General features: G+C 65.4%; 49 protein-coding genes and 1 tRNA gene (2 of these 50 cut by a window edge). 31 read left to right on the forward strand and 19 right to left on the reverse strand.

The features are described from left to right. The 3 genes from CH281_RS24160 to CH281_RS24170 all read left to right on the forward strand — a co-directional run. Positions 1-983, forward strand: the 3' portion of a protein-coding gene (locus tag CH281_RS24160) for a putative bifunctional diguanylate cyclase/phosphodiesterase (protein WP_094695714.1). Its footprint begins 811 nt before the window's first position; only the last 983 of its 1,794 coding nucleotides appear in the window; its start codon lies off the left edge, out of view; it ends in the stop codon at positions 981-983. Between the two features lie 19 nt (positions 984-1,002). Beyond that, a tRNA-Gly gene (locus tag CH281_RS24165) sits at positions 1,003-1,076 on the forward strand. A gap of 188 nt (positions 1,077-1,264) precedes the next feature. Then, entirely contained in the window at positions 1,265-2,239 is a 975-nt protein-coding gene (locus CH281_RS24170; protein WP_094695804.1) for an esterase/lipase family protein, read from the forward strand. A 4-nt stretch (positions 2,240-2,243) separates the two neighbouring features. On the opposite strand, the gene CH281_RS24175 is transcribed toward CH281_RS24170, so the two are convergent. After that, the gene (locus CH281_RS24175) at positions 2,244-3,431 is read right to left on the reverse strand and encodes a PucR family transcriptional regulator (RefSeq protein WP_032367074.1); all 1,188 of its coding nucleotides are present in this window, start codon (positions 3,429-3,431) and stop codon (positions 2,244-2,246) included. 188 nt (positions 3,432-3,619) lie between these two features. On the opposite strand from CH281_RS24175, the gene CH281_RS24180 reads away from it, so the two are divergent. From CH281_RS24180 to CH281_RS24200, 5 genes are all read left to right on the forward strand, one after another. Then, positions 3,620-5,344, forward strand: coding sequence for an aldehyde dehydrogenase family protein (locus CH281_RS24180; RefSeq protein ID WP_256984029.1), 1,725 nt, complete (start codon positions 3,620-3,622; stop codon positions 5,342-5,344). Between the two features lie 42 nt (positions 5,345-5,386). Then, entirely contained in the window at positions 5,387-6,973 is a 1,587-nt protein-coding gene (locus CH281_RS24185) for a GMC family oxidoreductase (RefSeq protein ID WP_032374826.1), read from the forward strand. A gap of 155 nt (positions 6,974-7,128) precedes the next feature. After that, positions 7,129-7,827 carry a hypothetical protein gene (locus CH281_RS24190; protein ID WP_032367076.1) on the forward strand — a complete coding sequence of 233 codons (699 nt, stop codon included), beginning with the start codon at positions 7,129-7,131 and terminating at the stop codon, positions 7,825-7,827. Between the two features lie 102 nt (positions 7,828-7,929). After that, positions 7,930-8,400 (forward strand): hypothetical protein, encoded by a 471-nt coding sequence (locus CH281_RS24195; protein WP_027495403.1) that lies wholly within the window; start codon positions 7,930-7,932, stop codon positions 8,398-8,400. Continuing rightward, the gene (locus tag CH281_RS24200; RefSeq protein ID WP_032367078.1) at positions 8,397-9,062 is read left to right on the forward strand and encodes a methyltransferase domain-containing protein; all 666 of its coding nucleotides are present in this window, start codon (positions 8,397-8,399) and stop codon (positions 9,060-9,062) included. Before CH281_RS24195 ends, CH281_RS24200 begins: the two co-directional genes overlap by 4 nt. Here CH281_RS24200 and CH281_RS24205 read toward each other — a convergent pair. Beyond that, positions 9,049-10,332, reverse strand: a complete 1,284-nt coding sequence (locus tag CH281_RS24205; protein ID WP_205912728.1) for a hypothetical protein — start codon at positions 10,330-10,332, stop codon at positions 9,049-9,051. The two genes, CH281_RS24200 and CH281_RS24205, sit on opposite strands and share 14 nt — an antisense overlap. A 112-nt stretch (positions 10,333-10,444) precedes the next feature. Between CH281_RS24205 and CH281_RS24210 the strand changes: the two genes are divergently transcribed. The 5 genes from CH281_RS24210 to CH281_RS27060 all read left to right on the forward strand — a co-directional run bounded on the left by CH281_RS24210 (position 10,445) and on the right by CH281_RS27060 (position 13,933). Continuing rightward, complete coding sequence (locus tag CH281_RS24210; RefSeq protein WP_032369478.1) at positions 10,445-11,242, forward strand: S-methyl-5'-thioadenosine phosphorylase; 798 nt, start codon at positions 10,445-10,447, stop codon at positions 11,240-11,242. Continuing rightward, positions 11,239-12,297 (forward strand): NAD-dependent epimerase/dehydratase family protein, encoded by a 1,059-nt coding sequence (locus CH281_RS24215; protein WP_094695716.1) that lies wholly within the window; start codon positions 11,239-11,241, stop codon positions 12,295-12,297. Before CH281_RS24210 ends, CH281_RS24215 begins: the two co-directional genes overlap by 4 nt. Next, a complete protein-coding gene (locus CH281_RS24220; protein ID WP_032383143.1) occupies positions 12,251-12,943 on the forward strand; it encodes a glycosyltransferase family 2 protein in 693 nt (230 codons plus the stop codon). Before CH281_RS24215 ends, CH281_RS24220 begins: the two co-directional genes overlap by 47 nt. Continuing rightward, the gene (locus CH281_RS24225; protein WP_032383144.1) at positions 12,940-13,596 is read left to right on the forward strand and encodes a TIGR04282 family arsenosugar biosynthesis glycosyltransferase; all 657 of its coding nucleotides are present in this window, start codon (positions 12,940-12,942) and stop codon (positions 13,594-13,596) included. Before CH281_RS24220 ends, CH281_RS24225 begins: the two co-directional genes overlap by 4 nt. Before the next feature lie 175 nt (positions 13,597-13,771). Further along, the gene (locus tag CH281_RS27060; RefSeq protein ID WP_167328661.1) at positions 13,772-13,933 is read left to right on the forward strand and encodes a hypothetical protein; all 162 of its coding nucleotides are present in this window, start codon (positions 13,772-13,774) and stop codon (positions 13,931-13,933) included. Positions 13,934-13,938: 5 nt separating this feature from the next. Here the strand turns inward: CH281_RS27060 and CH281_RS24230 are convergent, their stop codons facing one another. After that, positions 13,939-14,373 (reverse strand): MarR family winged helix-turn-helix transcriptional regulator, encoded by a 435-nt coding sequence (locus CH281_RS24230; protein ID WP_032367083.1) that lies wholly within the window; start codon positions 14,371-14,373, stop codon positions 13,939-13,941. A 191-nt stretch (positions 14,374-14,564) separates the two neighbouring features. Between CH281_RS24230 and CH281_RS24235 the strand changes: the two genes are divergently transcribed. From CH281_RS24235 to CH281_RS24245, 3 genes are all read left to right on the forward strand, one after another. Further along, positions 14,565-15,617 carry a DUF4185 domain-containing protein gene (locus CH281_RS24235; protein WP_094695805.1) on the forward strand — a complete coding sequence of 351 codons (1,053 nt, stop codon included), beginning with the start codon at positions 14,565-14,567 and terminating at the stop codon, positions 15,615-15,617. Between the two features lie 22 nt (positions 15,618-15,639). Next, positions 15,640-16,263, forward strand: coding sequence for a class I SAM-dependent methyltransferase (locus CH281_RS24240; protein ID WP_094695717.1), 624 nt, complete (start codon positions 15,640-15,642; stop codon positions 16,261-16,263). Between the two features lie 79 nt (positions 16,264-16,342). Continuing rightward, positions 16,343-18,178 carry an acyl-CoA dehydrogenase gene (locus CH281_RS24245; RefSeq protein ID WP_027495393.1) on the forward strand — a complete coding sequence of 612 codons (1,836 nt, stop codon included), beginning with the start codon at positions 16,343-16,345 and terminating at the stop codon, positions 18,176-18,178. 327 nt (positions 18,179-18,505) lie between these two features. Here the strand turns inward: CH281_RS24245 and CH281_RS26665 are convergent, their stop codons facing one another. The 4 genes from CH281_RS26665 to CH281_RS24265 all read right to left on the reverse strand — a co-directional run bounded on the left by CH281_RS26665 (position 18,506) and on the right by CH281_RS24265 (position 24,488). After that, a complete protein-coding gene (locus CH281_RS26665; protein ID WP_143544872.1) occupies positions 18,506-19,117 on the reverse strand; it encodes a hypothetical protein in 612 nt (203 codons plus the stop codon). A gap of 947 nt (positions 19,118-20,064) precedes the next feature. Beyond that, positions 20,065-20,556 (reverse strand): flavin reductase family protein, encoded by a 492-nt coding sequence (locus CH281_RS24255; RefSeq protein WP_032369483.1) that lies wholly within the window; start codon positions 20,554-20,556, stop codon positions 20,065-20,067. Between the two features lie 170 nt (positions 20,557-20,726). Continuing rightward, entirely contained in the window at positions 20,727-22,955 is a 2,229-nt protein-coding gene (locus CH281_RS24260) for a VanW family protein (protein WP_094695719.1), read from the reverse strand. A gap of 228 nt (positions 22,956-23,183) precedes the next feature. Further along, positions 23,184-24,488: a PucR family transcriptional regulator gene (locus CH281_RS24265; protein ID WP_052053499.1), complete on the reverse strand. Its 1,305-nt coding sequence runs from the start codon at positions 24,486-24,488 to the stop codon at positions 23,184-23,186. Positions 24,489-24,672: 184 nt separating this feature from the next. Here CH281_RS24265 and CH281_RS24270 point away from each other — a divergent pair, with 184 nt between their 5' ends. Genes CH281_RS24270 through CH281_RS24290 form a run of 5 tightly spaced genes read left to right on the forward strand, consistent with a single transcriptional unit; the run spans position 24,673 to position 29,436 of the window. Then, a complete protein-coding gene (locus CH281_RS24270) occupies positions 24,673-25,458 on the forward strand; it encodes an ABC transporter ATP-binding protein (RefSeq protein WP_053068714.1) in 786 nt (261 codons plus the stop codon). Continuing rightward, positions 25,448-26,170: an ABC transporter ATP-binding protein gene (locus CH281_RS24275; protein WP_027495389.1), complete on the forward strand. Its 723-nt coding sequence runs from the start codon at positions 25,448-25,450 to the stop codon at positions 26,168-26,170. Before CH281_RS24270 ends, CH281_RS24275 begins: the two co-directional genes overlap by 11 nt. A gap of 26 nt (positions 26,171-26,196) precedes the next feature. Next, on the forward strand, positions 26,197-27,075 hold the full coding sequence (locus CH281_RS24280) for a branched-chain amino acid ABC transporter permease (protein WP_027495388.1): 879 nt from the start codon (positions 26,197-26,199) through the stop codon (positions 27,073-27,075). 1 nt (position 27,076) lies between these two features. Next, complete coding sequence (locus CH281_RS24285; RefSeq protein ID WP_032369486.1) at positions 27,077-28,120, forward strand: branched-chain amino acid ABC transporter permease; 1,044 nt, start codon at positions 27,077-27,079, stop codon at positions 28,118-28,120. Next, on the forward strand, positions 28,117-29,436 hold the full coding sequence (locus tag CH281_RS24290) for an ABC transporter substrate-binding protein (protein WP_032392110.1): 1,320 nt from the start codon (positions 28,117-28,119) through the stop codon (positions 29,434-29,436). The genes CH281_RS24285 and CH281_RS24290 overlap by 4 nt, the downstream gene beginning before the upstream one ends. Positions 29,437-29,585: 149 nt before the next feature. Here the strand turns inward: CH281_RS24290 and CH281_RS24295 are convergent, their stop codons facing one another. Further along, a complete protein-coding gene (locus CH281_RS24295; protein WP_094695720.1) occupies positions 29,586-30,884 on the reverse strand; it encodes an acetyl-CoA C-acetyltransferase in 1,299 nt (432 codons plus the stop codon). Positions 30,885-31,023: 139 nt separating this feature from the next. Here CH281_RS24295 and CH281_RS24300 point away from each other — a divergent pair, with 139 nt between their 5' ends. After that, positions 31,024-32,370, forward strand: a complete 1,347-nt coding sequence (locus CH281_RS24300; RefSeq protein ID WP_094695806.1) for a 3-oxoacyl-ACP reductase — start codon at positions 31,024-31,026, stop codon at positions 32,368-32,370. Beyond that, a complete protein-coding gene (locus tag CH281_RS24305) occupies positions 32,367-33,224 on the forward strand; it encodes a MaoC/PaaZ C-terminal domain-containing protein (RefSeq protein WP_094695721.1) in 858 nt (285 codons plus the stop codon). The genes CH281_RS24300 and CH281_RS24305 overlap by 4 nt, the downstream gene beginning before the upstream one ends. Before the next feature lie 83 nt (positions 33,225-33,307). Here the strand turns inward: CH281_RS24305 and CH281_RS24310 are convergent, their stop codons facing one another. Both CH281_RS24310 and CH281_RS24315 read right to left on the reverse strand, forming a co-directional pair. After that, positions 33,308-33,910, reverse strand: coding sequence for a TetR/AcrR family transcriptional regulator (locus CH281_RS24310; protein ID WP_027495382.1), 603 nt, complete (start codon positions 33,908-33,910; stop codon positions 33,308-33,310). A 62-nt stretch (positions 33,911-33,972) separates the two neighbouring features. Beyond that, entirely contained in the window at positions 33,973-35,148 is a 1,176-nt protein-coding gene (locus tag CH281_RS24315; protein ID WP_032406059.1) for a glycoside hydrolase family 3 N-terminal domain-containing protein, read from the reverse strand. 154 nt (positions 35,149-35,302) lie between these two features. On the opposite strand from CH281_RS24315, the gene CH281_RS24320 reads away from it, so the two are divergent. The 3 genes from CH281_RS24320 to CH281_RS24330 all read left to right on the forward strand — a co-directional run bounded on the left by CH281_RS24320 (position 35,303) and on the right by CH281_RS24330 (position 40,314). Further along, on the forward strand, positions 35,303-35,770 hold the full coding sequence (locus CH281_RS24320) for a universal stress protein (RefSeq protein WP_027495380.1): 468 nt from the start codon (positions 35,303-35,305) through the stop codon (positions 35,768-35,770). Positions 35,771-35,873: 103 nt separating this feature from the next. Further along, positions 35,874-36,044 (forward strand): DUF2613 domain-containing protein, encoded by a 171-nt coding sequence (locus tag CH281_RS24325; RefSeq protein WP_072692026.1) that lies wholly within the window; start codon positions 35,874-35,876, stop codon positions 36,042-36,044. Between the two features lie 22 nt (positions 36,045-36,066). Continuing rightward, entirely contained in the window at positions 36,067-40,314 is a 4,248-nt protein-coding gene (locus CH281_RS24330; protein WP_094695722.1) for an alpha-(1->3)-arabinofuranosyltransferase, read from the forward strand. Here CH281_RS24330 and CH281_RS24335 read toward each other — a convergent pair. Further along, positions 40,292-41,437 (reverse strand): acyltransferase family protein, encoded by a 1,146-nt coding sequence (locus CH281_RS24335; RefSeq protein ID WP_080966193.1) that lies wholly within the window; start codon positions 41,435-41,437, stop codon positions 40,292-40,294. The genes CH281_RS24330 and CH281_RS24335 overlap by 23 nt on opposite strands. 167 nt (positions 41,438-41,604) lie before the next feature. Here CH281_RS24335 and CH281_RS24340 point away from each other — a divergent pair, with 167 nt between their 5' ends. Beyond that, positions 41,605-42,729: a DUF3068 domain-containing protein gene (locus tag CH281_RS24340; RefSeq protein ID WP_032369491.1), complete on the forward strand. Its 1,125-nt coding sequence runs from the start codon at positions 41,605-41,607 to the stop codon at positions 42,727-42,729. Positions 42,730-42,830: 101 nt separating this feature from the next. On the opposite strand, the gene CH281_RS24345 is transcribed toward CH281_RS24340, so the two are convergent. The 3 genes from CH281_RS24345 to CH281_RS24355 all read right to left on the reverse strand — a co-directional run bounded on the left by CH281_RS24345 (position 42,831) and on the right by CH281_RS24355 (position 46,595). Then, on the reverse strand, positions 42,831-44,549 hold the full coding sequence (locus tag CH281_RS24345; RefSeq protein ID WP_094695723.1) for a nitrilase-related carbon-nitrogen hydrolase: 1,719 nt from the start codon (positions 44,547-44,549) through the stop codon (positions 42,831-42,833). Continuing rightward, positions 44,546-45,988 (reverse strand): purine-cytosine permease family protein, encoded by a 1,443-nt coding sequence (locus CH281_RS24350; protein ID WP_094695724.1) that lies wholly within the window; start codon positions 45,986-45,988, stop codon positions 44,546-44,548. The genes CH281_RS24345 and CH281_RS24350 overlap by 4 nt, the downstream gene beginning before the upstream one ends. 169 nt (positions 45,989-46,157) lie before the next feature. Next, positions 46,158-46,595: a MarR family winged helix-turn-helix transcriptional regulator gene (locus CH281_RS24355; RefSeq protein WP_032367431.1), complete on the reverse strand. Its 438-nt coding sequence runs from the start codon at positions 46,593-46,595 to the stop codon at positions 46,158-46,160. 103 nt (positions 46,596-46,698) lie between these two features. Here CH281_RS24355 and CH281_RS24360 point away from each other — a divergent pair, with 103 nt between their 5' ends. Further along, positions 46,699-47,775, forward strand: a complete 1,077-nt coding sequence (locus CH281_RS24360) for a substrate-binding domain-containing protein (protein WP_094695725.1) — start codon at positions 46,699-46,701, stop codon at positions 47,773-47,775. Here CH281_RS24360 and CH281_RS24365 read toward each other — a convergent pair. Next, complete coding sequence (locus CH281_RS24365; protein WP_179274283.1) at positions 47,744-48,970, reverse strand: polysaccharide biosynthesis protein; 1,227 nt, start codon at positions 48,968-48,970, stop codon at positions 47,744-47,746. The two genes, CH281_RS24360 and CH281_RS24365, sit on opposite strands and share 32 nt — an antisense overlap. Positions 48,971-48,995: 25 nt before the next feature. Here CH281_RS24365 and CH281_RS24370 point away from each other — a divergent pair, with 25 nt between their 5' ends. Then, positions 48,996-50,723 (forward strand): hypothetical protein, encoded by a 1,728-nt coding sequence (locus CH281_RS24370; protein WP_094695726.1) that lies wholly within the window; start codon positions 48,996-48,998, stop codon positions 50,721-50,723. On the opposite strand, the gene CH281_RS24375 is transcribed toward CH281_RS24370, so the two are convergent. Continuing rightward, positions 50,658-51,890, reverse strand: a complete 1,233-nt coding sequence (locus tag CH281_RS24375) for a glycosyltransferase family 4 protein (protein WP_032369594.1) — start codon at positions 51,888-51,890, stop codon at positions 50,658-50,660. The two genes, CH281_RS24370 and CH281_RS24375, sit on opposite strands and share 66 nt — an antisense overlap. 83 nt (positions 51,891-51,973) lie before the next feature. Here CH281_RS24375 and CH281_RS24380 point away from each other — a divergent pair, with 83 nt between their 5' ends. Further along, positions 51,974-52,744 carry a class I SAM-dependent methyltransferase gene (locus CH281_RS24380; RefSeq protein WP_230597479.1) on the forward strand — a complete coding sequence of 257 codons (771 nt, stop codon included), beginning with the start codon at positions 51,974-51,976 and terminating at the stop codon, positions 52,742-52,744. Between the two features lie 45 nt (positions 52,745-52,789). Beyond that, the gene (locus tag CH281_RS24385; RefSeq protein ID WP_032390252.1) at positions 52,790-53,668 is read left to right on the forward strand and encodes an ROK family protein; all 879 of its coding nucleotides are present in this window, start codon (positions 52,790-52,792) and stop codon (positions 53,666-53,668) included. Between the two features lie 66 nt (positions 53,669-53,734). Here CH281_RS24385 and CH281_RS24390 read toward each other — a convergent pair whose 3' ends face one another. The 3 genes from CH281_RS24390 to CH281_RS24400 all read right to left on the reverse strand — a co-directional run. Continuing rightward, complete coding sequence (locus CH281_RS24390; RefSeq protein ID WP_027495371.1) at positions 53,735-55,564, reverse strand: phosphoenolpyruvate carboxykinase (GTP); 1,830 nt, start codon at positions 55,562-55,564, stop codon at positions 53,735-53,737. 308 nt (positions 55,565-55,872) lie between these two features. Continuing rightward, positions 55,873-56,175 carry a DUF6802 family protein gene (locus tag CH281_RS24395; RefSeq protein WP_052067115.1) on the reverse strand — a complete coding sequence of 101 codons (303 nt, stop codon included), beginning with the start codon at positions 56,173-56,175 and terminating at the stop codon, positions 55,873-55,875. A 58-nt stretch (positions 56,176-56,233) separates the two neighbouring features. Then, positions 56,234-57,671 carry the 3' portion of a hypothetical protein gene (locus CH281_RS24400; RefSeq protein ID WP_094695727.1) on the reverse strand. 113 nt of this gene lie beyond the right edge of the window, so 1,438 of the gene's 1,551 nt are visible here — the last part of the coding sequence; the start codon falls outside the window, past its right edge — the gene reads right to left on this strand; the stop codon is at positions 56,234-56,236.

A 57,671-nucleotide genomic window follows, 5' to 3' on the forward strand; every position in this document is an offset into this window, starting at 1 on the left:
CACCGGTCACTCTCGGTGTCGAGAGAATCGGTCGCAGCGCCAGCATCGGAATCGCCTTCGGCGAGCCCGGCACCCACACCGCCGACTCTCTGCTCCGGCAAGCAGGGCAAGCCGCTCTGGTGGCCAAGCGTGCTGGTGGACACCACATCTCGCTGTTCACCGACGAGATGCACGCGCAATCCGAACTCCGCAACGACGTCGAGATCCATCTGCGTGACGCCATTGCAGGCGACTCGCTGACGTTGCACTTCCAGCCCGAGGTCGACCTCGTCACCGGGCGCATCACTGCGGTGGAGGCACTGGTTCGGTGGCGTCACCCCACCCGCGGGCTGCTACCACCGTCCGCCTTCATTCCAGTGGCGGAGGAGACGAACCTCGCCGGCGAGCTCGGTCGGTGGGTTCTCGACCACGCGTGCCGGACCTTGGCGGCGTGGCAACGGGACATCCCCGGCCTCGACATCGTGATGCGCGTGAACATCTCGCCCGTACAGCTGGTCACCACCGGTTTTGCGGCCACCGTGGCGAGCGCCCTCGAGGAATTCTCGATCGCGGGCTGCAACCTGTGCCTGGAGATCACCGAAGTGGCCGTCGTACAGGATCTTTCGCGCACCCGAGTGACGCTCCGGGAACTGCGGGACCTCGGCGTGCAGGTGGCGATCGACGACTTCGGTACCGGATACAGCTCGCTGTCACACCTCAAGGAACTGCCCGTCGACGCGCTCAAGATCGACCGCGCGTTCGTCACCGACCTCGGATCAGGGGCGACCGACGACCTCGCGATCGTCCAGTCGATCATCGGGCTCGCGCACGCCTTCGGCCTGAGCATCATCGCCGAGGGCGTCGAAACCGAGAGTGCCAGGAGCACATTGGTGGCCTTGGGCTGCACCCGCGCTCAGGGCTACCTCTTCTCCGAACCGATGCCGGCCGAGGACGCCCAGGCCCTGCTGCACGGTGTACGCATCGACGTCGGGCCACCCTGCTAATCTGGACGCCGCACCACACGCCGGTGTAGTTCATTGGTAGAACGCGACCTTCCCAAGGTTGAGAGGCGGGTTCGATTCCCGTCACCGGCTCCACGTTCCCCTTGTCGGCGGTAAACCCGTCTTTCGATCGATCCCTGCGTCTGCACCCTCGCCGTCACCGGTAGCTCGGTCGGCAATCGGCATGCGACACAAAAATCGCTACAGAACTATTGTTGTGACTTTTATGCGTTCATGTCCGAATTCGTAGGGACATTTCACAACTGCAGGAATACCGTGTGATCATGCGCGGACCACGCCGAAGTCTGATTCTTCTCGTCGTCGCACTCACCGCTGCACTGTCGGCCTTGTCGACCCAAGCGGCACCACTCGCACATGCCGGCCCACTCATGCCCATCGCCGCTGCACCGCCTCAACCCGACCACGCCGATGCCATTCGGTACGCGTCGACCAACCGCGACGCCGCCCCGCCCGGGGCCAACGACATGAGCTGCGTGCCCTCTGCCGAGCACCCCAATCCTGTCGTTCTCGTCCACGGCACCGACGCCACCGCCTACTCCGATTGGGCCGGCTTCTCACCCATCCTGCGCGCCGCAGGCTTCTGTGTCTTCGCGATCAATTACGGCACTTCACCGGACGGTAAGTCCAACGGCTACGGCGTCATCGAAGACAGTGCAGCACAACTGAAATCGATGACGGCGACCATCCTCGACGCGACCGGTGCCGCGGCGGTGGACGTGGTGGGCTACTCGCAGGGTGCTGCCGTCGCCCGATACTTCGTCAACCGGCTCGGCGGGGCGGATGTCGTCGACCGATGGGTGGGAATCGCGTCACCGACCTACGGCGGCACCATGTACGGATTCGCCCCCGTCGTACAAGCCGTGCCCGGCGCGACCGGTCTGGTGGCCGACGAATTCGGACCGGGCCTCGCCCAGTTGATGGCCGGATCGGACTTTCTCGAGAACCTCAACGCCGGCGGCGACACCGTCCCCGGCGTCGACTACACCTCGATCGCCACCAAGGTCGACGAGGTCATTCAGCCGTATACCAATGCGCTGCTGCGAGATCCGGGAGCGCACAACATCGTGATCCAGGACGTGTGCCCCGACACCGAGGTCGCCCACTTCACGTTCACCTACGACCCGACCGCGCTGCGTCTGGCGCTCAACGCACTCGACCCCGCGAATGCACGTCAGCCGTCCTGCGTTCCGGTACCGCTGGGAACGGGAATCCTCGACGTCGTGCTGGCCAGCCACTGACCCGTCAGGTCAGTAGTTGATGGGCTCGAAGCCCGACATAGAGTTCGGCGGCCTGCACGGGATCACGAAAGTCGCGACCGGTGAGTTCGGCGATACGCCGCAATCGGTACAACACCGTATTGCGGTGGTAGTGCAGCTGTTCCGCGGCATCCTTGGTGGAGCCACCGCACGAGAACCACGCATCGAGAGTGGCGAGCAGACTCGTCCGCTCGGCGCGGGGCAACGCCAACAGATCGCCTAGAATCTGACGGGCCGCGATACGGCCGGATTTCGGGTCGCGCGCGAGCAGTAACGGCACCGGTACCGAGTCGTAGCGCACCGGCGTCGACGGCACAGAATCGGGAAAGCTGCACGACCGGGCCAGACGGGCTTGCCCCACGGCGTCACCGATTCCCGACGGCGACCGGAACACCGAACTGACACCGATCCGCCCCGGGCACAGTTCTCCGAAAGTGGCCAGTGCTGTATCGATGTCGGATTCCCGAGCGGCACAGAACAATCCGATGCTGCCGTCCACCTCGGCATCCCACACCGACTCGGTTCCCGCGGCCCGCAACCGAGCGACGACGCCTTCGATACCGAGTCCCGTCGACGAGGGTTCCTGGGAAACCACAGCAAAAAAGCCGCGATCCGGAATTCGGAACGCACGCAGGGCATCCGCCGCCGCGGCCGGATTCGCGGCATGATCGGCGAACAGCACCCGAATCAGCCGGCCGCGGGCTTCGGCGCTCTCGCGGGCTCGCATATCGGCGCTCTCTCGATACGCCTCGGCCGCCTCGTCGGAATACACGTCGACCAATGCCCACACCTGCGCCGCCATGTCCAGCAGCGCGTGGCTGGCCCGGCCGTGCGAACGCACCATCAACTCGTCCCAGACCAGCCGACCACCGAGCCGGAACGCGTGCAGCAATGCCGCCAGCGGTACACCTTGCTCGGCCTTGAGCCTGCCCGCCTGCTGCGCCGACTCGAGCCGAACCGGTGCACGCCCGGACAGCTTGCCCAACATCGAGGCCAGATTGCTACGAGACGCTTCGTGGAGTTGATCCGCGGTGAGCAGCGTCGCCTCCAGATAGGCGTGCTCGGCTCCCAGGATGCGCCGGACCAGTTCGCTCGCCAGCTCGTCGACGTCGTCGAGCATCGCCGCCGCCAGCTCGGTCGGTGACGGATGCAGAGCGGACTCGGTGGTGGTCATGACTGAACCATAGCCCGGCCGATGTAAGCCACACCACACCCGAACTGTGCGACGGCACAATCCGCTGCGCTCGATTGACAGCGGCGGCCCATAGCCTGCCGCCCCGAATGCGACCAGAATCACACTCGAAGCCGTGTATCCGAACGACGAGTGGAGACGAAAAGTTGACCAGCGAAGTCACCCCGCATCTGCAGCCTGTACCGACGAACGGACCGGACGCCTCCCAGGCGGTCGATACCGCTCTTGCCGACCTAGACGCAGGCGAGCAGACCTGGGGCAGGCTCGGCCTGGCCGACCGCCGGGCGCTGCTCGAGCGCATGCACGCCCTCACCACGACGCATGCGCAGGAGTGGGTCACCGCCGCCGCGTCGGTCAAGGGCCTCGACCCCTCGTCCAACCTGCTCGGTGAGGAATGGCTCTCCGGCCCGTACTCGCTTCTCGGCGGTCTCGGCACGCTCGCGCACACCCTCTCGGCGCTCGAGGCAGGCGGCAGCCCGCTGGCCGGAGCGAAGTTCGGAACAGCCCCGGGCGGACGAACGACCGTATCGGTGTTGCCGCTCAACAACTTCGAGAAGCTACTGCTCAACGGGTTCAGTGCCGAGGTGTGGCTCCGGCCGGCAATCGACCGTGCCACCGCACAGCGCACCGCAGGCCTCGCCCAACTCGACCCGACGCGCACCGCGGGCGTCGGCGTCGTCCTGGGCGCGGGCAACATCACCTCGATCGCCCCGCTCGACGCCTTGTACGAACTGATCGCCTTCAACCGCGTCGTCGCGCTCAAGCTCAACCCCATCATGGACCCACTGCTGCCGGTCTTCGAGAAGATCCTCGCCCCACTGGTGGACATCGGCGCGCTGCGTCTGCTCACCGGTGGAGCCGACGTCGGCACCTACCTGGTCAACCACGATCGCGTCGACCACGTCCATATGACGGGCAGCGCAATCACCCACGACGCCATCGTCTTCGGCCCGGGACCCGACGGTGCCGCCCGTAAGGCGGCGAACCGGCCGATCCTGACCAAGGAGATCTCCAGTGAACTCGGTGGCGTCTCACCCACCATCGTGTTGCCGGGCGAGTGGAGTCGCGCGGACATCGAGTTCCAAGCCGAACACGTAGCCACCCAGCGACTGCACAACAGCGGATACAACTGTGTCGCTTCGCAGGTCGTCGTGCTGTCCTCGGAATGGAAGCAGCGCGACGAGTTCATCGCAGCCCTGCGCGCCGCACTCGACCGGGCACCGGCCCGCGCCCCGTACTACCCGGGCAGCGACAGACGCGTGTCCGACGCCACCGCCACGTACCCGTCGGCCGAACGGCTCGGCGACGGCGGTGGCCGGGTGCTCATCACCGACCTCGATCCGGGCGAGTACGCACCGCTCCTGCAGACCGAGTACTTCGCACCCGTCATGGGCGTCATCGAGCTGCCTTACAGCGGTGCAGCATTCGCCGCCAAGGCCGTCCAGACGGCCAACGAGGAGTTCACCGGCACCCTCGGCATCAACATCATCGGCACGCCGAGCACCATCAAGGAACTCGGTGAGAAGTTCGACTCCATGCTTGCAGACCTGCGGTACGGCACCATTGCCGTCAATGCCTGGACCGCCCTCGGATTCCTCACCGCATCGGCCACCTGGGGCGCGTTCCCCGGCCACACCGTCGACGATGTGCAGAGCGGAATCGGCATCGTGCACAACGCATTACTGATCGACGGTGCCGAACGGACCGTGGTACGCGGACCCTTCCGCCCACTGTCGAGGTCGCTGATCAGCGGAGAGATGTCCATCTCCCCCAAGCCGCCGTGGTTCGTCACCAACAAAACCGCAGCATCGACCGGGAAACTGCTCACCGCATTCGCCGGAGCACCGTCCTGGACCAAACTTCCGGCAATATTCGCCTCCGCCCTGCGCGGCTGAGCAGCGTCCAACGACAGCTGCCGACGAACCCGAAGGACAATCATGAGCACACAGAACACAACCGCCGACTACATCGTCGTGGGCGCGGGCTCGGCCGGCGCAGTGGTGGCCAACCGGCTCAGCGCCGATCCCCGCAACAGCGTGATCCTGCTCGAGGCAGGCCCGGAAGACAAGAACAAGTTCGCCCACATCCCCGCCGCGTTCTCCAAACTCTTTCGTACCGAGGTCGATTGGGACTACCTCACCGAACCCCAGCCGGGGCTACGCGACCGCAGCATCTACTGGCCGCGCGGCAAGATGCTCGGCGGCTCGTCGTCGATGAACGCCATGATGTGGGTACGCGGATTCGCCGCCGACTACGACGAGTGGGCGGCCAATTCCGACGACTCGTGGTCGTTCCGCAACCTCGTCGGATACTTCCGCAAGATCGAGAACATCGAGGGCACAACAGAACTGGACGCCGGAACCGGCGGGCCGCTGATCGTCTCCCACCAGCGCAGCTCACGCCCGCTCACCTCGTCCTTCCTCTCCGCCGTCGAGGAAGCCGGCTACTCGGTGGAAACCCCCAACCTGCCCGAACCCACGGGCTTCAGCCGCACCATGGTCAACCAGAAACGCGGCGCCCGCTGGAGCACCGCCGACGCCTACCTTCGCCCGGCCAAGAAGCGCACCAACCTCACCGTCCTCACCGAGGCACAGGCCACCCGGGTTCTCTTCGAGGGCAGCGCCGCCGTCGGCGTCGAATACACCTCCGACGGCGTCACCCATACGGTGCGCGCACACAAGGAAGTCGTTCTGTCCGGCGGAGCCATCAACACACCGCAGCTGCTGATGCTCTCCGGCATCGGAGACAAGGAGCAGCTCGCAGCCCACGGCATCACCGTCCGGCACCACTCGCCGGACGTCGGGCAGAACCTCCTCGACCACCTGGCCGCCCTCATCGGATGGAAGACCGAGAAGGACTCCCTCTTCCATGCCGAGAAGATTCCCGAACTCATCAACTATCTCGCGCGCCGACGCGGCATGCTCACCTCCAACGTCGCGGAGGCATACGGCTTCATCCGGAGCCGTGAGGATCTGCCGCTGCCGGACCTCGAACTCATCTTCGGACCGGCCCCGTTCTTCGACGAAGGCCTGATCGCCGCCGACGCACACGCCGCGGTCATCGGCACAGTCCTGCTGCAACCCAAGAGCCGAGGCGAGATCACGCTCCGGTCCGCCGACCCTCTGGCCAAGCCCATCGTCGAGCCGCGTTACCTCAGCGACCCCGACGGAATGGACCGCAAGGCCATGATCGAGGGACTGCGCGTATGCGTCGCGCTGTCGGAGACCCCGTCCCTGAAGGGCCAGCTCGGGGACGTCGTACGCCCCAGGGTGGCGTCGAACATCTCCCCGGCGGATCTGCTCACCGAGGCCCTGGAGCAGAACGCGCACACTCTGTACCACCCGGTGGGCACCGCGCGGATGGGCAACGATGCCGGCAGCGTCGTCGACGCTGCGCTGCGGGTTCGGGGCGTCGACCGACTCCGGGTCGCCGACGCATCGATCATGCCCAGCATCATCCGCGGCCACACTCATGCACCGTCGGTGATCATCGGCGAACGAGCCGCGGATCTGATCCTGGGCTGAGCCGAACGTGAACATGTCTGGTTTGACCGTTCACACCGTGGGGTAACAGGTCGGCACCGCTTCAATGCAGGCATCGCGATGAAGACCCATCCGATCGGCAAGCAGCGCCGAATAACCCACAACGCTCGAGAGACGAGCACGGAAGGTTGACCGACATGTTCACTGTTCGTAAAGCTTTGGCCGCCACCGCAATCGGTGCACTCACCATCGTCCCGCTCGCCGCGTGCTCCAGCGACGACGCATCCAGCACCACCGACGCAGCCACCTCCTCGGAGTCGTCGGCCATGGAGACCACCGAGAGCACTCCCGAGCCCGCAGCCGAGGTCGCCGACCTCAGCAACGGCGTCGACACCGCAGTTGCTCTCGACCCCGGCTTCCTGGGCGCACTGACCACCCTCGGCCTCACGCCGGGCGTAGTCGGAACCGCAACTCTCGCAGACGGTTCCATTCGCTTCCCGATCACCGGTGGCGACGTGAAGTACTGGGAGCCCGGCACGGTCGACCCCTACGTGCAGGGCGAGATCAACCACGACGGCAGCGGATTGTCGCTGACCGCAGGCGAGACCGTGGTCGAGCTGACCAACTTCGACATCGATCCGGGCACGTCGCTGCTCACCGGTGACGTCACGGTCAACGGCGAAGAGGCTGCTGCCGACGCCGTGCTGTTCGACCTCGACGGCCGCACCCTGCAGCCGTTGGCAACCGGCCCCGAGAACACCGCCATCCTGCAGGGCACGCAGGTGAAGATCTCGGAGACCGCAGCCGGACTGCTCAACGACACGTTCAAGACCGACGCTGTCACCCCGGGACTGCTCGTCGGCGTTGCGACCATCACGGTCAAGACTGCCGCATAATCAGCTCCTGAACCCGTGCGCGGGCAGTCACCGACGACGTCGGTGCTGCTCGCGCTCTGGTGCTTTCACAGACGTTTCGTAAAACGCGACAGGGGACCGGGAATGAGAGCCTTCCGACGGATCTACGGTGGCCACCCTCTGCATGCCGTCGGCCTGCTGCTCTCTTTCGCTCTGGTCGGCTACGTCGTCCACATCGCCGGACCGAAAACGTTGTGGAACAGCGACATCTGGTGGCATTCCATTGCCGTCTGGTTCTTCGGATCGGTACTGCTGCACGACGCGGTTCTGTTCCCGCTGTACTCGGCGGCCGATCGCCTTCTCACCGGGCTCGGACGACTGCAGCTGACCGTCTCGCCCATCAACTACATTCGCGTCCCGGCCCTCGGCACAGCGCTGACGTTCTTGATGTTCTTCCCCGGAATACTGTCCCAGGGCGCGGAGACCTATCGTGCGGCAACAGGTTTGACCCAAGACCCCTTCTTGGAACGATGGCTGGTTCTGACAACGGTGTTGTTCGCCGCCAGCGCCGTCGTCTACTTCATTCGCTTCACCGTGGTACGGAGCCGAACATGAGCGTCACCGCAGACACCCTTTTCCACCGCGCCGCCGCTGGATTGCCTTGCTGGATCGGCGATTCCGACGGCTCGAGAGAACGTCTGCCCACGGCCCGCTGGATGGGCGGAAGCGCATCCTCGGAAGAGGATCGCCGAGCCGACCACGCCATGATCAGCCGATGTACCGGGTCCACCATCGATCTCGGATGCGGACCCGGCCGGCTGACCGAAGCTCTTGCCCGACGTGGACTCTCGGCGCTCGGCGTCGACACGTCGAAGGCTGCCGTCGACCTGACCATCGGCCGCGGCGGAAACGCCGTTCTCCGTGACCTCTTCGAGCCTCTGCCCGGCACCGGCACGTGGTCGTGTGTGCTGCTCGCCGACGGCAACATCGGCATCGGCGGGGATCCGGTGCGCCTGCTACGCCGAGCCGCCGATCTGCTGGCACCACACGGAGCCATCATCGCCGAGGTGGACGAACCGAGTGACTCCGGGATTCGGCACCGCACCGTCCGCTGGGAAACCGACACCATGGTCGGCGACTGGTTCGCCTGGTCGAGTGTCAGCGCCGACGCCACCGCCGACCTCGCCCGCGCCGCCGGCTTGCAGATGGTGGACGTGGCTCCGATCGACGGCCGCTGGTTCGCGCAGATGACTCCGGCTCCGCTCACCAATTCGTGAACAGCAGATGATTGACGGCCAAGGCCCCGATCACCTGCAGCGCCAACCAGAATCGATGTGTTCGACGCGGCAGCACCGCCGGGGCGATCAACATCCACATCGCGAACGGCAGCCAGATTCGCTCCGTCTCCGCTTTGCTCAGCTGACTCAGATCGGCCATCACCACCGCCGCGAGGCCGCCGAGCACCAACAGGTTGATCGGCTGCACCCGCGCGGCGATGCGTGGGAACGCCGCGGGCACAGCGATGCCGAGCGCGCAGAACAGTGCAGCGAAGTTCGCCCAGCCCCAGTACTCGAACGGACGATCCTTGGCGATGCCCTGGTAGTACCGCTCCTGCACCAGCTCGTACCCGTCGTACCACCAGAATCCGTACGCCGTGAAGATCCCCGCAACGAGCAGGGCACCGATCACCGCGCCGAGGAACGGCAGAACCTTTCGGCCCGCTATCAGCACCGCGACCGCCGGCAGACCCATCAACACCAGGCCGTAGTTCAAATAGATTCCGAACCCGAGAAGCACTCCCGCACCGATGGACGCGGGCCACAGCCAGCGCTTCGTCGAGACCGCCAGCAGCGCGATACCCCACGCCGCGACCCCGGCATAGAACGCGTCGGCGGAGACGGCGATCCAGATCGCTGCCGGTGCGATCGCCACGAACGGTGCTGCGCGCCTGGCCATGTCCTCGTCGCCCAGAACACCCAGCGTGAGAACCACAGCAACTGCGGCACTGGTTCCCACCAACACGCACAGCGTTGCCGCCCAAGCCCCACCGCTCAAACCGAGACGGTCGAGCCAGACGAACGTCAGCAGCGCACCGGGCGGATGGCCCGAGACGTGAGTGGTCCACGAATCCGCCTGGTAATCCAGAATGCGCTCGGAGAATCCGCGCAGTGTCGCGGGGATGTCGGTGATGCCGGGCACCTCGTGCAGGTACTCGTCCGTCGAGGCCAACCGGTCGACGAACCCACGCTTCCAACCGTCGACCATCGCCAGCGCCATCGTCCACGCCGCCGACGCACCCCAGACGACGAACAACAGCCGCGTCCAGGACAGGCGTCGAGCCACGGTCGGTCCCCACAGCACGGTCGCCACCGCGATGAGGACGGCGAACGGCGTTCCCCATCCGACATGAACCTCACGAAAACCGAACAGCGGTGCGGCGTCGGCGAAATCGCGCACCTGCTGCGGTGTTCTGTTGATGATCGGGGTGACGATCTCGTTGCCCAGATACGGAACGACGAACGCGACGGCAACGAGCACGACGGCCAGCGCACCGGCGACGGCTTCTCTCCAGTAACGGATAGTGTTTTCTCCCTGCGGACTTGAAGACGAACACGGTTTCGGACCAGCATATCGACCGACGGTGATGGAGGATGGGTAGATGAACACGCAAGCGGGGTTACAGGCCGAGATCGCGGTGATCGGCGGCAGTGGCTTCTACTCGTTCTTCGCCGACGACGCCGAAGAGATCGAGCTGGACACGCCCTACGGATCACCGAGCGCACCGATCACCGTCGGCGAGGTGGAAGGACGACGAGTTGCCTTTCTTCCTCGACACGGCCGCGCTCACGAATACTCGCCGCACACCCTGCCGTATCGGGCCAACATGTGGGCGCTGCGCATGCTCGGTGTCAGCCGCGTGTTCGCCCCGTGTGCCGTGGGATCGTTGGTGGCCGAATACGGTCCGGGAACCGTCGTGATTCCGGATCAACTCGTCGATCGGACGTCCGGCCGCACCCAGACCTACTTCGACAACGGCGGCATCCACGTCGAATTCGCCGATCCCTACTGCGCGGAGTTGCGCAGCGCGGCCGTCCAGGGGTCCGCGGTCGACGGCGGTGTCATGGTGGTCGTCGAAGGCCCCCGGTTCTCCACTCGCGCCGAAAGCCAATGGTTCGCGCGCCAAGGTTGGACACTGGTGAACATGACCGGTCACCCCGAAGCCGTCTTGGCCCGCGAGCTCGAACTCTGTTACGCGCCGATAGCGTTGGTGACCGACCTCGACGCCGGGATCGAATCCGGTCAGGGAGTCAAGGCAGTGGACGTGTTCGCCGAATTCCAGAAGAACATCGAACCGCTCAAGGCGCTCGTCCGATCCGCAGTGCGCGACGCACCGACGGGCGAGTGCCCCCACTGCCGGGTGCACGCCGGAGTCACACTGCCGGTCGAGCTGCCATGACTCGCGTACTGCTCACCGGCGCAGCCGGATTCATCGGGGGCCACATTCTCGACGCAGCGCGCGACACCGATCTCGAGATGGTCGCCGTCGACGCCATGTTGGGTTCGGCCCACGGACCCGGCGCGACAGCCGAGGGCATCACCGATCTGGATGTGCGAGACAAGGATTCACTCGTCGAAGCGCTACGCGGTGTGAATGTCGTGTGCCATCAGGCTGCTGTCGTCGGCGCAGGCGTCGACGCCGCGGACGCGCCGGCATACGCCAGTCACAACGACTTCGGAACTGCAGTCCTGCTCGCGGCAATGTACGAGGCAGGGTGTTCCCGCCTGGTGCTGGCATCGTCGATGGTGGTCTACGGCGAAGGGCGCTACCTCAATTCCTCCGGCGAGACCGTCGTGCCGCGACCGCGTACCCGAGCCGATCTGGACGCCGGGCTGTTCGACAACCGCGACCCTGCGTCCGGCGAGCCACTCGATTGGCTACTGGTCGAGGAGGATTCACCGCTGCAACCGCGCAGCACCTACGCAGCGAGCAAACTGGCGCAGGAGAACTACGCCTCCGCGTGGGCACTGTCGACCGGTGGTTCCGTCGTCGCGCTGCGCTACCACAACGTGTACGGCCCGCACATGCCGCGCAACACCCCGTATTCCGGTGTGGCGGCAATGTTCCGGTCCTCGCTCGAACTCGGGAAGCCGCCCACGGTCTACGAGGACGGCAAGCAGGCCCGCGATTTCGTCCACGTACACGACGTGGCAGCAGCGAACATCGCGTCCATCTCCGCCGAACTGGACGGCTTCACCGCGCTCAACGTGTGCTCGGGTCATCCGATCACCATCGGGGAGGTGGCGTCCGTTCTCGCCGACGCGAGGGGTGGACCGGCCCCCGAGGTCACCGGCCAGTACCGAGCCGGGGACGTACGGCACATCGTGGCCAGTCCACAGCGGGCAGAACAGGTTCTGGGATTTCGCGCGCAGATCCTGCCGCAGGACGGTCTCACCGCGTTCGCCGATGCTCCGTTGCGCGACGCCGAGGGAACGGGCCCACCCCGTGTCTGAGCCCGGATCGGTCACCGTCGTCATTCCCTGCATGAACGAAGCCGAATCGCTTCCGGCCGTGCTGGATTCGATCCCGCCGGGATATCGAACGATCGTCGTGGACAACAATTCGACCGACGCCACCGCCGCGGTGGCAGCCGCCCACGGCGCGGCAGTGGTAGCGGAAACCGTGCCTGGATACGGAGCCGCCGTGCACGCGGGCGTCCTCGCCGCCGACACCGATATCGTCTGCGTGCTCGACGGAGACGGCTCGATGGACCCACGCGACCTACCCACCCTGGTGGCTGCACTGGACAGCGCAGACCTGGCCGTCGGCCGTCGCCGGCCCGCCAAGGGAAGCTCCCCGCTGCACGCAAAAATAGGCAATGCCGTTCTGTCTCTTCGACTTCGGACCAAGTACAAGTTGCCCGTACACGACCTCGGTGCCATCCGAGCGGTCCGCCGACAAGCGCTACTCGACCTCGATGTCACCGACCGACGCTCCGGCTACCCGCTGCAGCTACTCGTGCTCGCGGCCGAGGCCGGCTGGACCGTCGTCGAACACGACGTGGACTACCGACCACGAACCGCAGGCACGTCCAAGGTCTCGGGCTCGGTCCGCGGCACCATCGTGGCCGTGCGCGACTTCTGGAAGGTGCTCTCGTGACCGTCACCGCCCTCGTCGTGGCCAAAGCACCCGTTCCAGGACTTGCCAAGACTCGTCTCGCCGCCACGATCGGCAACGCGGCCGCCGCCGAGGTGGCAGCTGCCGCGCTGCTGGACACCCTCGACGCCGTCGCGGCAGCGGACGTCGACCACCGCGTCGTGGCCCTCACCGGCCATCTTCACGACGCGGCCCGCGCCGAGGAACTCACCCGAGCCCTCGCGTCGTTCACCGTGATCCCGCAACGCGGCGACGGACTGGGCGAACGGCTGGCGAATGCGCACGCCGACGCCGCGCCTGCGGGTGCGGTACTTCAGATCGGAATGGACACCCCGCAGGTCACCGGGCGACTGCTCAGCGACGCAGCCGCGCTGCTGGCCGACACCGATCTACTCGGTGCCGCCGAGGACGGCGGTTGGTGGATCCTGGGTCTACGGAATCCTGCTCAGGCCCGGGCATTGCTGGACGTACCGATGTCGGCACCGTCGACGGGCGACGACACTCGGGTGGCACTGACCGCTGCGGGAGCCGAGGTCACCATGGTGTCGCAATTGCGAGATGTGGATTTCGAGTCCGATCTCGATGTGGTGTCGAATATGTGCACACCGAACAGTCGCTTTCGCCGAGTCGTCGAACAATTACGCAAAACTCATTGATTTTTGTTTTCGAGAAGGACACGAAAAACAATCCGTCGAGTCTCTACATCTGTTGGGGAACAAGAAGCTTCACTTTGTCGCATTTGCCGGACCGCACGCGATGTATATCGAACAGCAACACTTCATAACCACCGTTTCACGGCGATTTCTCAGACATCAGTGCTACAAAGTGTCCATGACCGGGTTGCTGATAGGCGTAGTCGTCTGGATGGTGTGCGCTGCAATAGTCGCCACCGTCCTCGGCCGCGTCGCGCACCGAGGAGATTCCGAGGAACTCGGATCCACCATCGAGTGGAATATCGACGGTCTCGATCGCGAAGTTCAACACGAGAACTGACGGTCTCAGTCGACTCGATCGACCAATTCGATCAGGATTGCCGACGCTGCGGCCAACGTTTCCCGCTGCCGAGCCGACAACTCGTCCAGCTGTTCGGCAAGAGCGATTTCGCGAGACGCCACCTCGTCGCGAGCAGTCGCAACGCCCGCCTCGGTCAACTGCAGCACCACCTGCCGGCCGTCGGTCGGGTGCGGCTCACGGACAATCAGGCCGGCCTCGACCAACTGATGCGACGACCGCGACACCGACGGCGGCTTGATTCGCTCCCGAGAAGCCAGTTCACCGGTAGTCATCGGCCCCTCACGAAGCAACGTCGTCAGAATCGACAACTGAGCCACCGGCAACCGGTCGCTCGAATGCCGCAGACGCAGTCTCCGATTCAGCCGCATCGCACTGACGGACAGATCCCGCGCCAGCTGGGAATCGGGTAGATCACTCACGTGTCCAGATTACGACACCGAGGGGCATTCGCCCGATTCGCGAAACAGGCTACGAGTTGATTGAACTTGCCCATAACAAACCGCTGCCATGGTTGCGAGGTGTTATCGGGGAAACACCATGAAACGGGGCAGTTTTGACACGCGTGGGATCCAGACTCTTGACAGTCGCAGCACTGACGGTGACGGCATCGATGCTGGTCACAGGCCCAACGGCCCTCGCCGACCCCAACGCAATCAACCCCATCGCCGGTCTGAACGGAACATTCGGATTGCCGCAACTGCACGGCCGCGCACAGGCCGTCGCCCAGGTGACCGGAATGTCGAGCCCGAACATGACCCAGAACGTCAACATGATCGGCACCGACCTCGGCATCATGTGGGACAACGGCCGAGGCGAGGTCCTGACCGCCTTCGGCGACACCGCAGGCGTCGGCGTCCCCAACCTCCTGCAAGGCAGCCTCTGGTCCTGGCGCAGCAACGCCATCGTCCGCAGCAGCGACCGAAACCTCGCCGATGGCATGAACTTCGACAGTGTCGTCAAGGACGCCGTCGGACAGACCAAAGAAGTCGTCCCCAGCCCCAAGATCCCCTTCGTCGAAATCAGCCGAATCCCCACCGCCGGAGTCGCCGTGGGCGACACCCGGTACCTCAACCTCATGTCGGTCAAGAACTGGGGACCCGCAGGTACCTGGGACACCAACTTCTCCGGCCTCGCCGCCTCGACCGACAACGGAGAGAACTGGGCCGCACTACCCGAGACCCACAGGCCGAGCGCCGGCGGAGATCGAAACTTCCAGCAAAGCGCCTACCTGAAGGACAACGGATACATCTACCAGTACGGCACACCGCCGGGTCGCTCCACACTCGGCCACGTCGCTCGCGTCAGAGATGCGGACATCACGAGGCTCGGCGAATACGAATATTGGACGGGTAAGGACTGGAAGAAGGGCGACCCTGCTGCGGCCGCCCCCATCGTCGACGGCGTCGGCGAACTGTCGGTTGCATACAACGCCGCTGTGGGCCAGTACCTGATGATGACCACTGACAACGCCAATTCCATTGTGCTGCGGAGTTCTTCATCGCCCGTCGGACCGTGGAGCCCACCCGAGGTACTGGTCGACACTCGCGAGATCAGCTCGATCTACGCCCCGTACATTCACCCGTTCTCGACGGGCCGCGACCTCTACTTCTTGGCGACGGTGTTCCAGAACTACAACGTGCTGTTGCTGCGGGCCACGCTGTAGCAGTTCCCATTAGGCTTCCGGCGTGGACGCTGCCGAATGGGATCGCAAGTACGAACGCCGAGAACTCGTCTACGGCGAGGCTCCGAATGCCACCTTGGTCGAAGTCGCGACGACAATCCCGCGCGGTCGAGCCCTCGATCTGGCGGCCGGCCAAGGTCGCAACGCCATCTGGCTCGCGACGCGCGGCTGGACCGTGGACGCCGTCGACTTCTCGTCGGTGGCATTGACGCGGGCGAGTCGAGTGGCCGAGTCGGCCCCGCGGTCGGTGCGCGAGCGCCTGACCTGGATACACGCCGATGTGACGAAGCTGGCAACCGAGCCCAACTATGACCTGGTGCTCATGTTCTACCTCCATTTGCCTCCGGACGAGCGACGCCGAGCCGTATCGGCTGCGGTGTCGGCGTTGAAACCTGATGGAATCCTCATGATTCTCGGCCATCACTCGTCGAACATCACCGACGGCGTCGGCGGTCCACAGGAAGCCGAGATCCTGTACACACCAGAGGATCTGGCGGCGGACGTCGGGGACCGACTCACCGTCACCACGGCGGAGAACCGGTATCGAGACGTGACCGGCGGCACAGCGATCGACGCTCTATTACTGGCGAGTAGGTCCGCCCTTGGCAGCGGAACCGATCGGGGGTAATATCCGTTAAGTTACCGACGAGTAGCTAACTTGGGCGGTACTCACGAGACCGCACCACCGACTGGAGAGCGAACGAGCAATGGGCCATTACAAGAGCAACCTCCGGGACCTCGAATTCAATCTCTTCGAGCTGTTCGGACTCGACGAGACCCTCGAGGGCGACAACTTCGGCGACATGGACGGTGAAGTAGCCCGTGACATGCTGCGCGAGGTAGTACGCCTGGCCGAGGGCCCCCTGGCGGAATCCTTCGCGGACGCCGACCGCAACCCCCCGGTCTTCGATCCCGAGACCCACAGCCTGAAGCTGCCCGAATCCTTCAAGAAGTCCTACAAGGCCCTCGCCGACGGTGAGTGGTGGCGTGTCGGCCTCGACGAAGAGGTCGGCGGCATGGCAGCGCCTCGCAACCTCTTGTGGGGCATCAACGAGATGCTCCTCGGCTCGCAGCCCGCCGCCTTCATGTACTCCGCAGGCCCCGGCTTCGCAAACATCCTGTACCACAACGGAACCGACGAGCAGAAGGAATGGGCCAAGGTCGCCGTCGAGCGCCAGTGGGGTGCCACCATGGTCCTCACCGAGCCCGACGCCGGATCCGACGTCGGCGCAGGACGCACCAAGGCAATCAAGCAGGACGACGGCTCCTGGCACATCGAGGGCGTCAAGCGCTTCATCACCTCGGCCGTCTCCGACGACCTCTTCGAGAACATCTTCCACCTCGTGCTCGCACGCCCCGAAGGTGCCGGACCGGGCACCAAGGGTCTGAGCCTGTTCTTCGTTCCGTCCATCCTCTTCGACTTCGAGAAGGGTGAACTGGGAGAGCGCAACGGCGCCTTCGTCACCGGCGTCGAGCACAAGATGGGCCTCAAGGCCTCCGCCACCTGTGAGCTCACCTTCGGTGGCCACGGCGTCCCCGCCAAGGGCTGGCTCGTCGGCGAGGTCCACAAGGGCATCGCGCAGATGTTCGACGTCATCGAGCACGCTCGAATGATGGTGGGCACCAAGGCAATCGGTACCCTCTCCACCGGCTACCTCAACGCACTCGAGTACGCCAAGGAACGCGTCCAGGGCGCCGACCTGACGCAGATGACCGACAAGACCGCACCGCGCGTCACCATCACGCACCACCCCGACGTGCGCCGCAGCCTCATGATGCAGAAGGCGTACTCCGAGGGCCTGCGCGCGGTGTACCTCTACACCGCCGCACACCAGGACCCGATCACCGCCAAGCAGGTCTCGGACGCCGACGAAGACATCGCCTACCGCGTCAACGACCTGCTGCTGCCCATCGTCAAGGGCGTCGGCTCGGAGATCGCCTACCAGGTGCTCGCCGAATCGCTCCAGACCTTCGGTGGCTCCGGCTTCCTGCAGGACTACCCCGTCGAGCAGTACATCCGCGACGCCAAGATCGACTCGCTGTACGAAGGCACCACCGCCATCCAGGCGCAGGACTTCTTCTTCCGCAAGATCGCCCGCGACCGCGGCGTAGCCCTGGCTCACGTTGCCGGACAGATCAAGTCGTTCATCGACAGCGAAGCAGGCAACGGACGCCTCAAGGCCGAGCGCGCACTGCTCGCCACCGCCCTCGAAGACGTCCAGGCCATCGTCACCTCGATGACCCAGCACCTCATGGGCGCACAGGACCAGCCCACCGAGCTGTACAAGGTCGGCCTGGCATCGGTGCGTTTCCTCATGGGCTTCGGCGACCTGCTCATCGGCTGGCTGCTGCTGCGTCAGTCCGAAATCGCCATCGCCGCACTGGACAACGGCGCAGAGGGCAAGGACAAGGCGTTCTACGAGGGCAAGATCGCAGTGGCCTCGTTCTTCGCCAAGAACATCCTGCCGCAGCTCACCGCCACGCGCGCCATCCTCACCAACATCGACAACGACATCATGGAACTGGACGAAGCAGCATTCTGATTCCCTGAAACCTTCGACGGCCGCACCTGTTCAATGGTGCGGCCGTTGTTGTTCGTGCGCCGTCGGTCTCGCCTCGGCTGACGGCCTGCGTAGCGGCGCAAACGCGCGCGCGTTTGTCAGATGCGCGCGAATTCTGCGGAATACTTAGGCGATTTCGCGCGCGTTCGGCAAATGCGTGCGCGTTTGCGACCTAGCCGGGGCCGATGGACTTCACGCGCCACGGTCACCGAACCCGACCCACGTAAACGCTCCCCCGGTAGACGCTTCCCCCAGCCCTGGCGCAAACGCGCGCGCGTTTGTCAGATGCGCGCGGATTCTGCCGAATAGTTAGGCGATTTCGCGCGCGTTCGGCAAATGCGTGCGCGTTTGCTCCCGACTCGATGTAATTCGCACGCTCCCTCGCGGTGCCGGCAGGGCAGCGGCCCGTTCTACAGCTCGGGCAACGCGCGCCACCAACTCTGCTGGATTCGCCAGGTCCGCCCAGGTCCAGCGCACCACCGGATAGCCGAGATCGCGCACCGCGTCCTCCCGTACCTTCTCCCTGAACACCACGTCGCCGGGGTTCTCATCCTGTCGTAAGTACTTGGTGTACTTGGCTTTACCGTCGAACTCGCACACGACGAGGCCATTGACCATCCAATCGATCCGTGCCACCGATCGCCCACTTGGATCCAGGATCTCCACCTGAGACTCGACGTCGAATCCACCCTGGCGCAGTATGATTCGACTCTGCGATTCCCCGGGGTTTTCACTGCGCCCGTCCATGAGGTTCACCGCTCGTCGCGCCTGCGCCACACCTTTCCAGCCCCGAGCCCGCTGCAACTCCGCGTCGAGCTCACTCTCGTCACAGCACTTCAGCGCCACGTCACCTGCGATTACCGCAGACAGCAGCGTCTCGGTTCGAGCAAGGTCGACCACTGTCCGAGCCAGCGAGGTCACCGAGACACCGTCGACCGTCACGCTCGATAAGGACGGTGCACAGTGCACGGTCACAGCCGTATTCGTACGACCGCCGCCGCGGCGGTGTCGGGTGACGTGAACCTTGTCCAATCCGCCAGTGGGTAAGGGTAATCCGTGCAGTAGTGCAGCCGAACGGTGACTGACGACGTAACCACCGGACAAGATCGGCAAAATCGCATCGATCAACAGTCTGTGCCGCTCCTGTTCTGTCAGCCCGGCCAATCTCGACGACGGAACGTAGACGCCATTCACAAAACGCTCCCAGCCACCCCGCTCATACATTGCGCGCAACTCGTGATCGGCGCTCCCGTCTGCCAGCGCCTCGGAGCGTCGAATCATTCGGTCGTCCTTCATGCTCCGAGTCTCGGCCATGCGTCGACGGAGTCGAGCTCGAAAGTTGACGACTGTGCACAACTCCGGGCTTGTGGATGAATACAGGTACCGGCGTACCAGTTCGCCTAGCTGTCAGTCCCGCAAACGCGCGCGCATTTGTCAGGTGCGCGCAGAATTGTCGACTATTCGGCCACTATTTCGCGCGCGTTCAGCACGTGCGCGCGCGTTTGCGAAGCAGACGGAGCCGAAACAGGTGGACGAGCAAACGAGGCCGCACCGAGCGAAGCGCAGCTGCACCACCAGGAGAACCGGCTCGGCAAAGCGTCGCCGGCCGACTTCACGAGACCGATCCGACAAACGCGCGCGCATTTGTCAGATGCGCGCAGAATTGCCCACGATTGGGCCACTATTTCGCGCGCGTTCAGCAAGTGCGCGCGCGTTTGCGAAAACCGGAGGGCGAACCGAACAGGCCGAAGGTGGGCGGACAGGGCCGAACCGGAGGGCGAACCGAACAGGCCGAAGGTGGGCGGACAGGGCCGAACCGGTGGGCGGGCCGAACAGGCTGAAGGGGGCCGAACCAAGTCGAACAGCGGTTACTGCTGAAGTTTGCGGAACTTGCTGCCGTGGAACACGATTGGATTCACTTCACTCTGCACTTCGAGGGAATGGATGCGTAGCAACACTATTGCGTGATCGCCCGCGGGGATTTGTTGCTCGACGGTGGTGTCGAGCCAGGCGGTGGCACCGACGATGAAGGCCGCGCCTCCGTCGGTGACGGTGAGGTCGAGACCGGCGAAGCGGTCACCGGTCTTCGCAGCCAAAGTGCGGACGGCATCGTTGTGTGCTTCCCCGAGCACGCTGACGCCGATGTTCGGCGCAACTTCCAGCTTCGGCCACGTGGTCGACGTGTTCTGGATGCACACCGCTACCAACGGAGGATCGATCGACACCGACACGAAGCTACTGGCCGCCAAGCCCACCAGGGCACCGTCGATTTTCGCAGCGATCGCCACGACGCCACTGGGGAACTGCGCGTACGCCTCACGAAGTGTCTGTTGATCGAGGACGGTGCGTGTGAGCGTCATGGAGGATGCTCCCTTTCGATCGTGCGGTGCCGAGCGCACCTCTACTGTTGCAACCTCGTCGCGGCGGCATTCGTTCCGGGCATACGTCTACATCCAGCAAACACCCGATCGAGCGTCGACGCCACAGTCCGAATCCGCGTGATTCGAAGTGACACGTCGAGCACAGGACGTCACTCGTCGTCGTTCGGGCGCGGGGGGTCGTCGGGTTCGGGGGTCGGAGCCGGACGATCGGGCTGGACGCATTTGACGATCGGAATGGGGTCGTATTTCACGGTTCTGGTGTTGCGCGAGATCTCCCTGCCCGACGCGGCGTCGCTGATCACCCGGGTGTCGCTGGCGGTGAATCCCGGTCCCCCGCCGGATGCGACGCAGCCGGCACCGGCCGGCAATGTCACGGTGTTCGGCGAGGTGGGCCGCGTCCGGGGCCCGGTGATCGACTCGACGTCGACGGTTTTGGTGCCCCACAGCCGGACGGTGACGCTGGACGAATCCGCGAACGACTCGATCACCACGCCGGTGTCGTTGGGGTTGGTGAACTTCAGGTCGATGGCACCTTCGAAGACCGTCGCTTCCCGGGCCTCGGGGTATCGACTGATGTAGTAGCTGTGCTCGGTGTGGTCGGTGTCTTCCATGCCCGCGAAGTACGACGCGTTGTACAGCGTCGTCGCGAATTGGCTGATGCCGCCGCCGACGGCACGATCGGGTCGACCGTTGTCGATGATTCCCGATTCGACGAAGCCCTGAGCGGTCCCGCGCGGACCGGTGTACCCGTTGAGCGAGAACGTCTCCTTCGGCTTGACCAGCGCGCCGTTGACGATCTGCGCGGTGAGCCCGATGTTCACGCCCGACGCGTACTCGAAACCTCCGGTCGTGTACTCCGCGACCACCTCTCGCACGCCGAGATTCTCAGCCGCCTCGGTGGTCAGGGCAGGCGGCGCCGGTTCGTAGACGGCCTCGGTCGAGCGCGGACCGTCCGCAGCCAGCAGGGCGGGAAGCTGCTCGAGGGTCTTGTTCCACTCGACCAGCTCACCCATCACTCCGGGAACGACGGTGGGAGCTCCGCCGGAGAACGTGAACGACGCGTCCTTGGGAGGAACTTCGGTGCGGACCAGTTGCGGAGCAAGAATGCCGGTGGCGATAGCGGTGTCGTAGATCGGCGTGAGACCGCCCTGCCCGTCCGGGTCGAAGCGCAGCACCTCACCCACACGGTCCACCGGCAACGTCGCATCCACGTTCTGTCGGCCTTCGATGACCACCGGCTCCGAGACCGCGGGCGCCGCGACGTTGGACAGTGCCTGATCGACCGCATCCTGCGTCACGGTGACAGGGGTGGATTCGTAAACGACCTCGGTCGCACCCGTCGACCACTCGGTCTGCAGATTTCGACGCGTCCCGTCGGCGTCCAGAACTCGCCCGGCCAGCGGTTCGACGGCTACCGGGGTGGCACCTTCGAAGACGACGTCGCCTTCGACGGGCGCACGGTCCGTCTCCGCTCGCAGGCCGTCGATGGCGACCGAGAGTGCCTGCTCGTCGGTGGTGGAGACGACGCCGATCTCCCGGCTTCCGAACAGCGACGTCAGACGCGTGATCGGGTTGATGGGCTGCGTACCCGCGCGATCGAGCGTCGCGTTCCAATCGACTCCCAGCCCGGCCGCGGCAGGCAACACCTCGACCTCCCGGTCGTCGATGCCCACCTGAATCGGCTCCTCCGCCCGAGGTCCCAATTCGGCACGCAGTACGGCCTCGGCGTCGGAATGACTCTTGCCGCCTACCTCGATACCGGCAACGGTCACACCGCGCGGAACCCGATCGCTGGAAGCAATCCAGTCCGCCGCGTACAGCAACCCGAGGACGGCAACCACCGCGCCGGTACCGATGGCAATCTTCTTCCACGGCGGCGTGGACCCGGATCCGTCGTGCTCCGCCGAACCGTTCTCAGGGGGAGCAGAGGGAGGTTCGGTCGGTGGCTGAGGTTGCCCGGCGTCAGAAGCGGACGGCAGAACAACGGGCTGCGCCACCGTCGGCGATTCGTCCGCCACCGGTGCGGGCTGCGCGTCCGCGCCGGGTGCAACAGACTCGGCCTCGTCGATCTGGTCGACGTCCGGATCACCGGCGGTATCGAGGTCGGCAACCGGCTCTGATTGCTGCTCGACCTCGGTGGTGGCATCGGGTTCGGTTCCCTCGGCCTGCGTCAGCTCGGCATGGTTCGCATCGGATTCGTTCGCGTCGGATTCCGTGGCGTCCTGGCCCTCGGAGACCGGCTGCTCTGCGTGCTTCGGCTCCTCGGCATCGTCGCGGATGGCCCCGAACACCTCGGTCGGCGTGTCGTACGGCGGTACGTCGGGGCGGGGCTCGGCACCCTTCGGCGCGTCACCCGACCTACTGTTGCCCTCGCTCACATTCGACCCTTCCAGGACCGTCGATTCAAATTCCGGCCTGCTGCGCGGCGTACCCCGCGGACGAGCTTACGCAAACCGCACAGCACCGCTCGTTCCGAGACCCTCGCGTGCGCCATACGCAAAAGGCCCCGCACTGCTGCCGGGTCGGGGGTCAGGCAGCAGTACGGAGCCACACGGAATATATGCAGACTTCAACCACTCGTTACAGCGAGTTCGGAATTGCCATCGTCATTTCATTCGATTGAATGAACCGTGGGTCGTCGAACCGTCGTCCTGCTCCACGGCCCGCGCCCAATGTCCCGTCCTGACCAGCGCAAGAGTGAGCAGAAGCCGGTCGCGTGCATCGGTCAAGTCACGCCCGGTCAACTCCTCGATTCGACGCACCCTGTAGATGACGGTGTTGCGATGGCAGTAGAGCGCCTTCGCAGCGTTGGTGGGCGAACCGTCCGAAGCGAGCATGTGCGCCAACGTGTCGAGCAACGTTTCTCGGTGCGGCTCCGGATGCGTGAACAGAGCGCCGAGCGCATGGCGAACCAACAGTTCCGACGACTGATCGTCGGCGGCCATGATCACCCTCGGCAGTCGGTCCGTCGCCAACGCGACGCCACTGTCTTCGGTGATGGTCTCTGCCGTCAGTGCCGCCAGGCGATATGCCGCCGCGAACGACGCCACGCCCTCGGGCGAATGCGCGACACCCACGGGGCCGACCGCCCGCGCGGCTAGGGCGTCGATGACCGATCTCCACGATCCGGTCCCGAGTGCCACGAGCGCGAATTGGTGCCCGTCGCGAGTGTTCCAGTGAGACACTGCGCCGATCTGGTCCATCGCGTCCTCGGGCGCGGGGAGCGGAGGCGACCCCTGATCGTCGAGCGGGCCGACCACGCAGGCGATCTGCTGTGAGGCCGAAAGGCCGAGGGTCGCGCGGGCCTCGATCACGAAAGCCGGATCACCGCCTCGGCCCGACCGGAGACCGTCCAAGATCACCAGCACATTGGCGAGATCACGCTGCTGCATACGCGCGCTCTCCTGGCGGTACGCCTCGACGAGAGTTTCGTACTGACTGTCCAGCGCTCTCCACAGCTGCTGGCCGGCGACGAGCAGGAGATGCTCGTCGATCACGGATCTGCATTGTTCACGCTCGAGCATCAACTCTTCCCACAGCGTCCGACTCCCGAGCGTGTACGCCTTCAGCACCAACTCCATCGGAATGCCCTGGCGCGCACGCTCTCTCCCGGTGCGACGCCATACCTCTCGGGCGTTGTCGCCCGCGGCCGCAAGACCGGACAGCGTGCGTAGGCCCTGGCTGATATGCGCGCGAGTACTGCGACGAATTTCGCCGGCGATGTCAGGAGTGGTGCTTGCCAGGTATGCGGGTTCCTGCTCTATCAGCGCCAGCGTGATCGAGTCGGCAATCGCGTCCGCCCGCGGCAACAGCGCGGCCCACGCACCGCGAATCTTCTCCTGGTCGGAGGGCTTCACAGCGCCGCGCGCAGCGGATCGCGACGTCGCGCGCCGCACCCCGGGAGAAGCCATCCGCCCATTTTTGCGCACAGAGCCCACATCACAGGGTGATTTGACCGTTACTGGTGCCCAGACACCCAAACATTCTGTGCGGAGCGCCCATACCGCGCGTTGTGCTGGACGCCCCATAGTGGACCCAACAGATTGTGAGGTGCATCACTTGAACTCTCTCGACACGATGGATCCGGTCCTCACCATGACGGACGTCGACGTGTCCTTCGGCGGCATCGTCGCGCTCTCCGGAGTGACCATCGAGGTGCGACCCGGCGAAGTCCTCGGCGTCATCGGACCCAATGGGGCAGGCAAAACCACACTGTTCAACGTTGCGTGCGGTCTCGTTCGACCTCAATCGGGAACCCTGGGCCGACACGGCGAAACCTTGAGCCGCCTGCGCCCACACGACCTGCCCCGGCTCGGCATGAGCCGAACGCTGCAGGGACTGGGACTGTTCGATCGAATGACCGTGCTGGACAACGTCATGGTCGGGGCCGACCGAACGGCACGCACCGGAATCCTCAGCGGCCTCCTCGGCCTTCCCTCGAGCGCGGCCGACGACGCGGCGGTCCGCTCGACCGCGATGAACACCCTGGAACGACTGCGCATCGACGGCTACGCGCACCGGCTGCCACCGAGCCTGCCCTACGCGGTGCGCAAACGCGTGGCCCTCGCGCGCGCACTGGTAAGCGAACCGTCGTTGATCCTGCTCGACGAACCCGCCTCGGGCCTGTCCAACGACGAAATGAGCGAACTCGGTGACGAGATCCGCTCTCTCACATCAGTAAACAAGGATTCCCAGCCGGACCGACCGGCAACATCGGTCATGCTCGTCGAACACCACATGGACCTCGTCATGACCGTCTGTGACCGGATCTACGTCCTCGACTTCGGCAAGGTCATCGCCCAGGGCACGCCGGATCAGATTCGCGAGGATCCGGCCGTACTGGCCGCATATCTCGGAAACGAGGTGGCACATGACAACTGACGCGACACACCTGAAAATCACCGACCTCACTGTGCACTACGGGCCGGTCACCGCCCTCGATTCGGTGTCGATGACCGTCACCGCGGGCACGATCACCGCCGTACTCGGAGCGAACGGTGCCGGAAAGACCACGCTGCTGCGCACTGTCTCCGGCCTCCTGAAGCCGACGTCGGGACGCATCGAGCTCGCCGGCGTCGACATCGTCGGCATACCTCCGGATCGCATGTCCCGTAAAGGGCTTGCACACGTGCCCGAAGGCCGGGGCGTGATAGCAGAATTGACCGTCGACGAGAACCTTCGCCTCGGTGCGTTGGGACGCAACAGAAGTCACGACGCCGTGACCCTCGATCGGATCTACGACATGTTCCCGCCGCTGACCGGACGCCGAACCTCGTCGGCGCACACGCTGTCGGGCGGAGAACGGCAGATGTTGGTGATCGGTCGAGCACTGATGGCAACACCGTCGGTTCTCCTCCTCGACGAACCGTCGCTCGGGTTGGCTCCGAAAGTCGCCGCACAGATCTTCGAAACGCTGCGCGCACTCGTCGATTCAGAATCGATGACCGTCGTGCTCGTCGAACAGAACGCGCGCAGTGCACTGTCCATCGCCGAACATGCCGTCGTCCTCGATCTGGGCAAGGTCGCGGTGGAAGGCCCGGCCGACACCTTGGCCGGGGACGACGCCCTCCGACACGCCTATCTCGGGTTCTAGAGCAAGCCGAAAGGACGCCAGCCACAGTGCAACAACTGCTCACCATCCTCATCAACGGCGTGACGACAGGCATGGTCTATGCCGCGTTCGCCCTCGCTCTCGTCCTCATCTGGCGATCGACCCGCATCGTCAACTTCGCCCAGGCACCGATGGCCATGATCACCACGTACGTCGCATTGGTCGTCATCGACGCCGGTTACTCGTACTGGTTGGGCTTCGGAGTCGCGCTGCTCAGCGGACTGTTGTTGGGAGCGTTGATCGAACGACTCGTCATCCGGTTCGTCGACAGCTCCTCGCACATCAACCCGGTGATTCTGACGCTCGGGTTGTTCATCATCATTCATGCGGTTGCGGCCATCATCTTCGGGAACCAATTTCGTTCGTTCCCAGCACCGTTCGGTCTCACCGGCCAGAAGGTCGGGGACATCAACGTGGCCCTGACCGGATACGACGTGTTCAAGATCGTCGCCGTTCTCGTGGTCCTGGGCTTGCTGATTCTGCTGTTCCGGTTCACCGATCTGGGACTGAAGATGCGCGCCAGCGCATTCGAGCAGGAGGTGGCCAAGCTGCTCGGAGTCCGGGTGAGTCGAATGCTCACGCTCGGTTGGGCTTTGGCCGCAGTCGTCGGATCGCTGGCCGGGCTGCTCATTGCCGGTGGCTCGCTGGTGCACCCCGGGTACATGGACTCGATCGTCGTCTTCGGTTTCGTCGCAGCCGTTCTCGGCGGTCTCGACAGCCCGGCAGGCGCAGTGGTCGGAGGCCTGCTGATGGGCGTCGGGCTCAGTTTCGTCAGCGGCTACCTCGGCCAGGACCTCGTGTCGAGCGCGGCGTTGATCATTCTGATCGTCGTTCTCCTCGTCCGCCCGAGCGGGTTGTTCGCCAGCGCAGCAGCCAGGAGGGTATGACGTGAACGCAACTCTCACTCGAATCACGGCCACCCCGGTACGACGCCACTTCCTCTGCGCTGTCATCGGACTCGTCGTCATCGTGCTGGCGCTCGAATCACTGAGCACCTTCCGTCAGAGTCAGCTGACGTCGGTCGCGTACCTGGCGATCGCAGCCGGCGGATTGACCGTGCTGACCGGCCTGAGCGGGCAGCTCTCACTCGGGCACGGTGCGTTCATGGCCGTCGGTGCGTACACCGCGGCATTGATGCTGCGGGCCAACGATTCCGGATGGTCGGTGCCCCTCGTACTGCTGGCCGCCACCGTGATCTCTGCCCTGGTGGGCGTGGTCGTGGGAGTGGCCGCCGCCCGACTGCACGGCCCGTACCTGGCCGGTGCGACGCTGGCGCTGGCCGTCGCCGTACCGGGACTGGCCCTGTACTTCTCGGACTACCTCGGCGGTGAACAGGGTCTCGTCGTCCCGGCCCCGAAAGTGCCGGACCTGATCGACGACATGATGTTCTTCGTCACCGGAAACGAGCTCAGCGGAACCAAATTCGTCGCCTACGTCAGCTGGGTGCTGCTCGTCGTCGTGTTCTTCCTGTTGGCGAACGTCTCGTCGAGCCGGATCGGCCGTCGCTGGCGGGCCGTTCGGGACGACGAAGTAGCCGCCGAGCTGTCCGGGATCGATCTCGGGCGGGCACGCATCCTGGCGTTCGTCGTCAGCGCGGCCTGTGCGGGCGCGGGAGGTGCCGTCCTCGCGATGTCGGCGCGGATCGCGGCCCCGAGCGGGTTCACTCTGACGCTCTCCCTGACATTGCTCTCCGCCGTCGTCATCGGCGGGCTCGGCACTCTGTCCGGGGCATTGATCGGGGCGCTGCTGCTCACCTACATCCCACCGGTGGTCACCAACCTCGGGCTCGATCTGGGGCTGAGCAGTCTGCAATCCGCCGAACTCGCACCACTGGTGACCGGCATCTTCACCGTCCTGGTCATCCTGTTCGCCCCACTGGGTCTGGTGGGCACGTTTCGAAGGTTGCGTTCAACCAGAAAAGAGATGAAATGAAGAAGTTCGGATCGGTGGCGGTCAGAACGACCGCACTCGTCGCCGTCGTCTCGTTGGCCGCAGCGTGCGGTGCAGGCGGTAGAGACGAGGCAACAGAATCCTCGGAAGGCTCGACGATCGGCATCACCGACACCTCGGTGAAGATCGGAGCCCACTTCCCCCTGACCGGGGTCGCAGCACCGGGCTACAGCGAAATACCCACGGGCGCAAAGGCTTACTTCGACTACGTCAATGCCGCGGGCGGCGTCAACGGCAGGCAGATCGAGTACGTCGTTCGTGACGACTCCTACGATCCGACGACCACCACCCAGGTCGTCAACGAACTCGTCCTCCAGGACGAAGTGTTCGCCGTCGTCGGTGGACTCGGCACAGCGACGCACAGCGCAGTCATCGACTTCCTGAACGAGGAGGGTGTGCCGGATCTCTTCGTCTCCTCCGGCGCGATCATGTGGGGCAACGACCCCGAGAAGTACCCGAATACCTTCGGCTGGCAGCCCGACTACCAGGTCGAGGGCAAGATCATCGGCGACTGGGTGACGAAGAACCGGCCCGACGCCAAGGTCGGGCTGTTCCTCCAGGACGACGATCTCGGCAGGGACAGCGAAGCCGCGGTACGCCAGTATCTCGACGACCAGATCGTCGAGGTCGTGCGCTACACCTCCGGCAACACCGATGTCGCACCACAGATCGCCGCTCTACAGGGTGCCGGAGCCGACCTCGTGCTCGGCTTCAACGTCCCGTCGTACACCGCACTGAGCCAACTGACCGCGATGCGGCTCAACTACGATCCCGAGTGGTTCTACAGTTCGATCGGCTCCGACGTCGACCTGGTCGGTTCTCTGCTCGGACGCTTCTCCCAGGGCGCGGTCACCAACGGTGCCCAGTCCCTCGAAGGCATGATTTCGCTCGAATACATCCCCGGCGTCGACTCCCCCGAGAATCCGTGGACGCAACTGTGGCAGAAGGTCTGGGCTCAGAACGGAACAGGTGACCCACTGACCAACTACCGCATCTACGGACTCAGCCAGGCGTACGCGTTCGTGCAGGCACTTCAGGCGGCCGGCGAAAATCCCACCCGTGAGGGCATCGTCTCCGCGATCCAGGACGGCGGAATGGACTTCCAGGGCCCGCAGCTGGCCCCGTTCCGATACTCCGAAGAAAGTCACCTCGGAATTTCCGGAGCCAGTGTCTTCCAGATCCGCGGAGGTGTACCCGAGTACCTGACTCCCGTGTTGCAGACCGACATCGGAGACTCGGCAGTGAAGGAATACACCGGGGACGAATCGACCCCGCCGGAAAGCGGCATACCCGGCTGACCGGATACGAAAAGGCACGCAGAGCGAGCTCTGCGTGCCTTTTCGACGTTGTGATCAGCAGATCCGAAAACCCCTCGTTTGCCGGATCCGCCGACCCTGTGACCCCCAGATCGTGTCCCCGTATCGGGGAGCAGCCGAAGCTGCGGTGATCAGCGCTCGATGATGGCGGTGACGCCCTGGCCACCGGCCGCGCAGATCGAGATCAGGCCGCGGCCCGAACCCTTCTCGGCCAGCATCTTCGCCAGCGTCGCAACGATGCGGCCGCCGGTCGCGGCGAACGGGTGACCCGCGGCGAGCGAGGATCCGTTGACGTTGAGCTTGCTGCGATCGATGGAACCGAGCGCGCCGTCGAGTCCCAGACGCTCCTTGCAGTACTCGTCACTCTCGAACGCCTGCAGAGTTGCGAGCACCACGGAAGCGAACGCCTCGTGGATCTCGTAGTAATCGAAGTCCTGCAGCGTCAAGCCGTTACGTGCGAGCAGACGCGGAATCGCGTAGGTCGGAGCCATCAACAGGCCGTCCTTGAACGAGCCGTTGCCGTGCACGTAATCGACCGCTGCGGTCTCGGAATCGACCAGGTGCGCGAGCACCGGAAGGTTGCGCTCGTCAGCCCACTCGTTGCTCGACAACAACGCAGCCGACGCGCCGTCGGTGAGAGGCGTCGAGTTACCGGCCGTCATGGTGGCGTCGCCCAGCTTGGTTCCGAACACCGGCTTGAGCGTTGCCAGCTTCTCGACGGTCGATCCCGGACGCAGGTTGTCGTCGCGAGTGAGGCCGAGGAACGGCGTCACCAGATCGTCGAAGAAACCGCGGTCGTATGCCGCTGCCATGTTCTTGTGGCTCGCTGCAGCCAATTCGTCCTGGTCCTCGCGGCGAACGCCGAATTCCTTGGCGGTGATGGCGGCGTGATCACCCATCGACAGTCCCGTACGCGGTTCGCCGTTGCGCGGAATCTCGATGCCGAGCATGCCCGGACGTACGTTGCCAAGCAGCTTGATGCGGTCGCCGGTGGTCTTGGCCCGGTTCAGGGAGAGCAGGAATTCACGCAGTTCGTCGTTGACGCCGATGGGCGCGTCGGAGGTGGTGTCCACTCCGCCGCCGATGCCCGCATCGATACGGCCCGACGCGATGGCGTCGCCGACGGCAATGATCGACTGCAGGCCGGTGCCGCAGGCCTGCTGGATGTCGAAGGCCGGGGTGTACGGGCTCAGCGCGCTGCCGAGAACGACCTCACGAGTGAGGTTGAAATCGCGCGAATGCTTGAGCACGGCACCGGCGGCAACGAGACCGAGGCGCTCGCCTTGCAGACCGAATCGCGACACGAGACCATCGATGGTGGCAGTGAGCATGTCCTGGTTGGACGCCAGCGCGTACTTCTTGTCCGAACGCGCGAACGGAATGCGGTTGCCACCGACGATTGCGACCGGTCGTAGCTGCTTGCTTGTCACTGACGTCTCCAAACATCGTCCCCAGCGTGTGGGGAATGGCCCTGGTGGAGTTTCATCTTACTGGCGAGTAAGTTGGTTGTCGACACCCGGTCGTGCGCCTCGCTCCTCGAGCGAGCAGCGCTGAATGAAAGGTACGACAGTGGCAGCCTCAAAGGGAGCCCCAGATCTCTACTCAACGTTCCTCGCGTCCGCGCCGGGAGCCTTCATCGCCAAGCAGGCAGGCCTGCCGCAGCCCGAGAAGCTGCGTCGCTACAAGGCAGGCGAGCCGCCGCTGGCCGGCCCGGTCCTGATCGGTGGCAGCGGTCGCCTCGTCGAGCCCCTGCGTGAGCTGCTCTCGGATTACCCGCAGTCGCAGCCGCACGACGACAAGCACGGCGGACTCGTGTTCGACGCCACCGGCATCGGCAACGTCGCCGAGCTCGAGCAGCTCTTCCAGTTCTTCCAGCCGGTCATCCGCAACCTGGCACCGTCGGCTCGCGTCGTCGTCATCGGCACCACCCCCGAGGAGACCTCCAGCGTCGACGAGCACATCGCTCAGCGCGCCCTCGAAGGCTTCACCCGCAGCGTCGGCAAAGAGGTCAAGCGCGGTGCCACGGCTCAGCTCGTCTACATCTCTCCCACGGCATCGACCGGTCTGTCCGGCCTCGAATCCACACTCCGCTTCCTGCTCTCGGCAAAGTCCGCCTTCGTCGACGGCCAGGTGATCGCTGTCGGTGATGCCGATTCGCAGGCCCCGGCATCCTGGGACAAGCCGCTCGCCGGCAAGGTAGCCGTCGTCACCGGCGCTGCCCGCGGCATCGGTGCCACCATCGCCGAGGTCCTCGCACGTGACGGAGCCACGGTCATCGCAGCAGACATTCCCGCTGCCGGAGAAGCGCTGTCGCAGACGGCCAACAAGGTCGGCGGCACCTCGCTCGCACTCGACGTCACCTCCCCCGACGCCGGCGAGGTCCTCTCCAAGCACCTGCTCGAGCGTCACGGCGGTGCGGACATCATCGTGCACAACGCCGGTATCACCCGCGACAAGACGCTCGCCAACATGGACGATGCTCGCTGGAACTCCGTCATCGGCGTCAACCTCGCTGCACCGCAGCGCATCACCGACGAACTGGTGGCCTCCGGCGCACTCAAGGAAGGCGGCCGCGTCGTCGACGTCTCCTCCATCGCCGGTATTGCGGGCAACCGCGGCCAGACCAACTACGGCACCTCCAAGGCCGGCGTCATCGGCCTGGTGCACGCCTCCGCTCCGGTGCTGGCGAAGAAGAACATCACCATCAACGCCGTGGCCCCCGGTTTCATCGAAACCGCCATGACCGCAGCCATCCCGTTCGCCACCCGCGAGGCCGGCCGACGGATGAGCTCGCTGCTGCAGGGCGGCGAGACCGTCGACGTCGCAGAGTTGGTCTCCTACTTCGCATCTCCCGCATCCAACGCCGTCACCGGCCAGGTGGTGCGCGTGTGCGGCCAGAGCCTGCTCGGCGCATGAGCACCGTCACGCTCACCGAGCAGCCGAAGACCTCGCAGATCTACACCTCGGCGGCACTGGGTGCCCTGCCGTTCTTCGGATCCAGGTCGTCCTCGGTTCCCACTACGGTGTTCGAGCTCAAGGGTCTGCGAGTCGACCCCGACAATCTCGCCGGCTACTGCCGTGCGACGGGTCTGCGATTCGGCGATCAGCTGCCGGTGACCTACCCGTTCACGTTGGTGTTTCCGACGGTGATGAAACTGATGGTCTCCAAGGGCTTTCCGTTCGCTGCCATCGGTTCGGTGCACGCCGAGAACGTCATCGAGCAGTTCCGCGGCATCTCGGCATCGGAGCCGCTGGACATTCGGGTGCACGCGGAGAACCTGCGCGAGCACCGCAAGGGCTTGCTGGTGGACCTGATCAGTGAGGTCAAGGTAGGACGCGAGCTGGTCTGGAAGCAGACCTCGAGCTTCCTGAGCCTGCAGAAGACCTCGCTGTCCGGTGGACCTCGCGAAACACCGCCCGCCGACGAGGTTCCGCCGCCTCCGACCCGCACCCTGCGCGTCGATCAGCGGATCATCAGCCGGTACGCGGCCATCTCCGGAGATCGCAACCCGATTCACGTATCTTCCCTCGGCGCAAAGGCATTCGGATTTCCGAAGACCATTGCGCACGGAATGTGGAGTGCTGCAGCGGTACTGCAGACGGTCGAAGGCCGCATCCCGGAGGCCGTGAAGTACAGCATCCGATTCGGCAAGCCGATCATCCTGCCCGCGACGATCAATGCCTACGCCGATGCCGTCGGTACCGGCTGGGACCTGTCACTGAAGAACCCGAAGAAGGGTTACCCGCATCTGACGGGAACCCTGCGCTGAGTTGGCTCGAACTCGAAGTTATGGACGGATTTCCTCGGATTTCCGTCCATAACTTCGAGTTCGGCTGTGTAGGTGGCGGCAGCCTAGGTTGTGGCAGTTTTCTTGCCGGCGAGTCCGCGCCACGCCAGGTTTTCCAGGAGGTCCGCTGCAGCGTCGACCTCGATTTCTCCGCCTGCCACGCGGTCGGCCACAGCCTCACCGGCCCCGACCAGTGCTACGGCCATCAGCCCGAAGTTCTGTGACTGTTCCGGGTCTCTGGTGCTCATCGCCAGCAGACCTGCGGTCAGCTCGATCAACCGGTCTCGGCTGCTCTGCACCTGCGAGGCGAACGCCTGCTGACCGATCGCCTGGCGGTAGAGCACCATCCACGACTTTCGGTTCTCGCCGACGAAGCCGAGAAAACCGACCAGCGCGCGGCGCAGTTGTTCGCGCGGCGTCAGGGTCGGGTCTGCAGCGGGCGTCAGGGCCTCGACGAACTTGAGGCCCTCACGATGAATGCACGCAGCGAACAGCTCGTCCTTCGAGCCGTAGTACAGATAGAGCATCGGCTTCGAGATGGCCGCCTTCTTGGCGATCGAATCCATCGATGTCTCGTGAAACCCGTTGTCGGAGAACACATCCACTGCCGCGTCGAGCATCTGCTGCTCGCGGACGGCGCGGGGCAGTCTCTTGGTGCCGCCAGCCATGGATCCTCCAATACGTACGAAGCACTAGACGTTACTCCACAGTAAGGTCGAGCGACGACCGATCAGGCTCCGCACGCCCCTTTGAACCGGGCAACCGTCGCCGCCGCCTCGTCCACCTGGGCTGCGGGAAGGCGCCCCGTCGCCACTGCGTCCTCCAGATTGTCCAACACCGCCGGCACCTGATCGGTGGTCAGCCACAACGCCACATCGGCTCCGGCCACCAACGCCGACTCGACCGCGTCGACGATCCCGAGCCGGGCCGTGATCGCCGCCATGCCACTGAGGTCGTCGGTGAAGATCGGACCGTCGAAGGGCTTCGCTCCGTATCCGACGCCGTCGCGCAGCAACGCCATGGCCGCAGGGCTGATGCTGGCGGGAACACCGGGGTCGGTCAGTCCTGGCACGTCGAGGTGGCCGACCATGACGCCCACTCCGGTGGTGTCGAGCGCGGCGAACGGCAGCAGATCCTTGGCTTTCAGCTCGTCGAGCGGCGGCGTGGTGACGGCCCCGGTGTGCGAGTCACCCGAACCCGAGCCGTGCCCGGGAAAGTGCTTGATGACCGGCTCGACACCCGCATCCTTCAACCCCTTCGCGTACGCCCCCGCGTACTCGATGACGACCTGCGGATCGTCGGAGAACGAGCGGTCGCCGATGACGGAATCATCGGGCTGAGCACTGACGTCGACGACCGGCGCGAAATCGACGGTGACACCGAGATCCTTCAGTCCCCGGCCTCGCGTCAAAGCCTCCTGATACGCCTCGTCCACCGACATCGTCTGCGCCAGTTCCCGCGCCGACGGTGCCGCACCCAACAGATCGGCAACCCGCGACACGCGTCCGCCTTCTTCGTCGATCGTCACCATCGGTGCCACCGCGGACGCGTCGAGCACCTGCGGAACCTCACGGTTACCGAGCATCGACTCGTCGGTCCAGCTGCCGACGAAGATCCCGCCCACCTGCTCGGTGGACATGATCCGAATCGCGTCCTGCGTTCCGGTGACGCCCACGGTGAGCAATTGAGCGAGACGTTGCCGCTCGGTCAGACCGTCGACGAAGGTGACACACGCGTCGGCCGGCGGAGGCGTCGACTGCGGGACCGTCGTCTGCGGAGCGGTCGTCGTCGAGGACGGAGCCGACTGCGTCGAGGCCACCTGCGACGATTCACTGGAACACGAGACGAGCAACCCCACCCCGACCGTCACTGCTGCAGCGGACCGAACCGAAAACCGAAGTCGCATGGAATACGACGGTAGCCGAGAAGTTGCGTGTTGCTGACCGCCCTCCGGTTGGGATCAATGCGACTTTGTTGCACTCCGAGCGACCGAAACCCACATTGATCCGGGGCGGGGGCGGGGTAATCTGGACGAAAGCGACATGAGGAGAATCACCACCATGACTGCTGACCTCATACTCATTGCCTACGACGGTTCCGACAACGCCAAACGAGCCATCGACTATGCGGGACGGTTTCTCACCACCTCTCGCGCGATCGTCGTCACGGCCTGGGAACCGATGGTGCGTCAAGCAGCGCGGATGTCGGGTCTGTCGGGTGTCATGCAGCCCGAGTGGGTGCCGGACGACGAGGCCGAGGACGTCGCTCTCACCGATGCGAAGGTGACCAACAGCGAGGGCGTCGCCCTGGCCGAGGCCGCAGGCCTGAAGGTGGAAGGCCAGTGCACCGAATGCACCACCGCCATCTGGAGCGCGATCGTGGAGAAGGCCGACGAGATGAACGTCGACATCATCGTCACCGGCACCAGAGGCACCACGGGGCTGCGGGCCCTACTGCAGAGCTCGGTGGCCGAGCACGTGCTGCGGCACAGCCATCGACCCGTGCTGATCGTTCCTCCCGGAAAGTAACGCGTCCACCGGCCGGTTCACAGGGTGCAGGTGATACCGTGATGCCCGCGTGGGGGACAACCTCGCCCACTGCTTCACTGAGCCGACTGACTGGAGAACCGAGATGAAGTTCGCTGTCCCGGGTGTCATTGCCGCCGTCGTCGGAGCCGTACTGGGTGCCGGGGTCGTATTCGGAGTCACCGCCGGTGCAGCAGACAACTCTCGGCCGGACATCGATCGCACCGGAAACGCCGACTCGTCCTTGCTGAACCAGGTTGAGTACGGCAGCCGCTGACGCTGGTCGCTCACGTGGATCGTTGATCTCGGCCGAGCCGCTCGGTCGGATTTGGCTCTTCGGAGTCTCCGCTCTCGCATTCCTGCTCACGTTTCTGCAGGTCCCGGGCTTCACCGTCGCCGATACCAAGTACGACCTGGCGCAGAACCCTCTCGGATTTCTCGAACGCGCCTCGCATCAGTGGAACAGCGCCGCACCGCTGGGCCAGGTGCAGAATCAGGCCTACGGCTACTTCTTCCCGCACGGGGCGTTCTTCGCCGGCGGTGATCTGCTGTCGATCCCACCGTGGATCACGCAGCGCATCTGGTGGGCGCTGCTACTCGTCGCCGGCTTCTGGGGAATCGTCCGGCTCGCCGAGGCACTCGGTGTCGGCAGTCGCACTTCCCGTCTGATCGCAGCGACAGCATTCGTGCTGTCCCCCAGGGTGATCACCACTCTGGCGTCGATCTCCTCGGAGACGATGCCGATGATGCTCGCGCCGTGGGTGCTCGTTCCCATCGTTCGTTGCCTGAACAGTCGGTCCGCAACAAACACGGTTCCGCGCGCGGCGGCGCAATCGGCGCTGGCCGTGGCGTTGATGGGCGCGGTCAATGCCGTCGCCACCGCCGCCGCCGTTCTGGTTGCCGTCATCTGGCTGCTGTGTCACCGGCCGAACCGCCGCTGGCTGGTGTTCGCGGCCTGGTGGACCGGCTTTCTGGTGCTGGCGACACTGTGGTGGATCGTCCCACTGCTGTTGCTGGGCAAAGTCTCTCCACCGTTTCTCGACTACATCGAATCGTCCGGCACGACGACCCAGTGGACGTCGCTGACCGAGGTGCTGCGCGGTACCGGCAGCTGGACCCCGTTCGTCTCTCCCGAGCGGGTGGCGGGCGCCGTGCTGGTGACTCAGCCTGCTGCCGTGATCGCGACCGGCTTGATCGCGGCCGCAGGCATTGCGGGTCTGGCGATGCGCTCGATGCCGGCCCGCGGCCGGTTGACGATCATGTTGTTCGTCGGCCTCGTCGGCCTGGGCGCGGGGTTCGTCGGCGATCTCGACGGTCCGTTCGCGGCAACCGTGCGAGTGTTCCTCGATTCCGCGGGCGCACCTCTGCGCAACATTCACAAACTAGAGCCGGTCATCCGAATCCCGTTGGTACTCGGCCTCGCTCATCTGCTGGCCCGGGTTCCACTGCCGGGTTCGGTTCCACGGCCAACCTGGCGAGCGGCCGTCGCGCATCCCGAGAAGCACCCGATGATGGCGGTGACCGCGCTGGTCCTGGTGGCGCTGACGCTCTCGACGGCGCTGGCATGGACGGGCAAGCTCGCGCCGCGCGGTGCGTACGAGGCCGTGCCGCAGTACTGGCACGACGCCGCCGACTGGCTCACCGACCATGCCTCCGGCTCGAGTCCCGACGGCTCCGACGCGCAGCGTGCACTGATCGTGCCCGGCGCACCGTTCGCTCTGCAGACTTGGGGCCTGACGCGCGACGAGCCGTTGCAGGCTCTCGCGACCACGCCCTGGGCCGTCCGAGATGCGGTGCCGCTCACACCGCCCGGTGCCATTCGCGCCCTCGACTCGGTGCAACGACTCTTCGCCGACGGCAGGCCGTCGACCGGCTTAGCCGATACCCTTGTGGGACAGGGCATCAGCTACGTCGTCGTGCGCAACGACCTGGACCCGGAGGATTCGCGGTCCACCCGACCGGCGTCCGTCCACCGCGTGCTCGACGGTTCGCCGGGGCTCGAGAAGGTGGCAGAGTTCGGCGAGGACGTGGCACCCGGTCAGGTGGACGGGGTGGTTCTGGACGGCGATCTACGGCCTCCGTATCCGGCCGTCGAGATCTACGCGGTCGATGCCGCAGCGGACGTACCTGCCTCCGGTCCGTACACGGTCGATGTGGATCGGGTGCCGGTGGTGCAGGGCGGGCCCGAGTCGATTCTTCGATCGAACGAGTTGCGCAACAACGGTGTTCGCCTGCCCGTTCCGGCCGGGCCGACGCTGTTGGTGTCGGATGCAGCTGCTGCGGGCCTGCCCGTCGATTCGGTGACGGTGACCGACACACCGATGAATCGCGAGACCGACTTCGGTCAGGTGGACAATCACAACTCCGCGTTGCGGGCCGCCGACGAGCCCCGCCGTTCGCTCAACGAGGTGCCCGATTATCCGGTGTACGGGGCGCAGACCGTGGACGCGGAGTGGGAAGGCGCGACGTTGACCGCGTCGAGTTCGGCGTCGGACGCGACTCAGATCGGGGGCAGTGTGCCCGGCAGCGGGGTCGCGGCCGCAGTGGACGGTGACCTGGCCACCGGTTGGATCAGCAACGGCATCGAACGCGCTGTGGGGCAATGGCTTCAACTCGATTTCGATACTCCGGTGCGCGGCGGGCTGCTGCACATGCGGACCAGCCCGGGAACGATCGGAGACCCGGTCAAGTGGGTCGAGGTCACCACTCCGAACGGCTCGACGGCGGCCCGGGTGGACAAGCCGGGAGACCCGATGACGGTGTCGCTGCCCGGTGGGGAAACTCCGTGGCTGCGCATCACCGCGAAGTCGACGGTCGACGGCACCCGGGGCAGTCAGTTCGGCATCAGCGAGGTGTCGGTGGACGACTACTCCGACCGGGACAACCCGAAGCCGGTCTCCATCGTGCATCGCGCGGTGTTGCCGCCCACTCCTGCGGGCGCGAGCGTCGACGCGTGGGAGCTGGGCCAAGAATTTCCGGGCCGCTCCGGTTGCCTGGACACCGACGATCGAATCCGGTGCAGCAGTGGACTGTCCAAGTCGCCGGAGGAACTGGGCCGCTTCTCGCGCACGATCGACGTCCCGATGGGCACCGCGGTGATCCCCGAGCTGACGGTACGCACGCGGCAGTCCCCCGAGCTCGAGGCCCTGCTGGCTCAACCCGGCCGGCCGTTGGCGAGTGGGGCGTCCGACGTCGCGGACCTCGACGGTTCGGCCTTCGCCGCCACCGACGGCGACCCGCGTACGTCGTGGACGGCACCGGAGAAGTCGATCACCGATCGAGCCGGCACCGACCCCACTCTCACCATCCAATTGCCCGCTCCGACACTAGTGGACGGGCTCGAGCTGAGCCCCAGCCTCGGCGCATTGCCTGCCCACCCCACGCGGGTGGCAGTGAACCTGGGCAACGGTCCGATGGTGCGCGATGTGGATACCGAGGGTTCGACGACACTCGCGTTGGCACCGTACGTGACCGACAGGATCGTGCTCTCCATCGTCGACTGGGACGGCGTACTCGACCGAAACTCGTTGGGCTTCATCCAATCTCAACCGCCCGGATTTGCCGAGGTCACACCGTTGTCCGCCGGTGAGCCGATCGGGCCGCCGTACGACGGTGACCGGCAGATCACGGTCGACTGCTTCGACGGACCCCTGGTGTCCATCGCGGGGCAGACGGTGCGCACCTCGGTGACGGCGACCGCAGACCAATTCCGTTCCGGCGCAGCTCTACCCGCATCGGTCTGCGACGCGGACATCCCGGTCAACGAAAAGTTCGTCAATCCCGTGTCGCTCCCCGAGGGACGCCAGGACATCGTCGTCGAACCCGGAGCGTCGTTCTTCGTCGACGGGCTTCGACTGCGCACCATGCCCATTCCGGCGTTGTGGCCGGACACGTCTGCACCGCAGGCGGCGCGCACCACAGCATGGAGCCCCGATCACCGCGAAGTGACCCTCACCTCGAGCACCTCGGATCGCCTGCTCGTCATCCCCGAAAGCAACAACAGTGGCTGGCGGGCAACGACACCCGGAGGGACCGAACTGACCCCGGTGGTCGTCGACGGCTGGCAGCAGGCCTGGATCGTCCCGGCCGGGGCGTCGGGCACGGTGTCGTTGGATTTCACCACCGACCGCTGGTATCGACTCGGGATCTTCGGCGGACTACTGCTGTTGATTCCGTTGCTGATCGCGGCGCTGCGACGGCCTCGCGGCGTCGTCGATCCGGGCCCCGCGCCCAGACCCTGGCGTAGCACCCCGGTGGCGTTCGCGGCGCTGCTCGGCGCGGCGATCGTGCTGGCAGGCGTCGTCGGCGCGATCTCGGTGCTGGTTCTCGGTGCCGGCTCGGCGCTGCTGAACCGCCGTTACGGGTCGGAGCTCACGTCTCGCGTATCGGTGTGCGCAGCAGGAGGATTCGCCCTGCTGGGAGCAGCGCTGCTCTCACTCGGGCCGTGGCGGTCGGCCGACGGATATGTGGGCGGGTCCTACGCGGTGCAGCTGGCCTCGTTGATCGGCATCGTCGCGTTGGCCGTCAGCGCGATGCGGAAGCCGTGACCGCCTTCTTCGGCGCGAACCTGCGCCGGGCCGGCTCTTCCACCAGCGCATAGCTCGCGGCAGCGACCGGAATCGAGAGCGCCAGGGTCACCGTCAGCACGAACCACATGCCGCCGGAGAAGGGGACGATGCCGAACACCGGGAACACGACGGCGAGCACGGCCAGGTGCCAGATGAAGATCCCGTACGACCAGCGGCCGAGGGTCAGCATCACCGGATGCTCGAACACCCGATGCCTGCGGCCGGAATCGGCCAGCACCAACGGCGAGAGCATCGCGAACGCCAGCACGGCACCGAAGACGATCTTGAGCTCGAACTGCCACGGCTCGGGCCGCACCAATCCCTGTGGGCCCGCCAGCGGCGTCGCCGACAGAACGAATGCCGTCACCGCGATCGCGGGCATCACCCATGTGCGACGCGCCCAACGATGCACCCACATCTGCGGACCGACCGATACTTCGGCAAGCACCATGCCGGCGGCGAACCACGGGAAGTAGCCGGGCAACCAGTTGTCGTGATGGATGGCTTCCGGTGTCGCGATCGGAATGAACGCCCAGGAAAGCGTCACCGCGGACGCAGCGAGCAGAACCCACACCCGGTACCTCGCCGACGATCCCCGAAGCCGGATCATCAGCCAGGCGAACAGCGGCAGCAACAGATAGAACGCCACCTCCACCGACAGTGACCACATCTGCGTCATGCCCTCGGTCAGCGTCAATGGTACGAACACCTGGGTCAGCGACAGGTTGGCCAGCCACACCCGATAGTCCCCGCCTGCGTGCGGCAGAAACAGCAGGACGAGCACCGTGACCACCCAGTAGGCGGGCAGGATGCGCACTGCGCGTGACCAGAAGTAGCGGCGAGTGGGCTGCGCCTGCGTGAGTCCGCGGGCCTGCGCGGCATGCGGGCGCCACAGCAGAAATCCCGACAGCGCGAAGAAGATCGCCACCGTGAGATCGAACCGGCCCCAGACTCGGCCCATCAGCGGGGAATTGGCGGCCCCGGTCTGGAATGCGACGTGGGTGACGACGATGCCGAGCGCGGCAACTGCCCGCATCCCCTCCAGAGCGGGCACGAAGGCACGCAACGGTACGACGGACGCCGAGTGGACTCGAGTGCTCATGGTGGCTCAAGTGTGCCGTGTCGAACCGGCATGGACGAGACCGGTGCCACTGTCGACTGTTACTGTCACCTGCGACGTGTCGTAAGAAATCGGGCAGCGCATCGGGGAATTCGTACGATCCCGCCTGCGGTGTCTTCCAGTGAAGCGGTCGACTAAGGAGATTCAGCATGGCGGAGCGCTCAGGGCCGAGCCGGATATTGGCCCTTTTCCTCATCGGCTTGGGCGCATTTCTGGTGGTTGCCGCCATCCTCATCCCCACCTACACCGTCTCGGCGCTCGAGAAGACTCCACTCGACCTCGAGGTCACCACAGTCTCCACCGGCACCGGAAGCGTCCTCGACGCGCGGTCGCTGGCAGCCGGTCGCGCCGTGGTCGATCAGAACGTTCCGCTGACCTCACAGCGATTCGTCACCGTCGAGGATCCCTCCGACGCCGACATCATGACTCTTCAGGCCGGACAGACGTTGCGCCGCACCGACAAGCAGGCCGACACCGGACTGCTGACCGCCACGGTCGACCGCGTGACCATCGATCGCAAGACCTCGATGCCCGTCGAAAGCCCGATCGGCACCATTCAGGTGGCAGGCGACAAGCCGGCCGAGGAAGTGGCCCACACCGGTCTGCAGTACAAGTTCCCGTTCAACGCCGAGCAGAAGAGCTACCCGTACTTCGACGTCAACGCGCGCGCCTCGAAGGACATCGACTTCGTCGAGGAAACCGAGATCAACGGCACGCCGGTGTACCAGTACCAGCAGACCGTCGGACCGGTCGACCTGTCGACCGTGGTGAACCTGCCGACCAACAAGGTCACGCTGCCCGCCGACACCTGGGGCGTCGAAGGTGGAACCGCACCGGTGACGATGACCCGCTGGTACGAGAACACCCGCACCCTGTGGGTCGAGCCCGAGACCGGCGTCGTCGTCAAGGGCGAAGAGCAGATCCACCAGTACTACGGCCGTGAGGCAGGCCGTCCCGAGGTCGACGTACTGAAGGCCCCGATCACGTTCGACGAGAACACCGTCGAGTACCAGATCCAGCAGGCGAAGGACGGACAGGACAAGCTGTCGCTCTTCGGCCGCACCGTTCCGATCGTCGCCGGCATCCTCGGTGTCATCTCGCTGATCGCCGGAGTCGTTCTGCTGCTGCGCGGCGGCGGCAACGGTGGACACCGTCAGCCGGCCCGCACCGACGCCGGTCCTCGCCCGACCCCCAGTGGCGGCACCGCACCGAACCGCGACTGGACGACCGATCGCACGGAAGAGATTCCGAGGACGAACCTCTCCAAGGAGTAAGTGCCTACGCAGGAGTGGAGCCTGCGGAACGACCAGATAGCCAGTGGCGTGGTTGTGTGCCCCAGCGGGGACATGACCACGCCACTGGCGTTTTCGGCCACTCAGGCCGTCGAGAGGATTCCGTACTGGTGTGGTTGCCGCATCAGTACGAGGTCTTTGCGGCGCACGACGTTGGTGGGGTACGCCCCACCCAGGCTCGTGGTGTCCACGACGCAGGTCGCGTGGCCCGGTGCGTCACTGTCGACGAGGGCTTCGGTTCGGGGGAAGGCGAAGGTGTCGGGCCCGAATACTCCGCTGTGTCCGGCAATTCCGCGGTCGGTGTCGATCGTGTTGGCGAACGCGAAGTACACGTTGTTCTCGCCTGCCCGGACGCGCATGTGATGCCAGTGCGTGGGATCGGCTCCGGTGGGAATCTCTGCTGCATGAGGGATGTCGGTTCCCGGGTGGGAGCCGACGAAAGTGCCGGCGAGTGCGGCCGGGCAAACGATCAGATCACAGCCACGCAGCGCCAGAATTCGGCCGGCCTCCGGCAACAGTGCATCGTGACCGACGAGCATTCCCACTCTCCCGACGGGAAGGTCGACGACGGTCCAGCGGTCGCCCGCGTCGAACAGCGAGGTGTGTTCGACGGACAGATGGATCTGGCGGTACGCCGTGCAGGTTCCGTTCGGCTGAACCAGCACTGCGGAGTTGTACACCCGATCGGATCCGATGTCGCGCTCGGCCACACCGACGACCATCGAAACACCATGCCGGGCAGCGATATCGACGACGCGTGCGAGCGACGTCCCGTCGATCGACTCCCCGACCTCGCGCGGCGGCCGATCCGCGGAGACCGGCCCGGTGACGGACAGTTCGGGAAACACGATGAGATCGCTCGCGCCCGCGAGGCCGGCGGCCCACTGCTCGATGTCGTCGAGATTGCCGTCGATCGACGTCCCCGGAGTGCATTGCACGACGCTCACCGACGACGTCCGCCCGGCCGGTAAGGGCGAGTGTCCGTAGAGGGTGAAGAAATCGAGCGGGTTCCACGCGTACGTGTTGGTCTGCAGTTCACGGTACAGATTCGGCCTGCGCACGGGCCCGGCCTCTCGTGTGCGACGAATGTCGATGTCGCCGAGGACAATACCGTCACCGACGTCGAGGCGACCGGCCACGTTTCCGTCGGGTTCGATGATGCAGGTGCCGCCGCTGAACTGAACGGTTCGTTCGAGACCCCAGCGGTTGCTCTCGATGACGTAGCAGTTGTTCTCGAAGGCCCGACTGATCCAGTAGGGGGCGGGAGTGCGTTCGGCGAGCCAGTTGCTGATGTGGCAGATCACGTCGGCACCCTGAAGCGCAACCACACGCGCCGTCTCCAGGAAGTGCAGATCCATGCAGATGAGCAGTGCGATGCGACCGAGCGGGGTCTCGAACACCTGGTGCCCGAGATCGCCCGGGGCCGCCCATTTGGGCTCGGCGATGTACGGATGCGTCTTGCGGTGTGTGCCGACGATTCCCTCGGGACCGATGAGAACTGCGCTGTTGTAGAACAATCCGCTGGTCGCATCGACTTCGGGCATGCCCACGACGATGTAGCAGTTACGACGGGACGCGATCTCGGCGAACGTCTCGGTGGTGGGGCCGGGGATCTGCTCGACGACGGTTGCCGCTTCCTCGGTGTCGTGGAAGCAGTAGCCGGTGGTTGCCATCTCGGGTGTCGTGATCAGGCGCGCTCCGTCCGACGCCGCCTTCTCCACGAGATCGCTCAGAGCGGCGACGTTCGATTCCTTCGCGAACAGCGTGGGCTCGAATTGTACGGCTGCTGCAGTGAATTTCATGACGCCACAATCCTTTCGGCGATGAGGGTATCGTTCGATTTCGGTGGTTCGTAGAACTGTCCGCGGGTTGCCATCGTGAGCGGAACGTAGAGAAGAGGACCGAGAAGCATGGCGATGAACGACGCGTAATACGACGGGTAGAGGCCGAACACGCCGAGTCCGCCCACCGCGACGCCCGCTGCCATGGCGATGATGCCGCAGGGGTTCCAATTGCGCACTCGCCCTTCGCGGAACTCGATGTTGTCGCGGGGTGCCAGGCCGAGCAGTCTTCTGCATACGAAGTAGTCCGCGAGCAGAATGAAGATCCACGTGTTGGTCATGATGCCGGTGACGGCCAGGAATTTGTCGGTGTACTGCAGAATGTTGACGGGGTAGCACAGCACGCCCACCACCAGTAGCGCCACCATCCACCATTGACGCCCGACCTTCCTGGGCGAGAGCACATCCCACGCGTTGGACAGGGCCAGGGATCCGGAGTACAGGTTCATGACGTTGATGCGGACCTGGGTGACCACCGCGAAGATCACGCCGAGCAGACCCATGACGATGGCGAAGTACAGTCCCGGGTCGGTGGCCGAGAGTTCCGGTGTTGCAGTGGTTCCGGTGAAATGACGCAGCATCGTGAAACCGAGGAACACACCGAGAATCATCACGACGACGATCATCAGCAGTTCTGCCAGCATCAGTCCGGCCGTTCCGACATAGCTGACGCTCTTCTTGACGAACCGTCCGTAGTCGGTGGCGATGAGTGCTTGGAACACGACCTGCCCGTTCGCGAGGCTGAAGGCCTGCCACAGTGCGGTGGCGGTGAATCCTCCGGTCGCTTCCCATTCGCCGGGCCCGACGAGTACGTAACCGCTGGCGAGCATGTACATACCGACGGCGAACAGGATCAGGAAGATCGGCATCCCGAAGCGCTGCAGAATGTTCATCGAGTGCATACCGCGCCAGGAGAAGAACAGCGCCACGAGTGCGACCAGCGCGAATACCACTGTGGCCCAGGCGGAGTCGATATCGATCCCCGCGAGCTCACTGAGCCCGTGTGAGACGATACTGCCCTCGAAGATGAAGTAGAACACGTAGTTGACCGCGTAGACGAGCGAGGCGACGGCAGAACCCTTGGTTCCGAACCCGAGCCCGCGGGTGAGCAGTGGCAGCGACAGACCCTCTTGGCTGGCGATACGCATGATGAGGCTGCCGACGAGCGTCGCACCGATCACCATGTACGCCACGGGGATCAGGAACATCGGCCATCCCACCAGAAACCCGATCTGGCCGCCGAGGGCGAACCAGAACATCGCGGTCACGTTGCCGGTGAGGACCAGCAGGATCGCCGGCCGCCGCCAGCGTTGGTCGTCGGGCACTCGGGAGGTTGCGTAGCTTTCGATCTGATCGTCGAGGCTGGTCGCTGGCCCCTCGAAGTATTTCTTCATGTTCATGAACGGGTGTCCACTTCGGTTCGCGGCGAGAGCGCTGGCTGCGCTGCATCGGAACAATACTTTCCGTGGACACTATTGCAATATGAAACATGTTAAAAAGAGATCACGAAAGCGGCCGACCTGGCAGGTTACGGCGGAGACCGCGTCCGAGACCGGACGCCGAGAAAGGTCAGTGGGTGATCGAGGCCGTCTTCGCGTTGGTCTCGAGGGCCCGGAGCAGAGACTGCAACAGCTCACGATCCGACTCCGACGGGAAGACCATCGCCGCGGCGTCGTTCATCATCGGGGCGGCCGCGTCGTGCTTTGCTTTCCCACGGGCCGTCAAGCGGATCAGCACCTGCCGACGATCGACGGTGCCGGTACGGCGGTGCACCAGATTGTTGGACACCAGCCGGTTGACCGCCTTGGTCAAGGTCGGCGGGGAGAGCAATGCGAACTCCGCTGTCTCGGCCATCGTGTGTCCCTCACCGTCGGACAACAGCGACAGCACTCGCCATTCTTCGAGGTCCAATTCCCACGGCACGAGGGTGGCGCGCAATCGATCCGACACGGCCCGCTCGACCACGGTGAGCAAACGCGCTGCCGACGCAGCATCCTGGTGATCCACGTGATCGTCCCCCTGCTCGGTTACTGCGTCGGCGCTACAGTCTCTCTCAGCGATTCTATGGTGAAGCGAACCGCGAAGAGACACCGAGCGGACGGACGGCACGATGAACAGCGATCGGTTCGACACGTTTCGCGTCGGCCTGATCTTTCCGATGTCCGGACCGTTCGGCATCATCGGACCGTCGAGCGAGCTGTCGGCCCAGCTGGCCAGGGACGAACTCAACGCCTCGGCCGGCGTGTTGGGCCGCCGCGTCGAGTTGATGTCCATCGACGGCGGCCGCGATCCGGTGACGGTGGCCCACGAGGTCGCGACGCTGCTCAATGCCGGTGCCCTCGATGCGGTGGCGGGGATGCACACCTCGGCGGTACGGCGAGCCGTCATTCCGGTGACGCTCGGACGGATTCCGTACGTGTACACCTCCATGTACGAGGGCGGCGACCGCTACCCGGGACTGTTCATCACCGGTGAGACCCCTGCCAACCAACTGGTCCCGGCGCTGGAGTTCCTCGTTCGCGAATTCGGACGACGCCGCTGGGCAATCGTCGGAAACGACTACGTCTGGCCCCGAAAGAGCGCTTCCATCACGGCAACTCGGCTCCGTGGGCTGGGCGCATCGGTGGTGCACGCGGAGTTCGCACCGGTCGGCACGAGCGACTTCGCAAGGACCGTCACCGCGATCGAGCGGTCGGGTGCCGACGCGACCGTGGTCCTCCTCATCGGCGACGACGCAGTCCATTTTCATCAGCAATTCGCCGGGGCCGGGCTGGACGGGCACTGCATCCGTCTCAGTCCACTGATGGACGAGAACATGTTGCTGGCGGCCGGCGGCGAGAACACCCACGGGCTGTACGTCGCGTCCGGCTATTTCGAAACCCTCGCCACCGAAGCAAGTTTGGGATTCTCGGCTCGTTTCGCTCGTTCATTCGGGGTCGATGCGCCGATCGTCGGCGCACTGGGACAGTCGTGCTACGAGGGCATCAAACTGCTGGGCGCGCTGGTGAACAGGGCAGGCACAGCAGATGTTCGCATCATCGAATCCGTATCCGATTCGGTGTCGTTCACCGGTGCCCGTGGGCACCTGTTTCTGTCCGACGGCCACGTCTCGCAACCGATCTATCTGGCGTTGGCCGGTGCTGTCGACTTCGAGATCATCGGCGAGATCCGGCCCGCGCGCGACTGATTCTGTCGCCGAACAGGACAACGCCGCACACGACGGCCATCGTGACCGCGGCGGTAACGGCTGCGACGGTGACGAACTGGGCCAGGGTGGAGGCCACGAACAGCAACAGCAGCACCTCGACCGCGAGGGCGAACCAGGCGACGAGGGCCAGGTGGGTGCGCTCCCCCGCGATTGCCCACAGCAGTGCGCTCTGCAGTACCGCCAGACACGCCCCCTGCAGCACGAAGAGCCACACGTATTGCTGCACACCGGAATACGTGTCACCGACAACCAAAGGAAGTAGCGGCGACGCCAGCGCGCCCCCGAGCACCAGTACCGTGCCGAGTCCGGCGACGACGGTCAGCGCCGATCGCACTGCGGCAGCCGAGTGCAGCGGGTTCGCCATGCGCGGATACAACACCACTCCGACCGCCTGCGGCAGCCAGAACGCCGCTTTGGACGCGACGGCACCGACCGCATACAGCCCGGCTTCGGTACTGCTGAGCAACGACCGAGCCAGCACCAGATCCAATGCGGACATCGCGATCAGCACCAACTGCACCTGCGAGGCCTGCAGCACCGTCAGAACGGTCACCCTGGTTTCCGACACCGCGTTCACCGGCGCTCCGGCGGCCGACCGCGCGCCGACGGCCACCACGCCGATACCGGCCGCCGTGGCCAGCAGCACCGAACCCGGGCCGCCGCCGAGCAGCAACACGACCACCGCCGGCGCCACCTTGCCGAAACCGGCCGCCGCCAACACCACGCTCAGTGCGCCGAACCGGCCGCGTCCTTGCAGCAGCCCCTGCTCCGCGGCCAACAACACCAGCACCGGCGCAGCGATCACGGCCGACACCATCGCCGCTGCCGAGACGTCCATGGCCGCCGACAAAGCCGGGGACACAGCGAGAGCCAGCACACCCACGACCGCCGCACAGCGGTAGCCGACGCCACGCAGCTCGCGCGAACTGCGGCCGCGCACCACCTCGCGCGCGACGACGGACTGCAACGCCAACGCCGGGACCGCCAGAACCAATTGCACCGCAAGAAGACTCGCGAACTCGCCGTAACCCTCGACGCCGAGCATGCGACTCGCGAGCACCTGTAGCAGATACGCCACGACATTGGCGAACATCGAGCCGGCCGTCACCATCCCCATCCCGGCGACGGACGCACCCGCCGGGTGGTCTGCCTCGGACGAGGCGCGAAACGACATGCGTCCACGGTATAGGGTGCCGATCATGGCGTGGTCGAGGTCGAGGTGGACGCCGCCGCTCTACAGCCTGCTGCTCTCGCTCGTCGTTCTCGGACCACTGCTCGGCCCTGGGTATCTCCTGCTTCGCGACGCCGTCAGCACCCCCCGTTCCTACTTCACCGCCTCCGCCTGGGGAATCGCCGACGCGGCCGCGCGGGCCGTGCCGCAGGATGCCGCGATCGCGGCCCTGACCACGGTGTTCGACGGTGGCCTTGTGGTCAAGGTCGTCCTGCTGCTGGCGTTGTGGACGGCCGGCTGGGGCGCGGCGGTGATGGCGCAGAGGATGCTGCCCACCGCACCACTGCCTGCGCTGCTCGTCGCGTCGACGGTGGCCGTGTGGAACCCCTACGTCGCCGAACGCCTGCTGCAGGGACATTGGAGTCTGCTCGTCGGCTACGCCGCCCTCCCGTGGACGGTGGTCGCCGCACTCGCGGTCAGGTCCGGTCGCTCCTGGTGGCCCCTCGCCGTCTGCCTGGCCGCGGCCGGGCTCACCCCCACCGGCGCGCTGCTGGCGGCAACCGTCGCGCTACTCGTCGTCGCCCTCCCCGGGGGTGCCCGACGCGGCCTGCGCGTGGTCGCCACCCTCGCGATCGCAGCCGTCGCGTCGGCGCCGTGGCTGGCGGCGACGATGGTGTCGGGCGGTGGCGTCGAACCGGCGGATCCGGCGGGTTGGGCCGCATTCGCAGCACGCGCCGAACCGGGTCTGGGCACGGTGGGTAGTCTGGCCGGACTCGGCGGCATCTGGAACTCAGACGCCGTACCCGGTTCTCGGACAGGACTATTCGCTGTCGTGGGGACGGTCCTGTTGCTGACCGTCGTCGCTCTCGGGATACGGCCGCTGTATCGCCGTCGACGCAATCCGGTGATCGTGGGCCTGGGTGTCGTTGCACTCGCTGCCATCGTGCTTCCTGCGCTGGCAGCAACCGGACCGGGGTTGGCGGCGGCTCGCGTACTGGGCGACACCGTCCCCGGGGCCGGTCTGCTCCGCGATTCGCAGAAGTGGGTCGCGCTGGCCATGCCGATATACGCTCTCGCCGCTGCGGCCGGTGTCAGCTGGTTGGCGTCCCGGCGCACCCGATCCGGCAATGCATGGCTGCCGGGGGGCGTGGCCGTGCTGGCGTTGCTCGTTGCGCTCCCCGACCTCGGCTGGGGCGTCGGCAACGCACTGAAGCCGGTGACGTACCCGCAGTCGTGGCAAGCGGTGTCGGCGGAACTCGCCGACCAGGACGGCGACGTGGCCGTACTTCCCGCCGGAATGTTTCGCCGCTTTCCCTACAGCGGCTCAGCACCCGTTCTCGATCCCGCACCCCGCATGCTGCCGCTCGACGTACTGCAGACCGGTGAACTCCTCGTCGCAGGCGGCACGGTCCGCGGGGAAGGGAAACGGGCGACGGACGTGCAGAACGCTCTGCTCGCAGGCGACTCCGCGGACACTCTCGCGGCCCTGGGTGTCGGCTGGGTACTGGTGGAGAACACGACTCCCGGCGAGCTCGGCAATGCACAGCAGACGTTGGACCGACTCGACGCCGTGTACTCCGACGAGGAACTGACCCTCTATCGGGTGCCGGATCCGGCGATGCTCGAAAGTCGTTCGGCGACAGCCGTTGTGCTCGCACATCTGGCGTGGGCACTGCTGATGCTCGGCGGACTAGCGGTAGGACTCCTGAGCCGATTCGGCAGGCGTGTGCGCGTCGGCCGCCCCCACCAGGCCTGACGACCAGGTGCCGCGCGTCGTCCCGTCGAGCACCGAGAACACGCCGTCGGCGCACTGGCCCCAGGAGAACTCACCCGCGCGGACTCGTGCCTTCTCACCGAGGCGAGTGCGGGCCTCTGCGTCCTGCAGCAGTTCGGCGACGGCATCGGTCAGCGCGGACACATCGCGGTCCTCCGCTCCGGATGTCGAACCACCCACGAGAACACCGGTGACGCCGTCGATGATCGAATCGGTCAGCCCCTTGGAGCTGCGATAGCCCACCGTGGGAACACCGTGCTGGGCAGCTTCGACGACGGCGAGGCCCCAGCCCTCCTTTCGGGAGGGCATCACATGCACCCACGACCGACCGAGCAGTGCATGCTTGCGCTCCTCGTCGACGTGACCGTGGAAGGTGACGTATCGATCGACGCCCAGGCTCGTGACGTACTCGCGAAGATTCCGTTCCCACCACCCGCCGCCGATGACGTCGAGATGGATGTCGGGAATGCTGCCGCGCAGTGCAGCCACGACGTCGATCGCGTCCTCGATCTGCTTGTGTGGAACCAGCCTCGACAGCACGGACAAGGACGGGTGCGGCGTCCGGGTGTCCTCGCCGCCTTCCGGTACAGACAGTGGGATGTCGTCGGCACCGTTGCGGACCACGGCGATGCGCTCCCGGTCGACACCGAGAGCGATCAGCTCGTCTGCAGAAGGCAACGACACCGTCAGGTACTGATTGCGGCGGTGCACCCTCGGCGAGATCGTCGACTCGAGCCACCAGCCCAGCTTGGCCATCATCGGGCCCGCCACCGGCCACTGCTCGCGGTGACAGTGATGCACCAGCAGCGTGACCGGCACACCGAGTACTGCGCGGGAGAAGAACGGAATGCCGTTCTGGGTGTCGATCACGGCATCCGGGGAGATCCCCTTGAGCGGCCCGAAACCGAGCCGACCGGCGGCGATGGCGGCCAGAGCGCGGGGATACACCGACAGGCGACCACCACCGCGACTGATCCGGATGCCGTCGACGATCTCCTCGGCCGGAGCACCGGGATAGGAGGCCGTCCGCAGCGTGACGCGGACACCGCGTCGAGCCAGGCCCGCGCCTACTTGCTCGAGGTAGCGCTCGCTGCCGCCGCCCTGCGGATGCCCGGTATCGCGCCAGCACAGCAACAGAACCTCGCGCACCGCTCGCTTCACCCCATCCACCGTGCTCGCTTCTCGACCGTCGTCGAATACCGCTGCCACACTAACCGCTAGGGTTCGTTTTCGTGACTTCCGCCGTGACACGACTGTTCGCCTCTCGCGCGACACTGCGTCGCTCGGTGAAACTCCTGAAGGACTTCGGGCACGAGCAGAGTTCTCCGGACATCTTCTACGGCGCCCTGGCCCGTGATTCCGTCGAACTGATCGGAGACCTGTACCACGGCCTGACCGGCACCGACATGTCGGCGGCGACCGTGCTCGACGTCGGCGGCGGACCCGGATACTTCGCCGACGTCTTCGGCGCGAGTTGCGCGCGCTATCTGCCCGTCGAACCCGACGCCTCGGAAATGCACGCCGCCGGACTGCAGATCCCCGGTTCGGTGCGCGGCTCCGGCATGGCACTGCCCTTCCGCGACGACAGCGTCGACATCTGCTTCTCGTCGAACGTCGCCGAACACGTCCGCGAGCCGTGGACCATGGCCGAGGAAATGTTGCGCGTCACCAAACCCGGCGGCCTCACGGTGCTCTCGTACACCATCTGGTTCGGCCCGTTCGGCGGCCACGAGACCCGGCCGTGGCATTACCTCGGCGGTGAATACGCGGCCCGACGCTACGCCCGCACCACCGGACACGAACCCAAGAACCGATTCGGCGAATCCCTGTTCGACATCAGCGCGGCAGACGGATTGCGTTGGGCGCGAAGCACTCCCAACGCAACGCTCCTGGCCGCGTTTCCGCGCTATCACCCGCGCTGGGCATGGTGGATGATGCGTGTACCGATACTCCGCGAGTTCCTCGGCAGCAACCTCGTCCTGGTCCTGAAACCGACTGGATAGCCAATGGGTCATTCCGCAGGCTCCACTCCCGCATAACCTGGATCGATGACGGCACTCGCGCTCGACATCGGCGGCACCAAGATGACAGCGGCACTCGTCGGCGACGACGGACGTCCGCAGCACCCGGAGACAGTTCCGACACCGGCCACCGGCGTGTGGGAGGCCTGTGCCGCACTGCTGCACGGGGTCGTCGGAAGCGTCGACGTGACACAGGTCGGGGTCGCGTGCTCCGGTCCGGTCGACCTCGTCACCGGGTCGGTCGCGCCGATCAACGTCGACGAGTGGAAGAACGGATTCGGCCTGCGCGAGCACATCTCCGCCGCACTGCCCGACGCCGAAGTACTTCTGGCCATGGACGGCAGCGCAGCGGCGTTGGGTGAGCATCGATTCGGTGCCGCTGTCGGGATACCGGACGTGCTGAGCCTCGTGGTGTCCACCGGGATCGGCGGGGGCCTGGTGCTGGGCGGGAGAATCGTCGCCGGAGCCAGTGGCAATGCCGGGCACATCGGCCACATCGTCGTCCCCGGTTCGACGACGCCCTGCGCGTGCGGCGGAATCGGGTGCGTCGAGACCGTCTCCAGCGGCCCCTCGGCGGTGCGGTGGGCTCGGGAGCAGGGCTGGCCGGGGAACACCGGTGTCGAACTGGCTACGGATGCCGCCGCGGGCGAACCGCTCGCCGTCACCGCATTGCAACGCGCCGGAGTGGCTCTCGGTCAGGCCATCGCATCGGCGGTCGCACTGGTGGACGTCCGGATGGTGGTGATCGGCGGCGGCTTCGCTCAGGCCGGCCCGCCGCTGTGGGATCCGATCCGGGAGTCGATCGCCTTGCACGCGCGCCTGAAATTCCTCGACGGGCTGCAGGTGGTGCCGGCTGCGTTGGGCGGCCTCGGCACACTGCACGGCGCGGCCGCTCTCACCGCCTGATCTCGCACACTTCGAAAGCCAGAACGGGGCCCACCCCTCGGTGAGCCCCGTTCTGTCTCGTGAATACTACGCGCCCAGGCGCTGCTTGAGGGCGTCGAATTCGTCCTGAATTCCGGTGGGCAGTTTCTCGCCGACGAAGTCGAACCACTCCTGGATCAGCGGGATCTCGGCCTTCCACTCGTCGGTGTTCACCGCGAGTGCCTCCGCGACGTCGTCGACGGTGGTGTCGAGGCCGTCGATGTCGAGTGCCTCGGCCGTGGGGACGACACCGATCGGGGTCTCGACGCCCGCGGCCTTGTGCTCGATGCGCTCGACGATCCACTTGAGCACACGCGAGTTCTCACCGAATCCGGGCCACAGGAAGCGCTTGTCGTCGCCGCGACGGAACCAGTTGACGTAGAACACCTTCGGTAGCTTGGACTCGTCGGCGTTCTTGCCGAGGTCGATCCAGTGCTGGAAGTAATCGCCCACGTTGTAACCGAGGAACGGCAGCATGGCCATCGGGTCGCGTCGGACGGTACCGACGGTGCCCTCGGCGGCAGCGGTCTGCTCGGAGCCGACGGTGGCTCCCATGAACACTCCGTGCTGCCAGTCGCGGGCCTCGGTCACCAACGGAACGGTGGTCTTGCGTCGTCCGCCGAACAGGATTGCGGAGATCGGCACACCCTGCGGGTCGTCCCACTCGGGAGCCATCGACGGGCACTGAGCCATCGGCACGCAGTACCGCGAGTTCGGATGTGCGGCATCGGTTCCGGACTCGGGCGTCCAGTCGTTGCCCTTCCAGTCGATCAGGTGATCGGGCTTGCCTTCGAGGCCTTCCCACCACACGTCGCCGTCGTCGGTCAGGCCGACGTTGGTGAACACCGAGTTGCCCTGATCGATGGTCTTCATCGCGTTCGGGTTGGAATCCCAGTTGGTGCCCGGAGCGACACCGAAGAAACCGAACTCCGGGTTGACGGCGTAGAGACGACCGTCCTCACCGAAGCGCATCCACGCGATGTCGTCACCGATGGTCTCGGCACGCCAGCCCGGAATGGTCGGCTGAATCATCGCGAGGTTGGTCTTACCACACGCGGACGGGAATGCCGCCGCGATGTAGTACGCCTTGTCCTCGGGGGAGATCAGCTTGAGGATCAGCATGTGCTCGGCGAGCCAGCCCTCGTCGTGGGCCATGGCCGACGCGATACGCAGCGAGTAGCACTTCTTGCCCAGCAGCGCGTTGCCGCCGTAACCGGATCCGTAGCTCCAGATCTCGCGGTCCTCGGGGAAGTGGGTGATGTATTTGGTGTCGTTGCAGGGCCACGGCACGTCGGCCTGACCCTCGGCCAGCGGAGCACCGAGCGAGTGCAGCGCCTTCACGTAGAACCCGTCGTCGCCGATCTTGTCCAGAGCGGCCTGACCCATGCGGGTCATCACACGCATGGAGATGACGACGTACTCCGAATCGGTGAGCTCGACGCCCAACTTGGGATCGGCAGCGTCCAACGGTCCCATGCAGAACGGAACGACGTACATGGTCCGTCCGCGCATGCAACCGCGGTACAGCTCGGTCATCAACGACCGCATCTCCGACGGGTCCATCCAGTTGTTGGTGGGACCGGCGTCGATCTCGTCCTTGGAACAGATGTACGTGCGCGACTCGACGCGGGCCACGTCCGACGGATCGGAGTTGCCGAGGAACGAGTTGGGCTTCTTCTCGTCGTTGAGACGGGTGAAGGTTCCTGCCTCGACCAGCTTGTCGGTCAGGCGCTCCCATTCGGCGTCGGATCCGTCAGCGAACACCACGGAGTCCGGTTCGGTCAGTTCGGCTACCTGAGCAACCCAGGCAAGCAGTTCTTTGTGTCGAGTCGGCACGCTGTCGGTGCCGCTCAAACCGGGAATGGTCGCTGAGGTCATCTAACTCTCCTGGGGTTAGCCGGAACCGGGAAGAATTCGCACGATCGCTGTGGGCAAGCACGCACGAGTAGATCTCGGTTTTCCCCTCTCGGCGGGGCGCTGCTCGGCCCTTCGAGCTGCAGTACACCATGTTACTGGATACAGCAAGCCGAGGACCGAGCGCCGGATGTCCTGTTCATCAGGTTAACGCCGAGCGACGTGATTCCAGAAACAGGGTGTTGTCCGATTGGTCACAAGACCGATTCAGATAGGGAAAGACCGACGCAAGAAGCCATCCACCAGCGCCGATGCAAATCAGACCGAATGGCCTACAGTCGGCCGGATTCGGACGATCTGCCCTGCCCGAAACCGTTCGCTTCCCGAAAAATCTCCCAGGATTCGTAGTGCCCGTCACGGTCGAAGGCGGTGAACTTGTCTGTCACACCGTCTCCATCGACATCCGTTCCCACCGTCGTTCCGGCCTCCGTCGTCCGAACGGAAGTCTCGTGACGACCGTCGCCGTCGAGATCGAACCAGTCCGTCGAGACATAACCGCCACCATCGCCCGACGCGTCCTCGGCCGGCTCGTTCGTCTCGAAACCGCCCCCTGCGAAGCCATCCACCGCGATCATCGACGCTCCTCACTGTCGGGTCCCTGTTCGCCGCCTGCGAACCTGTTCGGACGTGCACCTACCCGCTTCGACGCATCGGCGCGCCGATCGGTTCCGGATCGCCGGGAGAGAATTCGACGGGCTTCGACGGCACGACCGAGTCGCGCCCGGACCCGCGAAATCGCTCCAGCCCGCGCTCGAGTGCAGCCAGATCCCGATCGCAGGCCGAGAGCAGCGCCGATCTGTGATCGGCGAGCGTGCGAAGCTCGGCATCGATTTCGGCCAGCGACAGATCGATACGTGCCGCCGCCTCCCGGTCCGCCGAGGTCAACGCCGACGCGAGTGCGGACTCGGCATCGAGAATGCGAGAGAGCAGCCGCTGTTCCACGTCCGATTTCACGCGAGCCAGACTTTCCTGGGTCCAGCCGCGAAGGTGCGCACGGTCGGCGACGAGTGCGCGTGAGCGGGTCAACCACCACGCGATCGCGGCACCGATGGCCAGTGAGACGATCGTGTTGGCGACGGCCAAGGTAGGAATCAGAGCCAGGGGCGAAACGACGAGCCGACCCAGTCCCACCCCTGCCGAGGCCCCCAGTGCGACCATCAGGACGTCCTCGATCCCGCGTCGCCTGGTCGGTTCGCCGATGTCGATCTCACCGCCTGCAGTACCGGATTCGGGCACCGTGCCGGCGAGCCCGAGTTCGACTTCCACGGCGCGGAGACCGGTGGACAAGGCAGCGTCGGCGCGTGCTCGAACTGCCTGTACGGATTCGGCGAGGTGCCCGGGCAGATGGCCGAGTTCGGCCCGCCGCGATCCCTCTATCGTCTGCCGTACCCGAGCACCGAGCATCCGAACGTCCTCGACCGCAGCGTGAATACAGTCGACCCGAACCCGTTGAATACGGTTGTGCAGCAATGCTCGTCGGTCACCACCGAGACGTTCTCGTTCATCGAGCAGCCGCGCCCGCCTGGCACGCAGAGGGGCGGTGTCACCACCTCCGGTCACTGCGCGAGCTTCGGCCACGATGGCGGCCTTCGCCTCTGCGGCAGATTCCTGCACTGCAGCAACGTATTTGCGCTGTGCCCCTACCGCCGCGGCCTGCATCAGCAACGCGTCGATTCTGTCGGCGACCGCCCCGAAACCCGACTCCGCGAACACGGCAGCATCGCCAATCTCCCTACCGGCTCGTGCCAACCGTGCCGAGACCGGATGAACGGAGTGTTCCACCGCACGCGGAACACGCTCGGCGACGATCTCGATATCGGCGTCGACCACCTCGCGCCACCGGCGATGCACATCGATCTTGTTGACCACCAACACAACCGGTGTCGACTCGAAGGCAGGACGCCAGCGCTCGACGTCGGCACGGCCGACCGGAGCCGACGCGTCGACGACGATCACGACCACCGCGGCCTCCTCGACCGAGTCGGCGAACCCGATCTCCGCGCCGTCGCGCCGGGTGAGCAGATGGCATATCTCGGTCTTGCCGGATACTGCGGTGCCGGTGATGTGAATG

The sequence above is a fragment of the Rhodococcus sp. 06-221-2 genome, assembly GCF_002258365.1.
Classification (GTDB): domain Bacteria; phylum Actinomycetota; class Actinomycetes; order Mycobacteriales; family Mycobacteriaceae; genus Rhodococcoides; species Rhodococcoides fascians.

Coding starts and splice junctions, on each gene's coding strand:
- CH281_RS24170 (WP_094695804.1), top strand. CDS start 1,265: ATGCGCGGACCACGCCGAAGTCTGATTCTTCTCGTCGTCGCACTCACC.
- CH281_RS24175 (WP_032367074.1), bottom strand. CDS start 3,431: ATGACCACCACCGAGTCCGCTCTGCATCCGTCACCGACCGAGCTGGCG.
- CH281_RS24185 (WP_032374826.1), top strand. CDS start 5,387: ATGAGCACACAGAACACAACCGCCGACTACATCGTCGTGGGCGCGGGC.
- CH281_RS24190 (WP_032367076.1), top strand. CDS start 7,129: ATGTTCACTGTTCGTAAAGCTTTGGCCGCCACCGCAATCGGTGCACTC.
- CH281_RS24195 (WP_027495403.1), top strand. CDS start 7,930: ATGAGAGCCTTCCGACGGATCTACGGTGGCCACCCTCTGCATGCCGTC.
- CH281_RS24200 (WP_032367078.1), top strand. CDS start 8,397: ATGAGCGTCACCGCAGACACCCTTTTCCACCGCGCCGCCGCTGGATTG.
- CH281_RS24210 (WP_032369478.1), top strand. CDS start 10,445: ATGAACACGCAAGCGGGGTTACAGGCCGAGATCGCGGTGATCGGCGGC.
- CH281_RS24215 (WP_094695716.1), top strand. CDS start 11,239: ATGACTCGCGTACTGCTCACCGGCGCAGCCGGATTCATCGGGGGCCAC.
- CH281_RS24220 (WP_032383143.1), top strand. CDS start 12,251: ATGCTCCGTTGCGCGACGCCGAGGGAACGGGCCCACCCCGTGTCTGAG.
- CH281_RS27060 (WP_167328661.1), top strand. CDS start 13,772: ATGACCGGGTTGCTGATAGGCGTAGTCGTCTGGATGGTGTGCGCTGCA.
- CH281_RS24235 (WP_094695805.1), top strand. CDS start 14,565: ATGCTGGTCACAGGCCCAACGGCCCTCGCCGACCCCAACGCAATCAAC.
- CH281_RS24245 (WP_027495393.1), top strand. CDS start 16,343: ATGGGCCATTACAAGAGCAACCTCCGGGACCTCGAATTCAATCTCTTC.
- CH281_RS24255 (WP_032369483.1), bottom strand. CDS start 20,556: ATGACGCTCACACGCACCGTCCTCGATCAACAGACACTTCGTGAGGCG.
- CH281_RS24265 (WP_052053499.1), bottom strand. CDS start 24,488: ATGGCTTCTCCCGGGGTGCGGCGCGCGACGTCGCGATCCGCTGCGCGC.
- CH281_RS24270 (WP_053068714.1), top strand. CDS start 24,673: ATGACGGACGTCGACGTGTCCTTCGGCGGCATCGTCGCGCTCTCCGGA.
- CH281_RS24275 (WP_027495389.1), top strand. CDS start 25,448: ATGACAACTGACGCGACACACCTGAAAATCACCGACCTCACTGTGCAC.
- CH281_RS24290 (WP_032392110.1), top strand. CDS start 28,117: ATGAAGAAGTTCGGATCGGTGGCGGTCAGAACGACCGCACTCGTCGCC.
- CH281_RS24305 (WP_094695721.1), top strand. CDS start 32,367: ATGAGCACCGTCACGCTCACCGAGCAGCCGAAGACCTCGCAGATCTAC.
- CH281_RS24310 (WP_027495382.1), bottom strand. CDS start 33,910: ATGGCTGGCGGCACCAAGAGACTGCCCCGCGCCGTCCGCGAGCAGCAG.
- CH281_RS24315 (WP_032406059.1), bottom strand. CDS start 35,148: ATGCGACTTCGGTTTTCGGTTCGGTCCGCTGCAGCAGTGACGGTCGGG.
- CH281_RS24320 (WP_027495380.1), top strand. CDS start 35,303: ATGACTGCTGACCTCATACTCATTGCCTACGACGGTTCCGACAACGCC.
- CH281_RS24325 (WP_072692026.1), top strand. CDS start 35,874: ATGAAGTTCGCTGTCCCGGGTGTCATTGCCGCCGTCGTCGGAGCCGTA.
- CH281_RS24335 (WP_080966193.1), bottom strand. CDS start 41,437: ATGAGCACTCGAGTCCACTCGGCGTCCGTCGTACCGTTGCGTGCCTTC.
- CH281_RS24340 (WP_032369491.1), top strand. CDS start 41,605: ATGGCGGAGCGCTCAGGGCCGAGCCGGATATTGGCCCTTTTCCTCATC.
- CH281_RS24345 (WP_094695723.1), bottom strand. CDS start 44,549: ATGAAATTCACTGCAGCAGCCGTACAATTCGAGCCCACGCTGTTCGCG.
- CH281_RS24350 (WP_094695724.1), bottom strand. CDS start 45,988: ATGAACATGAAGAAATACTTCGAGGGGCCAGCGACCAGCCTCGACGAT.
- CH281_RS24360 (WP_094695725.1), top strand. CDS start 46,699: ATGAACAGCGATCGGTTCGACACGTTTCGCGTCGGCCTGATCTTTCCG.
- CH281_RS24365 (WP_179274283.1), bottom strand. CDS start 48,970: ATGTCGTTTCGCGCCTCGTCCGAGGCAGACCACCCGGCGGGTGCGTCC.
- CH281_RS24370 (WP_094695726.1), top strand. CDS start 48,996: ATGGCGTGGTCGAGGTCGAGGTGGACGCCGCCGCTCTACAGCCTGCTG.
- CH281_RS24385 (WP_032390252.1), top strand. CDS start 52,790: ATGACGGCACTCGCGCTCGACATCGGCGGCACCAAGATGACAGCGGCA.
- CH281_RS24390 (WP_027495371.1), bottom strand. CDS start 55,564: ATGACCTCAGCGACCATTCCCGGTTTGAGCGGCACCGACAGCGTGCCG.
- CH281_RS24395 (WP_052067115.1), bottom strand. CDS start 56,175: ATGATCGCGGTGGATGGCTTCGCAGGGGGCGGTTTCGAGACGAACGAG.